The organism is Gemmatimonadaceae bacterium, from assembly GCA_030647905.1.
Lineage (GTDB): Bacteria > Gemmatimonadota > Gemmatimonadetes > Gemmatimonadales > Gemmatimonadaceae > UBA4720.
The window spans coordinates 397,235-454,543 of the sequence record JAUSJA010000026.1; the positions used below are offsets into that span (position 1 = coordinate 397,235).

Genomic DNA, 57,309 nt, shown 5'->3' on the forward strand with positions numbered 1-57,309 from the left:
CCGTGCGTTTGCGGGCAAACGACGATCCGCACAGCGAGGTGACGCTCGCCCGTGAGCGTACGGATCGCAGCGGTGACCGTGCGGGCCGGCCACCCGGGCGATCTCGCCGAGCAGGCGCCGACGATACAAGGCAGAGCTGTCTCAGAAATGGAATCGGGTGGCCACCACGATGTCCGTCGCGGTACCCGTGATTTCTTTCGTGCTGGACGGCGCGGTCCCGCTGACGTGAATCGTGGTGACGCTTCCCCATTCCCAACGCCGCGACACGCCACCGACGATCGAGACGCGCGGGGCTACGTCGAGCACCAGGCCGCCACCGGTACCGAACGACATCGTGAGTTTCGACTCGTCGAGCAAGGGCGTGCCGGTGAAATCACCCGCCGTTGGCTCGTGCCATTGGCCGCCAAAAGCCAAGAGGATGTACGGGTGAGCCTGGCCGTTTCGGCGGAGGAAGAAACGGGTGTCCAAGCCGACGCGTTGGACAGTGACTTGGTGGCCAGAGCCCGTGGCGTTGGTAAGCGTCGCGTCGTGGCTGGCGCGCGAGTACGCGATCTCAAGCTCACCGCGGTGGACCCGGACGCCCAGAGCGGCGCCGACGGCGATGGAGCTCGTCAGGTCATAATTGCCCTCACGAGAGCCAGAGCCTGCCCCGTGGGCGACCAGCCATTCGCCATTGAAACCCGTGAACGCGAGGTTCCCGCCGACGTACGCGCGTCCCGTCTTCAGGCCAGACTCAGTCGACTGCGCTGCCGCGGTCGAGACCCAGACCATCGTTATCATCAAAGGCGCCAACCACAGTCCACTTCTGGACATCGCACCCCCGTCGCAATCCCAGTTTCTCTCAGTTGCAATATCTACCCATTCGAGGGTACCGTCAACTAATCCCGACGGCCAGGGCTACGCATTATGAAATCCCGTTGCGCGGTGCGGGCTCAGTCGCCTTCGCCCCAGCGCGGAGCGCGCCGCCCCCGCTCTGCGGGGGCCTCGTCGCCGTCACGCCCCGCGCTTGCGCGCGGGGCCACTCCCAGGCCAACCTTCTTTGACTATCTGCCGCTTTTCAAGTGTTTGTCAGTGGCCGCATTTCAGTGTTCGGTGACATCGACGTGCTGGCCATTGCGTTGTTGGCGACCCTCTGCGGCGCGGATACCTGTACGCAGTTCGCCCTCTTGTCCATCAAAGACCGTCAGGGTAGCTCGAGGCGGTGTGTTGCTCAAACGGCGTGTTGAGTTGTAGCTGCACTTGCAGCCTCGAGCGCTTAATGGCTGGAGTGAAGCGTTGGTTGTTCATTTTGGAGAAGTTGAGACCTGGACCGGTTCAGTTGAGACGTGGCACAAGGCACCAACAGATGATCATCTGGTTGTGCGTGAGGACGCGGAACCTGATCTCCCGCGCCCGCGGCGCAGGTGTGTGTTCGCGCAGCGCCCGGCAAGGGGGCGTACGGGCCGGCGGCGCCCGCTGCCCCGCCGATCGAACGGGATCACGACGCGGGGAAGGCGCGCCCGACGGCGAGTTCGCCCCATTCGGCGAGCACCGTCGTGAAGGCGCGTGGAAATCCATCTGCAGGAACTGCCGCAGCACCAGGATCGCGAAGAACTGCGCTTGGGTGGAATTGTGCAACGAACGGCGGCACGCGTGCCGCGGGAGAAACCGCCGACCAACGACCAAGGCTTCGCGCGGCAGCCGCACGGCCGGTTTCGTCGTGACACGCACCGACCTACTCGAGGCGTGTCGTGCAGAAGACGCCTTGCCGCGACAGCGTGTGACGCATCATCTCGACAGGGCAACGTGCAGTGTTGATCCCTCCGCCAGACCGCACTGGCAATGTCCCCGGCTCCTGTTCCGTCGATGGGAAGAAGCATGAAGACGAATTCCGGGGTAATCTCAGGCAACGGGCACCGGGCAGTACTCTGGAATGGCAGTGCATTGTCACTTTGCGCAGAGAACCAGCAGCCGTCAGTGATCATGGAAGGTGCTGGAAACGTCAACTTGTTGACGGCGTGCCCGGACGGGAAGCACTTTGCCTTCTTTGCGAAAACTGGACTCCATTTGATGGATGTTACCGGCAGCGAGGTCTGGATGTGCCACCTTGACGCTGACAAGTCAACTCCGTACGGCATCCGCTTCTCACCTTCCGGCGACGCCGTCATGTTCATACACAACTACGGTGATGATGTCGGCTTGTATTGCATATGGCTCTACGAGCTTGAGCGGAAACGGGCGACTCAACTCTGGTGCGATAGTCCGATAGGATGTGATGCCGACTTACGGTATTTCATGGTAGGCCGGAACTACTATCGATGGGGATATGACCAGGTCCTTCAAGGGTCGGAGATACCACAGCCGGGAGATACTACTCGCGAGCGAGGAACCATCGCCACGCGCCTGGACGGTGAGCCCGTGATCCTGGACAGGGATATGTTCCCGAAGTGGCAGGCGAGTCCAATCCGGCCGTGGCGCGGAAGTGCGGTGCAGAGAAATGGAGAGGGAGTCGTCGTCTTGGAGGAAGACGGCAGCCTGCAGTGGTTTTCAGTTGACTCGGTTGGCCCCGACGTCGCGATACGTGGATGCATATCCCAAAGGCTTGACTGCGCGACACAACGCGTGGGTCATGTCATGCTGGGTGCCCATGATGATATGGTTCTCATCCAGCCAGCCATGGTCGAGCATGCTATGCTCGTGAATCGCAACATCGGTATAGTGTGGGAGGCAGATGATCTGTCGTCAGCTACGCTCAAAGGTCAGCGAGTCATAGCCCATTACAATGATGGCACGGTGGAAGTACTTCGGAGTGATGGTTCAGTGGAAGTGAGATATGCACCGCTGTCAGGGTGCAAAGCCGTCGCCGCGGACATCATAGGTGACGCTCTGTTTCTTGCCTGCACAGTGGATGAGGGACAAACCATCGAGGTAGAAGCGTTTGCCCTGGCGGGATGCTGATAAGTCATTCAGGAAATAGGAATTTCAATCGGGGATGTCGAAGTATCGCACGCCACGCTACGCCGCCGCAGGTGGTCCGTGCGGAGCTATTCGCCCGTCTGCCCGGCTCGCGGCGCGTCCGGTCCGCCGCGCCGCCGGGTCGCTGCCCTGGCGCAGGCCCGATTCGGGGCCGCCGCGCACGACGAACGCCCCCGCTCGTAAGCCGGCGCGCGCGGGGGGACGTTCAGGGGGCGTGGTGGGGCGCGGAGCTCGCGATCGGTCGTCGACGCGCGCCACGAGCGACTGACGCGCCGGTCGAGGGCGGACTCCGCGCGCCGGGCCGCGCCTCGGCGGCGGCACGGGTGCGGAGGTGCGTCAGGATCTGGTCGATCACCGCGGTCTGCGTGATGAACGCGACGATCCGCATGGTCCGGTGGCACGTCGGGCACGCCAGCGGGTCGACCTCGAAGATCTGTTGCAGCAACGCCGCCCACCGGTGCGTCGCCTCGGTGGGAGCGAGCCGCGGCGGGGCCACGATCGGGGTCACGATCGGCACGGGCGCATCGGCGGGGGCGGGCTCCGCCAGGCGCCGCATGCCGCGCGGTCGATTGGCGTACCACCCGTAGTACCGCGTGGTCACCTGCCCCTTGTCGGGGATGTGGGTCAGCAGTCGCGCGAGAAACTCTAGCGGGTCGGCGGTCTCGGTGCCGGCGGTGGGTCCCTCCGACTTGTCGGAGCGGTAGGTCACGACCTTCGCCGCGCGGTCATACGTCAGCCGCTCCAGGGCCACGGGGTTCCGTGCGCAGTACCGCGCAAGCCGGGTCGCAAACGCCCGATCATCCTCCGGGATCCAGACGGCGGTGTGGACATGGAACCCCGAGTGCGGCCACGTGAGCATCCCCGCGGCTTGGTCCTCGTCGAAGAGCTCCAAACGCACGAACAGCCGGAGCACGGCGCGGCGGAAGGCCTCCGTGAGACGCGCCGTGTCATGGACCGGCCACGACACGAACGTGCCGTCGGGCCGGAAGCCGCCGTCGGTGACGAGCAGGTGGAGGTGCGGATGCCAGTTGGCACGCGAGCCATGGGTCTGCAGGCACGCCACGATCCCCACCGCGATCTCCACCGCGAGATCGCGCTCGCCCGTCAGCGTGCGGATCGCGGCCGTGAGGGTGCGCGCGGCCACGCGGGCGATCTCCCCGAGGAGACGTCGGCGGTAGAGGCAGTACGCGCGGAGCCGCTTCGGGATCGTGAGGACCACTTGCCGGTGCGGCACGGGCGCGAGCAGCGTGGTGTCGAGCCATTGCTCCCAGATCGCGAGTCGCTTCGCGTGGCAGCTGGGGCAGAAGTACCGACACTTGCACGAGAAGGCGAGCAGGTACTCGTGCGTGCAGTCGTCACACCGAATGCGCGCGAAGCCGTGCTCGAGCACGCCGCAGGCGAGGAACTTGTCGGCGACCTGCCCGACCACGGGGCGCCACGGGCCGTACTCGCGCGCGAAGCGCTCGTCGTACACCGTCTGCAGGCGGTGCACATGCTCCGAAACCAACCGAAACAACGGCGACGCCTGCGGACGCCGGGGCTTGTAGACGCCGAGGGCCGCTGGCGCCTCGTGCCCCATGCGCGCTCCCAGACCGTGGAGCGCCGAGCATACGGGCGACCGGCACGCGGGCGGTCACCATCGTATTGCGCCGCAGGCTATTCTGACGCAACGTCCTGTGAACACTCGGGACGATGGGTACCCCTTGCGGGCCTAACTGTGCTTGCTGCTGCCGAGCGGACCATGGATTGTCGCAGGGCGAAGTACTCGTCGGTCCGCTCGCAGCAGAAGCTGGCGTTAAGCCTCTCTATCAAAGGCTTAAAATAGGTCTCCCCCGCGTACGCGGGGATGCACCCCTCGACAGAAGTCTCGCCCGTTCGACAAGCCGAAGAACAGGACGAGATCCTTTGCTCGAGCAGGCGCGGATTCTCCTCGGCAGGATCAAACAGAAACGGCCGGAGAAAAGTCTGCTGCTGACCGGCCTGCGGGGAGTGGGCAAGACAGTCCTGCTCAACGAGATCGAGCGGCAAGCGAGCGCTGCCGGCTACCGCACCATCGTCATCGAAGCGCATGAGAACAAGCCGCTCGGGCCACTGCTTGCCCCGTATCTGCGAAGAGTTCTGTACGACCTCGACCGTATTGCCGGCGCGGGGGACAAGGCAAAACGCGGGCTCCGTGTGCTGCGCAGTTTTCTCGGCGGCCTCAAAGTCATCTACGCGGACATCGAGGTCGGCTTGGACATCGATCCCGAGCAGGGTTCGGCCGACAGCGGGGACCTGGGAATCGATCTGCCCAACCTGTTCGTCGCTCTTGGCGAAGCCGCTGAGGAGAGGAAGAGTGCAGTGGCTGTGCTCATTGATGAGGTTCAGTATTTCACAGAGAAGGAACTCGGCGCCCTGATCATGGCGATGCACAAGGTGCAACAGCGCCAGCTTCCCGTGGTGTTGCTGGGCGCCGGTCTGCCCATCCTTCGGGGTCTCGCCGGCGAGTCGAAGTCCTATGCCGAACGACTCTTCAGCTTCCCGGAAGTCGGCGCCTTGTCGGAGGAGGACGCAGCAAAGGCGTTGCGCGAGCCGGCTCTCGCCGCCGGCGTCGTTTTCGAGCCAGATGCACTCAACGAAGTATTTCGGTTGACGAAAGGCTACCCCTATTTCCTACAGGAATGGGGATACCAATCGTGGAATCAGGCTCCCACCAACACCATCACTCTGGAAGTCGTTAGAAAGGCGACTCCGACAGTGATTGAAAGGCTGGACCAGAACTTCTTTCGCGTCCGCTTCGACCGGTTGACTCCCAGCGAAAAACGTTTTCTGCGAGCGGTCGCTGAGCTCGGACCGGGAGCTCACCGAACAAGTGACATTGCTGATAAGCTGGGAGTAAAAGTCACGAGCCTCGGGCCCGTTCGTGCAAAGCTGATCAAGAAGGGAATGGTGTACAGTCCAGCGCATGGCGACATGGCGTTCACTGTTCCTCTGTTCGACGAGTTCATGCGTCGGGCGATGCCAACGTTTGTCCCCTAGCCGAAACCCCGACATGGAGTTCCGCATCGCCGACACCTTCACCGACAGCCTTGCACGTCTGCACGAGATCAGTTGCTCGTCACGAGCATCGAGCCGGCGTCGGAGTTTCTTGATGACATGCTGGTGTGATGAGCCGATGCAATTGACAGTCAACGACCATGTAATTACAGTTATTACATGAAGCCCGTCGAACTCAAGGTTGCCCGCATCGGCAATTCCCGGGGCGTCCGCATCCCCGCCGCGACTCTCGAACGCTATCGAGTCGGTACCTCATTGGTTATGGAAGAGCGGAGCGATGGAATCCTCCTCCGTCCGCCAGGTCCTGCGAATCCCAAGCTATCCTGGGAGGATACCGCGGGGGAGATGGCCGCAGAAGCCGAGAACTGGGACGCGTGGGATGCGACCGCTGGCGACGGGCTGGAGGAGACCCCTTGGGAGCCCGAACGCCCGCTTCGCGTAGCTGAGAAGAAGGCGAATTACAAAGCGCGTCGACATCCCCGCAAGAAGTGAAGCGCTATGAGGTTCGCTGGGCGTCGCTCGATCCCACGCAAGGCTCCGAGATGGCGAAGACCCGTCCAGTAGTGATCGTGAGCCTCGACGCGCTCAACGAACGCCTGCAGACCATCACCGTCTGTCCCCTCACGACGCAGCTTCATCCGGCGTGGCGCACACGCCTCGGCGTTCGCGTCGGCCGACGGCACGCCGAGATCGCGGTGGATCAGATCCGAACGATCAGCAAGGCTCGTCTCGGCAACAAGGTAGGGACACTGTCCGACGACGACGCACGAGCGCTGCGGCGACTCATCACCGAGATGTACGGGGAATAGGTTGGGCGCTTCTCAGACCGGGCAACAGCAGCCAAGCGTCAATAGGGCGTAAAATCAAGTCACAACGCGACTTAGGGCACACAGTCCGTTGTACGGCCATTCCATGTCCGTTTTACGGACTTGTTATGTCCGTTTTACGGACGTAAACTGTTAGTCGTCAGACCTGCCCCCCCGTCGGCCAGCAAATAATAGGACAAGACATGAAGCCCGCTGATTACCACCCCAGAGCAGCCTCGAATCGAATCGCGGAACTACTTGGCGTACTGCCTGTGGTAGTGCTGACGGGCGCCCGACAAACTGGAAAGAGCCGTCTCCTCAACTCAGAGGTGCCGCTTGCCGACCATAAAATCTTCACTCTCGACGACATCGCGACCCGAACGGAAGCGCAGAACGATCCCACGGCGTTCGTTGCCCGCGCTCCGAAGATGGTCATCGATGAGGTTCAACGAGTTCCCGAACTACTCATCGCCGTAAAGGCGGCAGTTGACCGGGAACAGCAGCGAACACCAGGCAGGTTTGTTCTGACCGGATCGGCCAATCTTCTTCTAATGAAGCAGGTGAGCGAGTCCCTCGCGGGGCGCGCCGCATACGTCACGCTCGAGCCGATGACGCGTCGCGAATTGCTGGGAGACGCAAGCACCGGCAGGTGGGACACCTTCTTCAATAACCCTCAGACGGAATGGGTCGCCAAGCTCTCCGGGTCAACGGCGACAAAGCAGGATTGGCAGGCGGCAGCGCGGCGCGGTGGATTCCCGTATCCTGCGCTTCGTCTCGACACCGCAACGCGCGGCAACTGGTTCGACGGGTACATTGCGACGTACCTCGAACGAGACCTGAGAGAGCTGAGCGCGGTGGACGATCTCATCGCATTCCGAAGGGCGATGCAGGCGTTCGCTCTACGCACCGGTACTCCGGTCAACGCCTCCGCAGTCGCAGCCGAGCTCGGCCTTGTCGCGCGAACTCTACGCAGGTGGCTCGACCTGCTGGACGTGAGCTATCAGCTTCTCCAGCTTCCGGCGTTCACGGCACGCCGGTCGACGCGCCTCAGAAAACGCCCCAAGTACTATTGGAACGACTCAGGCCTCGCCCTTCACCTAAGTGGTGATGCGCAACCAGGCGGAGTACATCTCGAGACTCTGGTGTTCACCGATCTTCGTGCATGGGCCGCACTCGATGCGAGACGGCCTTCTCTGATGTACTGGCGCGATGAGGAAAACCGCGAAGTGGATTTCGTGATAGAACGCGACGGAAAACTGCTCGCGGTCGAAGTGAAAGCGACGACGCGTCCGACGTACGACGACTGGAAGCATCTTCGCCATTTCATTTCCGAATACAAGAAGACAGCAACAGGCGGACTGTTACTGCACGGTGGTGACGAAACGTTTCAAGCCGCGCAGGGCATCGTCGCGGCACCGTGGTGGAAAGTGCTGTGACGAATCCCAGCCGCGATCAGGCCGGACGTTCTCCTGCCTCGAGGCCTGCAACAAGATCCAGCAAGCCCGCAGCTTCCCAGGATTGATTTCTCTTTCCGTCAGAAAGCGGAATTAGAATTCCGGCTTCTTGTAAGTCTCGAACTGCCTGGTAAACCGAAGGCCTCGAACGACCGGTAGCAGCCGCTGCCACCGGGGCGGTGATCGCCGGCGCTGAGCAACCCCATAATCACCGCACTCACCGCCGCCATTCCTGATCCGAAGGCTTTGCACGCCTCGCCCTGCTCGAGCGCGGCGAGCTTTCTCTCCAGTACTTCTACAGTGGGATTCTGACCCCGCGTATAGACGTTGTTGCGATTCTCCTTCGCGCCGGCGGCAAGGAGAGCGTCGTAATTCGGGAACGCGAACAGGGACGTCTGTACGATCGGGGTGGCCATCGAGTCGGCACCTGGCGCACCGGCCGGATGGTCCTCAAGGCAGATCCTGATATCATCGGGAGCGATTGCCATGCGCAAAGCTCCAAGCAACGGATGGCGGAGTCAATCCAGGAGCCACACGTCTCCCATCGGCCGGCTTCTTGAAGCAAATTCGGGGACACGACCACCACCCCCTGTCCCCCAATGACCACCCAGCGCATCCACCCCGACATCACGGCCACAGTGGGTAACACCCCGCTCATTCGCCTCAACCGCATCGGCGCCCTGAGAGCGCGGGCAAGCTCATCGTCTCTATCATCTGCGATTTCGGCGAGCGGTACCTGTCGAATTCGGTCTATGCGGAAATACCGGAGCCGGACTACTCCGATATCGAATCCGCGCTGAGCTGACGATGGTGCCGCAGAGGTGCCGGTCAATCCGCTGACTTAGCGAAAGGCAGCTTCTTCAGCGGATGGGGATCGAGCGAGCTATCGCCAGTGCCGTTCGATAGGGCTCGGGATCGTCCCGGTTGGTGAGAAGCACCACGGTCAGCCGTCTGGCCGGGAATCGCACGATGACATTCCGGAATCCGCTCGTTTCCCCGGAGTGCCACAGCGTCTCGCCCGTAATTCGCCAGCCGAATCCGTACTTCACGTCCGGCTCATCGGTTGCGGTGTGCGGAGTAAACGCGAGTTGGCGCGATTCGTTGCTCAACAGGCGGGAGTCATACAGGGCCGCGTCCCATTTTGCGAGATCGTCAACCGACGCATAAATGCCACCGTCACCGAGCACCGCGCTCGTGATACTCTGATCCTTTCGTGTCCACGCGCCGCCCCTCTCCGTGTATCCGAACGCGCGCCGTTCAACGGCCGAGGTTCCACTCTCGAACGCCACAGTGCCACTCATCCCGAGCGGGCCGAAGATCCTGCTCTTTAGAAACGATGCGAAGCTCTGCCCGGACGCGCGCTCCACGATGAGGGCGAGCAACGCGTAACCGCTGTTGCTGTATCGATAAGCCGTACCCGGCGCGAAGTACGTGGTGTCCTGCGATTCGAGCAGCCGCAGCACGTCGGCGTCGTGAAGCTGTGCCGTAGTGCCGGCCGGGATCACGTCCTCGTAATCAACGATGCCGGACGTATGCGTGAGCAGATGTTGGATCGTGACGGAGCCTGTCGCCGCGGGAAGCGACGGAAGCCACTTCGAGACGCGATCATCGAGGCGCAGCTTGCCGTCCTGCACAAGAATCAGAATTGCAGCAGCGGTGAACTGCTTAGTGACCGACGCGAGGCGGTAGTTCGTCTCCGGAGTCGCGGCGACGCGCTCCTCGACATTCGAGAGTCCCCACGAGCGCCGCACGACCGTGGCACCGTCATGGATGACGAGCAACGACGCGCCAGGCACCGCGTCGTCGTAGTCGCGCATCAGCGCATCAATCTCGTCTGTTATCGAATGAACGTTGTGTATCATGAAGTTGCCTGCGCCGGAAATTTGCGCGAGATTGCCGTTCCCACCACCCACACCCGCATGGTTTCCATCTTGAGAACTCTCCGCATCTCCGTCCTGACGCTTGCCGCAGTCTCGACAGTATCCGTCGGCGCCACTGCACAATCGCTCGCGATTCCCAGTAATCATCCCAAGGTCGCCGCAGCGCTCGCCGGGATCCGCGCCGATAACGCATGGACGCTCGATCAGCAGGCGTCCATCTGCGAGATCGCGGCGCCTCCGTTCAAGGAGGCAATGCGAGCCGCCGAGTACAAGCGAAGGTTCGAGACGCTGGGCTTCAAGGACGTGCGCATTGACACCGAAGGGAACGTCATCGCCACGCGTCCTGGCAAGGGGAAAGGACCGACGGTGATGATCGCCGGGCATCTCGACACCGTCTTCCCGGAAGGCACGGGCGTGAAGGTGACGCGGCAAGGTACTCTGATGAAAGGCCCGGGCATCGCTGACAACTGTCGCGGGCTCGCGGTTGTACTCCAGGTCGCGAAGGCGCTCAGTGTGGCCGGCGTCGAAACCGATGGCACGATCATGTTCGTCGGCAACGTCGGCGAAGAGGGACCCGGCAATCTCCGCGGGGTGCGACATCTCCTCATGAAGGAATTCCCGGGGAAGATTGACTACTTCATCTCGGTTGACGGCGCCGGGCTCGGCGTCACGAGCCGAGCCGTGGGAAGCCATCGCTATCGTGTCACGTACAGGGGTCCGGGCGGTCACAGCTACGGCGCGTTTGGAATTCCGAATCCGATCCATGCCCTCGGCCGCGCGATCGCGAAGATCTCCGATCTCCAGGTGCCCGCTCGTCCGCGAACGACGTTCAATGTCGGAATGGTCTCGGGCGGGACATCGGTCAACAGCATCTCCGAGACAGGTGTGATGGAAGTGGACATGCGCTCCGAATCATCGGAAGAGCTTGGTAAGATCGACACGCAGATCCGCGGCGCGATTGACACCGCGCTGGTCGAGGAGAATACGCGCTGGCCGGGTCAGCGCGGACGGCTCGCGGTCACAGTTGACACGATGGGTATCCGACCCACGGGTGCTCAGTCAGATGATGCCGTCATCGTGCGGACCGCGCTCGCCGCAGGAAAAGCGCTCGGGTTCAGCGAGCCGACCGGCGCATCGAGCACGGACGCGAATCTTCCTATAAGCATGGGCATTCCGGCAATCACAATTGACGGCGGCGGGCGAGGGAGGGGCTCTCACTCACTCGCCGAGGATTACGACGACACCGCGACAGGATACCTGGGACCGCAGTGGGCGGCGCTCATCGTGACGGCGTTGGCGGGAGTAAGGAAGTAGACGCAGCGGACGCCACGAACCGGCCGAGCCATATATTGAGGTATGGCTTCCGCACCAGACCCAGCAAATCGTCCGCCAGCAGAAAATCGCCGGCCACTAATCAGCGGAAGCGCTGTCGTTCTCGCGGCGCTGTTGCTCCTCGTTATTGGCGTCGGCTACTGCGGAAGCCGTATCATGCCAAAGCGCCTCAGAGGCAACGAAACGCGAGTGACGCAGGACGTCGTCATTCAGCAGATGCAGGCTGTCGCCAGGCTCGTTTCGACTGAAGCAACGATTCGGGACGTGGTGGTCTACGAGAATACGTGGTACGGATCCACGAAGCGGTCACTCGTTGTCGTGACGGGACGGCTACTCGCGGGGATAGATCTCGCCGACAAGCCGGACATCGCCATAGACCATGGCGCGCGGCGAATATCCATCCGGATACCGCCGGCGAAACTGCTGGGCGTGGAAATCACGGACATGAAGACGTATGACGAGAGTGGCGGACTGTGGAATCCGTTCCGTCCTTCCGACAGGGATGCGATCCAGCGCCAGGTGAGAGCGCAGCTCACCGTGTCGGGCCGGCAGATAGACCTCCTGCGTCACGCAAACCAAAGCGCGACGCAGATGCTTCGCATGCTCCTGGCGAGAGACGGGTATACGGTTGATGTCACGACCCGTGGAACACCGGCGGGGCCCTTCGTGGACCACGTTCAGAATCTGAACAGGTAGCTCACCTTTCCAAAGAATCCGTCGCGTGTCCGCTGCAGATCCTGGAAACGGAACTCGCGTGGCTCCTCCATCGTCGAGCCGTAGCCGAGGTAAACGAGTGTGCCGGGCATCGGGCGATAGCTGAAGAGCCAGTCCATGGAGAGCTCATTGCTCGTGCCCCCCGTGTCGCGCACTCCGTTGACGAGAATGGAATTTCCGTACCGGTCTTCGAGGGATGACCGCGATCTGGCCGCGTACTGACCGACGAGCCGGAAGAAGATGGACGGCGTCATCTGGTATTCCATCTTGATGCGCGGAATGGCCTCGGTTGAGAAACGTGAGTCGTCATTCGAGCGATCGAGCACGAGGCGCGAGAACTGGATCGAGCTGCGGAGCGCAGTCGTGGGCCGGAGATCGATTGCGCCATCCAATCTTGTGCTGCGACCGGGAGCGGCTTCGCGGAAGATCGGCGTGCTGCCCCGCGTGATGCTTGCCGTCGCGCTCACGAAGCGAAGAGTGGGTGTCGTTACGCGGAACGATCCACCGAGCTGATCCCGCTCGATGCTTGGCACCGTGAACCCGATGGTGTCTGTCGCGGCACTGCGCGGACGGAGAATGCTGTAGCCGCTGTAATTCGCGGGAGTGTACGCAAACGAGCTGCGCGTGACAGCCCCGCTCAGCTGCCACCCTCCGCGCAGCGTTGCGCTCGGTGTGATAGACTCGCTGGTTTCGATAAGCGGGCGTCGCGCGATGTAGGCCCATGTGCGCTGTAATCCGATGAACGTGCCGTAGGTCTGGACGAGAGCGCCCTTTGCGCCGTAGAAGCTCAACCGGTTGAAGACTCTCGCTTCGACAACACCGGTGCGGTTGACGAAGCCGGCGGCGGCGCCGAAATCGGGCTCTACGCCGCGCAGAGTGTAGTGAAATCCCCATGCGCGCCCGGTGCGATCCCAATCCGCCTGGAGAAGCGAGCCATTGCTGCTGGTGCCGAGGCTGTCGGTCCATGACTGTGCCGCCTGAAGCTGGACGAAGTACAGCTTGGAGTGATAGAACCGGAAATCCGCGCCGGCGAGACGCGAATAATCGTCGCCGTCCTCGCGCGCGGTCAGCACCGATCCGAGAGTGTAGTTCCGGCCGAAATCGCGGCGCAGTCGCGCGATGCCGAACAGCGGATGGTCCGAGCCGCTCCACGAATTTTCACGATCGTCCTGCACCATCATGGCAGCGACATTCATGCTGGCGAGTTTCCCGGCGAGCTTGAGGCCACCGGTGGGGGCGGCGATGCGGCGCGTGTAGATGAGCTGGTTCGGCGTGTCGAACAGCTCGAGCCCGTCGAGGAAGAACGGGCGCTTCTCAGGATAGAAGAGAGCGAAGCGCTCGTTCAGAAGAACCTGGCCGACGTCGGCTTCGACCTGTGAGAAGTCGGGATTGAGCGTGGCGTTGAGAGTCAGGTTCTGTCTCAGACCCCATTTCACGTCGGCCCCGACTTCGCTCTGGCCGCGGTAGTCACGGCCGGAGCCAGCGCCCGGACTGCCGTCCACGCGTGCGGTCATCGTCGGCGTGGCCTCAAGGACGAGACCGCGTTTCATGTCGTGTAAACCTTCGAGAATGCCGGATTGCGCGAGAAAGTTTGCATTGGCGCGAATCGCAGGTGCCCACGTGTCCTGATAGCCGGAGTGCTGGATTCGCCGGAGAATGTGGAGGCCCCACGTCTGAACCTGCGTGTCCTGATATCTGAGACTCTTGAACGGAATGCGTATCTCGACTTCGTAGCCACCGGGGACAAGCCGGCCTTTCGATTCGAACACGTAGTCGGGATTGAGATCCACCGTGCCTTCGAGCGGATTGATGTTGCGGAATCCGCCACCAGTCGCCGACGCTCCGCCAGCGCCACCGGCGAACTGGGCGCTGCGCGTACCGTCCTGCTGAACGCCGAGCGCGTTCACTCCGAAGAGGAACGCGAGCTGGCGGCCGTTCTCGGTATCGAGGAGAATCTGAATGTGATCCTCGCTCGCGATGTCGTCGCGGTTGGCACGTGTCGCGCGCACGACGGTGCCATGGATCTCGCGGGCACGAATTCCGAAATAGATGGCGTCGGCGGAGTACCACACGAGTACTTCCGTCGGCTCTTCTGCCGGCCGGCCGTCTACCGGCTGGTACTGAGAGAAGCCAGTGAGTCGCGCGGCGTGTGACCAGGCAGACTCATCGAGTACGCCGTCCACGGTCACAGTGGAGTCAATCCGCGGTATATCCACCTGGAGATGGTTCGCGCGGCCGTCGTAAATGGCTCCCGAATCGGAGAGCAGCGCTACTGTCAGCAGGGCGGTCAGGAGCATGGAAATAGAATCTACATCTCAGTGCGAGAAACCCGCACAGGAATTCAGGGAATTCCCGATGATTCGAAGGGCTCCGGCACTCCAGATTTCGTTTGCGTTCACAGGACGGAAACAACCGTGAACGGGGCCTTCCCTTGGGACGCTGACGGAGGGCAGTGCAGCGGAAGTTCGAAGCCACTGTGCAGATTGTGAGGTAGCTGGCCACAATTGAAGACCCGGGATCTCCGGGACACCTGAGTTGGCCGTCCGACGAGGGGGAAGAGTACCGACCGACTGTGTAATCGCACAGATAAACGAACCGGCTCCGGGATTCGCCAGCGAAAGCGGGAGCCTCCGTGTGAAGGGAAACCTGATCGCGGGGGCTCTTGTTCGCTCCACGGCGTGGCCTCGTCGGTGTTTCTCCTCCAGAGTATCCAGCTTTCTCCGACAGCGTGTGACGCGGGCTCATGCAGATTGTTGAAGACATTGCGACATCACCGGCATGGAGCACCGAACCATGACTACGCTTGCGCTGGAAAGACCGATCGATCTGACGGTCAACATCGAGACGGCAGGAACCGTGGTGGAAGGCGACTGGACGATCCCGCTTCATCCGCACGGAGTGATTCTCGTGATCAACGGGCCCGGCAGCAGCCGGCTTGGCCGGCGGAACAGGGAAGTGGCGCAACAGATGTACGACAAGGGTTTTGCCACACTCCTGGTTGACCTTCTCACCGTGGACGAAGAACGAGAGGACGCCCTCACAGGCGCGCTGCGACTGGATGTCGAGTTGCTTGCCGAAAGGGTGAAGGCGGCGACTCACTGGGTGAAGGAGGTATCCGAGCTGCGGGATCTCCCGCGGGGCTACCTGGCCTCTGGCGTAGGAAGCGCCGCGGCGCTCGTCGCAGCAGCGCGTGAGCCGGATCTCGTCAAGGCGATAGTGTCACGGGGGGGAAGGCCCGACCTTGCCGGAGTGAGCCTGCACAACGTCACGACACCCACCCTGCTGATCGTGGGTGGATCAGACCCGAGTGTCTGCCAGCTCAATCGTTGGGCGCTGAGACGCCTGAAGGGCGAGAAAGAGCTCGCAATTATTCCGGGAGCCAATCATCTCTTCGAGGAGGCTGGAACACTCGAGGCGATGTGCAAGCTGGCGAGTCGCTGGTTTGACGACCATATGTCCCCACTCGGCCGGTCCGGGCAGCGCCACCATCTATTCGGACGGCCATGGACTCCCGTCCTCTCCACCACTGAAAGAGCCGGAGGCTAGATCCAGCGTCTCACCCGGCGGCGGTAGGCTTCGTACTCGTCACCGAACGCGCTCGAGAGGTATCTCTCCTCTCGCCGGATGACGAACAGGTGGAGCGTGATGAGCACGAGCGGAAACAGCAGAAGCGCCCAGACCGAGTTCATGAGGAGCGCGCCGCCGGCGTAGGCAACCGACAGTCCTGTGTACATCGGGTTACGCGTGTACCTGTATGGACCGGTATCAACGAGACGGGACGCGGGCTTCCTCGGGATGATGGCGGTATGCGCGCGCGCGAACGTGATCATTCCGGAAGCCACGCAGAGGAGCCCCAGCGCGATCAGCAGAACGCCCGCTATCTGCAACGGAGCAGGCGATGGGCCGCTCCCGCTGAATCGAAGCGGGAAGACACGCGTGTCGAGAAGCCACGCAACGATGAGTCCCGCGATGAAGAGGAAGGGGGGCGGAACTCTCACATCGGGCCCCCTCGGATTCGACTCTGCTCCCATGCGCTCGCTCCCGGATTTGACTGTCAGTGCTAACCACCGCGCCTGGTCGCCTGAATGGCGACGCTCTCTACATTATGTATAGCGTGGTAGAGTGTTTCGGAACACCGAACGGAGGCGAGAAGGGATGATCAGCCGCTCGATGTCCCGGCAGAGTCCAGATTTCGTTTTGACCCGATCCGGTGCACAGTTGTCCCAGTTGCCGACCCATACCGCAACCAGATACGTGCAGGCGCTCCGCGAGGGCGGCTCGCTGCCTGCTGTCGTCGAGACCCACGACGGCGGGCTATTCGTGGTGAAGTTTCGCGGAGCGGGCCAGGGCGTGAAGGCGCTGATCGCCGAGCTGATAGTCGGAACTCTGGCGCGAAGCGCGGGTTTGCCGACTCCGGAGCTCTCATTGATAGATGTACCTGACTCGTTCGGGCGCTCGGAGCCCGATCCGGAGATACAGGATCTGCTGCGGGCGAGTCACGGCACCAACGTCGGCGTACGTTATCTCGACGGAGCGTTCAATTTCGACGGCAACGCGGCCGCCGGGTGCATATCCCGCGAGCTGGCGTCGCGGCTCGTGTGGTTCGATGCTTTCGTGGCCAACCCCGATCGTACGCACCGCAATCCGAATCTCATGGTGTGGAAGCGGGAGCCGTACCTGATAGATCACGGCTCCGCGCTTTATGTACAGCATGATTGGCCGTCAGTGGATGAAGCGCGCACGAGGTCTCCGTTCGAGCTGAGCAGGCATCACGTCCTGCTGTCGAAGGCGGAAGATATTGCCGCAGCCGACGCAGAGCTTTCGAAAATGCTAACGCCGGATGTCATCACCGATGCCGTCGCTTCGGTACCTGACGAGCTGCTGACCGAACCGGCGATCAAGGCCGATTTCACGACGCCTGCAGCAGCGCGGAAGCGCTACGCGGATTATCTCGTGATGCGAATCAGTGCCCCGCGTGCGTTTGCCGGAGAAGCGATCGCGGCGAATGCACGTGCCAGGCGCATGCCGCCGCAGCGGGTCTCGTCACGGCGATGACGGCCGCAAGGAAGGGGCGCACTGCGCCTGATGCTGGTGATTCGCGAGGCTGGATCGCGTACAACTTCGCGGTCCTGCGCGCGGTGCCGCACGTGCACATCGGCGCTTTCGCTCCTGTCGGGATCGTTCTTCACGCGCGCACGACCGAGTTCCTCGGTGTTCGTGTGATCACCGATACGGACGAGCTCAGGGCGAGGGCGGGTGAGGCAGACGTCGAGATGCTATCCCGATACCTCGAATCGTGCCATGCGATCGGGATGGGAGAGATGACGGCGGGGCCGATCGCGTTCGCCCCTCCGTCGGAGCGCTTTCACTGGCTGACCGCACCAAGGTCGGATGTGATTCAGAGCGGACCGGTGCACGAGGGATTGTGCGAGGATCCAGCGACGGAGCTCGGCCGGCTGTTCATGGAGATCGTGCAGCGGACCGGGACCGGCTGATCGGCGTGGCCGTCACGGCGGGCAGGTGCTCTGGCGGATTCGCATTCGGTTGCCCGGGCGGGTAAGATTGGGCCTCAATACCGAAGGGGAAACAGCAGTCTGATGCAGGCCAACTCGGCACTTCCAGTAGAACGGCTTCGTGAGTCGCTCTCGCAGGTCTATACGATCGACCGCGAGCTTGGCCGCGGCGGGATGGCTACTGTGTATCTCGCGCAGGACATCAAGCATGACCGGGTGGTCGCGCTCAAGGTGCTTCATCCGGATCTGGCGGCGTCACTTGGGCCTGATCGGTTTCTCCGCGAGATCCGCCTTGCTGCCCGTCTCAATCATCCGCACATCCTTCCGCTGTTCGACTCTGGCGACGCGGACGGCATGCTGTACTACGTCATGCCGTATGTAGAGGGCGAATCACTGCGCGAGCGGCTGGATCGCGAGCAGCAGCTTCCGGTGGAAGAGGCAGTGCATCACGGGCGAGCCATTGCGTCGGCGCTCGACTACGCGCACCGGCAGAACATCGTCCATCGGGACATCAAGCCCGAGAACGTGATGATTTACGAAGGCGAAGCAATGGTGATGGATTTCGGGATCGCCAAAGCCGTAAGCGCTGCCGGCTCCGAAACTCTCACGCAGACCGGGATGATGGTGGGTACGCCTGCGTACGTGAGCCCGGAGCAGGCGGCGGGGGAGACCAATCTCGACGGCCGGAGCGATCAGTACAGTCTCGCCTGCGTGATCTACGAGATGCTCTCCGGTGAGCGGCCGTTCAACGGCGCCTCCCCCCAGGCAATAATGGCGAAGCGGTTTTCCGAGACACCACGCCCGCTGCGCGCACTGCGCAGTGCGGTTCCGGAAAACGTCGAGAAGGCGGTAGCTCGCGCGATGGCGACCGAGGCTTCGGCTCGCTTCAACACCTCGGCGATGTTCGCACAGGCCCTTGCATCGGGCAGCCTCGTCACGCCCACCGACAGTCAGACCCTGCCCAAGACCGTGGTGTCGGCAGCGAAGTCGGTCGCCGTGCTTCCGTTCGCGAACATGAGCAACGACCCCGACAACGAGTACTTCACGGACGGGATGGCGGAAGAGATCATCAACGCCCTGACCAAGATTCAGTCGCTTCGCGTGGCGTCGAGAACTTCCTCGTTTGCGTTCAAGGGCAAGAACGAGGACATCGGCGAGATCGGCAAGAAGCTCAAGGTCTCCACGGTTCTCGAGGGCAGCGTCCGCAAGATGGGGAACAAGCTTCGCATCAGTGCGCAGCTAGTGAACGCCGCCGACGGTTCGAACCTCTGGTCAGAGCGGTACGACCGCGAGCTGGAAGATGTCTTCGCCATTCAGGACGACATTTCGCAGGCGATCGTAAAGGCGCTTCGTTTGATTCTCACCGAGGGTGAGAAGAAACAGATCGAGAAGGCGCGGGCGGTTAACGTACAGGCGTACGACTACTACCTCCGCGGCCGGCAGTACTTCCATCAGCTTCGCAGGAAGAGCCTCGAGTACGCAAAGCAGATGTTCAACAAGGCGATTGACATAGATCCCGACTACGCGCGCGCCCACGCTGGGGTCGCTGACTGCTACTCGCTGTTGTACACCTATTTCGACGCCCGCGAGTTCAACCTGAGACAGGCTGACATTGCGAGTAACAAAGCGCTCGACCTCGAGCCGGAACTGGCAGAAGCACATGTTGCACGAGGCCTTGCCGTTTCGCTCAGCAAGCACTTCGATGAAGCAGAGCGTGAGTTCGACACGGCGATGCGGCTCGATCCGAAGCTGTTCGAGGCCGCGTACTGGTTCGCGCGTTCACGCCTGTCGCAGGGCATGTACGAGGAAGCTGTGAAGCTGCTCGAACGCGCTGCGGCAATGCGGCCCGAAGATTATCAGACTGCGGGATTCCTCGGGCAGGCGCTCACCGCACTCGGCAAGCACGAGGAGGCGGCGGCGTCATACCGCAGACAGGTAAAGCTCATTGACGTGCATCTCGAGCTCAACCCCGACGATCCGCGAGCCTGCATACTTGGTGCTGTCGCCAACGCGATAATCAAGGACAAGGAGCGTGCGGTGCAGTTCGCGAAGCAGGCGATGCAGGTCGATCCTGACGATCCGATGCTGCTCTACAATGTCGCCTGCACGTATGCGCAACTCGGGATGCCCGAGGAGTCACTCGACGCCCTCGAGCGCTCGGTGGAGAAGGGATGGGGCGATCCCAACTGGATCGAGCACGACAGCGATCTCGACTCTATCCGGGATGCGCCGAGGTACAAGGCGATCGTTCAGGCGATGTAGGTTGGTATCAATTAGGTACTAATACCGGCAAACCAGTTCGCGTTCAGCTCTCCTGGCTCGAGGACCAGCACTGCCCCATACATCCCCGACGTGACCTGCTCGACGTCGTTGAGATGAGTGTGATAGATGAACGTTCCGGCGCGCGGCAATGTGAGCTTCGCCACGAACGAATCCTTCGGCGCCACCACCGGCGCCACATTCCCTGTGACACCGCTCCATCCAGCCACTCCATCGGAATAGCTCTCGAGCTCGATACCGTGCCAGTGGACCGACGTGCCGTTGTGCGCCCTGTTGAAGATCGTGATCTGCGTGGGCTCGTTGCGATGAAGAACGATCACCGCGCCGGGTGGCTCGACCGAATCGGCGGCGGGTGGCACCAAGCCGCGTTGCAGCACGTACGACATGGCCAGGGGCGTACGGCCGACACGCGGCCGCTCGTTCGCGAAGAGGCGGAGCTTTCGGATCTTGCCCTCTGCCGGTCGCGAAGCTATTCGTCCTGCCGGCTGGTTCACGGTAATGCCGAGCACGAGCCCGGCCATGTGCTTCATCGGATCGGCTTCGTGGACATGCTCGCCTCCGGTCCCATCCAGCCGCGCGCCGTCGACTACGTGAAAAGTCAGATGGCAGTGAAAGAGCCAGTTGCCGGGACGATCGGGACTAAACACCATCGCCATAGTCGAGCTGGGAGACATGTCTTCGGTCACCGCGAGACGGCGCTGCTCGGGACGATACAGCGTGTCGCGGAGATACGTGCCTCGTGAATCAACACGGAAATAGAATCCGTGCAGATGCATCGGATGAACCCTGCCGCTTCCGTTGAGAACGCGCCAGCGGAGACTGTCGCCAACGTTCGCCGAGATGCGCTCGGTGTATGGCCATGACTTTCCGTTGATTGCGAGGGCGTTTCGGTAATGGGTCGAGTCAACTTCGTCGCCCCAGATATTGATGACGAAAATTCGGTCGTCGGTGCGTCCGCCAGCCGGATCCACGACGAGCGCGGCGCTGAGCTGCTCCCGCTCGTGCTCATCGTGATTGATATTTCCGGGAACGGCGCTATAGAGATACGTGCCGGGCTCTCCAGCCGCGAACCGGAATGTTTGGCTTGCCCCAGGTGCCACGGGCGTGCTGTCCGGGGGATCGGGCCGAGTCACCATCCCGTGAATCCAGATTGTCGAATCCACGAGTGCATTCCGGACGGTCGCGACGATTGTGGTACCCACCGGAATCCGAATGAGCGGTCCCGGCACTTCAGGTGCCTTCCCTTCCTCGGCGAACGCGGCGACATCCGCCCACGGCCCGTCGTCCGCTTCGGGATACCAGCGCGCCATCCGGACGGCGAGGTTCACGGTAAGCGTGCCGTTCCTGAGAGTACCGGCGGGCACACAGTTGTCGTTGGCGCGAACCACAGGCAAGTCGGCGGATCGCGTTGCGTTTCCGATCGGGGTGACAGACCCCCAACCGGCCGAGGTACTGGCGAGACCCGCTGCAAGGACGGCGACTCGATGAGGCAACCGCAGCAGCATGAGGCAAGCCCGATGTTGTGAAGGCATCAATCTGTAGCCACATGGCACCTTTCGGCCACAGGGATCTTCCCGGCATTCCCACCATGTCCGCCAATGCGTTAGGATGGTGTACGCATCACCATTCAGACGCTTGAGACAGTGACCGATCTCGAAACAGCAATAAGCCACCGCCGGACCTTCGCCATCATCAGCCATCCGGACGCCGGCAAGACGACTCTCACCGAGAAGCTCCTTCTATACGGAGGCGCGATTCACCTCGCCGGCTCGGTGAAGGCCCGCCGTGCGGCGCGCCACGCCACGTCCGACTGGATGAAGCTGGAGCAGGAGCGCGGCATCTCGGTAACGTCGAGCGTGATGCAGTTCGAGTACGACGGATATCACGTGAATCTTCTCGACACGCCGGGCCACGAGGATTTCTCGGAGGACACCTATCGCACGCTCGTTGCCGCCGACAGCGCGGTGATGCTGCTCGACAACCGCCGCGGAGTCGAGGAGCGGACGCGGCAACTGTTCGAGGTCTGCAAGAAACGCCGGATTCCGATCTTCACGTTCGTCAACAAGTGCGACCGTGCGGGCGAGGATCCGCTCAAGCTGGTGAGCGACGTCGAGGCGGATCTCGGCATCAAGTGCCATCCGGTCACATGGCCGATCTTCCGCGACGGCATCTTCGTCGGTGTCTATGATCGCCGGCGCCAGCTGATCCACGTCTTCGAGCGCGACGAGGAACACGGCGCGACGCGGGCCGAAGTCAAGGTCGGCTCTCTCGACAGCGTCGAGCTCCACGACTTGCTTGGCGCTGAATCACATGCGCAGCTCGTGCACGACATCGCGCTGCTGGACGAAGCGGGACACCCATTCGATCACGCCGAGCTGCTGGCGGGAGAGCTGTCACCGATGTTCTTCGGAAGCGCGCTTACCAATTTCGGTCTCGAGCCCTTCCTCAGGGAATTTCTCGAGCTTGCGCCGCAGCCGCTGCCACGTGAATCCACGATGGGGCTGGTTCAGCCGACCGATCCTGCATTCACGGGTTTCGTTTTCAAGATCCAGGCGAACATGGACCCCAAGCACCGCGACCGCGTGGCATTCGTACGGGTGTGCTCGGGCAGATTCTTCGCTGGAATGCAGGTAAAGCAGGTCCGGACCGGCAAGGCGCTGCGGCTCTCGGCACCGCAGCAGTTCATGGCGCGCGAGCGGACCGCGATCGAGGAGGCGTGGCCAGGCGATGTCATCGGCGTAATGGATCGCGGCAGCCTGCGCATCGGCGATACACTCTCGGCCGATGGAGACCTCGAGTTCCAGGGTATTCCGCGGTTTCCTCCTGAGCACTTCGCGCGGGTGATCATCCGCGATCCGATGCGGCGAAAGCAGCTCGACACGGGACTTCGGCAGCTCACGGAAGAGGGAGCGGCGCAGGTATTCTTCACGTCGGGGACCGACACGACGAGCCCGACGCCTATCGTCGGCGCGATCGGGCTTCTCCAGTTCGACGTGATGGTGTTCCGGCTGGAGAACGAGTACGGAGTCCCTTGCAGACTCGAGCCGTTCGCCGGACGTTATCCCCGCTGGGTGATCGGTCCGGAAGAGGATATCGAGAGAGTTGCACGGGGACAGGGAACCACGCTTTTGTACGACGCGAAAGGACACCCGCTGCTTCTCTTCCAGGATGCGTGGGCGCTGAGATGGGCGCAGGACAGGGAGACGACCATCAGGTTCCTGGAGAATGCCCCCTAGCGGCGGGTCCGGTCGCAACAATTGAGCTGAAGAGTTCGTAGTGAGCAGCATTCACAACGGAGATTCAATGGCTGATACAGACGGTCGTCTTCGCCGCTCGCGCTCTGACAAGGTGATCGCCGGAGTTATCGGCGGGCTCGCCCGATATTTCGGATTCAATCCGACGCTGGCGCGCGTCCTTTACGTGATTCTCTCGGTGGTATCAGCGGCGTTCCCGGGAATTCTCGTCTACATCATCCTCTGGGTTATCATGCCCGAAGGCGAGTGACGCTGCTGGAGTCATGATGCGAGGTACACTGTAACCAGGCAGGCAGGGGAGGCGTAGGGAATCTCATGCAAGTCCCAACTGTACAGTCGCCTGTCGCGCCCGAGGCACCGCAGGCGCCGGTATCTGTGACATTCACCGGCGTTGACGGAGCCAAGCAGGTTCTGGCCGTTCCGCTGACAAGGCGAGCCATCGTCGATCTGCGAGCAAAGCGTTCGGAGCTGTCCAGCCAGCTAAATTCCGCGGAGGGCAGGCGCCACAGGCTTTCCGAGGAAATCAGGTCGGCACCTGCAGGTGCCAGCCGCACAGGACTCGAGGGACGGCTGGCGGTGCTCGACAAAAGAATCGTACAGCTTGAGTCGGATATTGCGGCAACCGGACAGCAGCTCTCTGCGGCTCCACGGGGTCTCATTGCAAGTACGGAGGCACCCAACATGAACGGCGACATTTCGGATAACGTAGCGGCAATCGCAGCGGCGTTCACCGTATTCGTATTGTTTCCGATCGCCATTGCCATCGCGCGTTTCATCTGGAAGCGGGCGGGAAAGGCACGGCCTCTGGCTCAGCTTCCGGAGGAAACCGGTCAGCGCCTCGAGCGGCTCGAGCAGGGGGTGGATGCGATTGCCATCGAGATCGAAAGGGTAGCCGAAGGCCAGCGCTTCGTTACGCGGCTTCTCTCAGAGGGGCAGTCGCCGGTGATAGCTCTTCAGCCGGCCCAGGGCGCGGACGAAGTCAGGGTGCAGTCAACGGGACAATAGCCAGCGGAGCACGGGCGCCCGCACCTCTCACAGCGCCGTGATGAATCGTTCGATGGACCTGTCGAACGTCTCCTCGAATGTGCGGTCGTTCTCGAATCGTCCCGCGCGCCACAAGAGTATCTGGCCATGAGCCAGCGCCCACAGATCGTGGGCCGCATACAGCGAATCGTCGGATGTCCCGTCCGCACTGTCCGACACACACTCGGCCACAGCGTTCCAGAGCTGGTTGAATACGGCCAGGCGATGTGCGGCGAAGTCGCGTGGAAAGCATCGCGCTGAGGGCCTCGGCTCGACGAACATCAGTCCAAAGAGACTTGGATGATCGGCCGCGAACCGGCGATACTGGCCGAGTATGCCGTGAATTACCCTGTGTGGGTCGCGGGAGTCGCTCGAGCGCAGGCGCCGGTCAAATTCGCTGAAGGCGCGGTCGGCGACCGCGTAGAGCAGCTCCTGCTTGTCGGCGAAATGGTGATATAGCGCGGGAGCGCTGACGCCGAGTGCGGCCCCGACCTTTCGCATGGAGAGGGCTCCGGTGCTGCCAAACTGTTCATAGGCAGCGTCGATTGCTTTCGTGCGGAGGTCCTTGATACCGTATTCCAATCGTTGGCTCCTGGGACGCATCTTAACAGCGTTAAGTATTTTATCTTAACGATGTTAAGAAAGGGGACTCAGGTCAATAGTAAAGCATGAAGACCAGGCCTGGTCCAACTCGCCCGATTCACGACTGTGGCGGCGCGATCCTGTTGATCTCCTCGAGATCCGCGTCGTCCATGGCCCAGTTGCATGCGTTGGCATTGGCGCGCACTTGCTCGGGTGACGTCGCGCCGGCGATCACTGCCGCAACCATCTCTCTCGAGAGAATCCACGAGAACGCCAGCTCGAGCAGCGTGTGGTGATGCGATTCCGCGAATGCGATCAGGCGCTCGACGATTGCCAGGTTTTGTTCCGTCAGCAGCTCGCCATGCCATCCCGATCCGATTCTGCTCCCCTCGGGAGCAGGCTGTCCCTGACGGTACTTGCCTGTAAGCAGGCCGTTTGCGAGAGGGAAGAAGGGAAGGAACGCCACTCCGGTGGCGGCGCACTCCTGTAGAACATCCCGCTCGGGCTCTCGATGAAAGAGGTTGTACTCGTTCTGGATGCTCACGAACTTCGCGGCATTCGGAGCCGTCGCGTTGTCCGCATCGCGCAGCTGCTCGACCGAAAAATTCGAGCAGCCGATCTCGCGCACTTTTCCCGCCTTGACCAGCTCATCGAGTACGCCGAGCGTATCGGCGATCGGAACCGAGGTGTCGGGAGTGTGAAGCTGGTAGAGATCTATGTAATCGGTCCCGAGTCTTCGCAGGCTGTCTTCCACGGCCTGTCGCACGTATTCGGGACGCGCGCCTTTGCGGTTCTCATCCACGGCCATTCCGAATTTTGTCGCGACGATGACGTGCTCCCGTTGCTTGCCGAGGGCCCGTCCGAGGAACTCTTCACTTCGGGTGCTGCCGTAGATGTCCGCCGTGTCGAAGAAATTGATTCCCGCGTCGAGCGCGGCACTCACTACCTTTGCGGTGGCGTCAGCATCGAGACGGCGGCCGAAGTTGTTGCAGCCGAGCCCGACGACGGATACGTCCAGTGCGCTGATTCGTCTTGTATTCATTGAAGAATCCCATAGCTAGTATCGGGCCGCGACCGGGGCCACCCGGGGAAACAGAAGAGTGAAAGAACGTCTGACTTTCATGTCGAAATCCCGTCGGATTTGCACAGCAGTGCTGGCGGCCGCAGTCGCGATCGGATGTGCGGCCTCGGCACGTCCGGCGACAGCGGTCAGCGACGAGGCGATCGCGCCGGGCATCGCTCTGGCTTCGTTCGACAGTCTCTGGAGCAAGGTGCGAGGAACGTACGTGGACACGGCGTTCGTTTCCACGACGTGGATGGCTGTGAGGGATTCGCTCCGCCCGCGGGCGGCGACAATCACGAGCCGAAACAGCCTCGCCCGTTTGTTCGCGGAGATGCTCCGGCATATTCCCGACTCACATTTCTACATTATCCCCGCGAGCGCGGCGACTGACGAGTCATCGGCGGGAGCGTCCGACGGCAAGGGGACGACGGGGCTTTCCGTGCGTCTCGCCAGCAATGGTGCGGTCGCGTGGAGAGTGGAGCCCGGGAGTGCGGCGGCCCGTGCGGGCATAGTGCCAGGGGAGATCGTGACGAGGGTCGGCGCAAAGGATGCGCGCTTGTCTGTCGCGCGCGTCAGGGCGCTGCCGGTCGCGGCGCAGCAGCGTGCGCTGTCGGAGCTGTTGCACGCGCTCAATGGCGCACTGTCGCGGGGTGTCGGCGATTCCGTGAGGGTCGAGGTCGCGAGTGGCGATCGCGGGTTGGTTGGTGTTCGCACTCTAGTGGCGGCTCCCGCGAAGGGCACCGTGTCGCAGTTCGGTAATCTTCCGCCGATCGCCGGCCTTGTGCGTACGGCGCGGATTCCGGTAGGCGGTTCCAGGTGCGTTGGGACAATCGCGTTCAACATCTGGCTGCCGGTGCTGGGGCCGGACCTGCAGCGCGCGGTGGACAGTGTAAGGTCGTGCGACGGCGTGATCGTGGACCTGCGCGGCAATCCCGGAGGTGTCGGCGCGATGGTGATGGGCTTCGGAGGATACTTCGTGGACTCGACACGTTCACTCGGCACGATGCGGACACGTCTGGTTTCGCTCGAATTCGTCATCAATCCGCGCAGATCGCGTGATGATGGCTCGCGTGTGGCGCCATTCATCGGCCCGCTGGCGATTCTCGTGGACCCGATGACCGCGAGCACATCCGAGATTTTCGCGACCGGAATGCAGCGGATTGCGCGAGCCCGCGTGTTCGGGGAACGAAGCGCCGGAGCGGCGCTTCCGGCCCTGATGGAACGGTTGCCGTCGGGCGACGTATTCGTTCATGCGGTGGCGGACTTCACCGATCCGTCGGGGCGGCGAATAGAGGGAGCCGGAGTGGTCCCCGACGAGCTGGTCCCGCTCACGCGGAAGGATCTCGCGGCGGGTAAGGACGCTCCGCTCGAGGCAGCGATCCGCTGGATCATTGCCGGCGGACGTAATGTTCCGGTGCCTGGGCGCTGAAAAAAAGATGGGCAGCACCAATCAGACGCTTAACTTTTACAAACCAACCCCGTATTCAGAGAGACACCATGATTCGAAATCCATTGCTCGCGTTTTTGCCGTTTGTTGCCATAGCCCAGGTTGCGGGGGCACAGCAGGCCGTGCTGCCACCGGCTGCTGGACTGCTCGCCAAGTATGGCACGGCGGTTGGAGCGCCGACATTCATCGGCGCCAGGTCCATCGTCACGAAGGGCGGTCTTTCCATGCCTGCGGCGGGGATAAACGCCACCTTCGAGATGACGCAGCTCGCTCCGAACCAGATGCAGATGGTCACCACGATCCCCGGCATGGGAATCGTCGAGGTCGGCTTCGACGGAATGACCGCCTGGGCGAGCGACCCCATGCAGGGTCCGCGGGTTCTTGCCGGCAAGGAGCTCGACCAGATGAAGGACGAGGCTGATCGCCGCGGCCTCGTGCGGTCGGCGGAAATGTTCGCCAAAATCGAGACCGTCGCCGATACGACCATGAACTCTGAGCACTGCTATCTCGTGAAGCTCACGTGGAAGTCTGGCCGCGAGACGTTCGACTGCTACAGCGCCGCGACGGGGCTGATGGTTGGATCGCGCAGTGTCCAGAAGACGGCGATGGGCGACATTCCGGTCATATCGTTGTTCAGCGACTACAAGAGGTTCGGTGACATTACCGTCGCGACGAAGACGGTACAGGAACTGATGGGTCAGCAGCAGATCCTGACGATCTCCTCGGTCGACGTGGGGACGGGCGTGGGGCTGACGATCACGCCTCCGGCGGCGGTGCAGGCGTTGGCGAAGCCCGCGAAATAGACTTTTCTTCTCGAAGGGTGCGAGACGCTTGAACACGAAGGAGAGAAACATGCCAGCGGACGTCGGAATCAGACCACCCGGATACAGGCTTCCGGAGTCAGCTCACATCCGGCGTGTTCGCCTGCAGGTAAGCGATCTGAACAGATCCATCGCGTATTACGAGAACGTGCTGGGGCTGCAGGTGCTGAAGCGATCGTCAGAAGGCGCTTCACTCGGACCGCGGGGTGAGGACAAGGTCATCCTCGAGCTCGTCGAGCTGCGCGGGGCGCGGGCGGTTCCGCGCCGCGACCAGTGACGATGCGCGCCTTCTCGACTGGGAGCTCATCGTGCCGGATACGGAAAGCGCAGAGTCCGCCGCGCGGAGCATTGAAGGTGCGGGCTTCCCGGTGGAGCGACGCGGTGGTGAGAGAGAGGCGAGCGATCCCTGGGGGATCAGGGTGCGGGTCCGATCCACGGCGTAGAGTGAAGCGCTAGTCGTTTTCTCCGCGGGCAGCTTCGAGAAGATCGACGAGCGCTTTCAGGTTCTTCTTCTTCATGTGACCGAGCTGCGCGACATGCATCTCCGTCATCGGGGCATCGAGCTCGTGAACCAGCTCGATGCCCTTTTTCGTGATGCGGGCATTGACCACTCGCCTGTCGGTGGACCAGCGGCCCCTCGTCACCAGCCCCCGTTTCTCCATCCGGTCGAGGAGACGCGTCACGTCCGGATCCCGCGTTACGAGGCGGTCGCCGACTTCGCTGCAGGGAAGGCCGCTCTCGTCCGCACCCCGGAGAATTCGCAGGATGTTGTACTGCGGCGGTGAGAGATCGTATGGCCGGAGCACCGATGACGTCCCTTGCCTGAGCGCTGCCGCCGTGCGCATAACGTTGAGCACGACTTCCTGCTCCAGCGTAGCGAACGGTTTTCGCTGTTTCAGCTCCTTCTGCAGATGTCCCGTCATGTCTTCGGGATGCGTCCCCAGGCGTTGACGATCGCCTCGCCCATCCGCGCGATAGTCAGATGCGCTTCGGCGTCAACGACGTAGCGCATGTCCTTGTTCTCCTTCGTCAGCACGCAGGCGATGATCCTGTTGCGGAGATAGAAGAGAGAGCATTCAGCACGAACCTGATCCGTCTCGCCACTTTTGTGGGCGGCGCGTACCCCGTAGTTGAACCGTTGCAGCTTCTCGTTGTTCTCGTTGTGCTCGAGGATGTCGAGCATCACCGAATCCGCCGACGGATTCACCGCCTTGCCCATCGCCATCAGTTCGAACAGGCGCGCCATCTCATTGGGCGTGGTGACTCCGAGGCCGTATTTCACCGAGCTGTCCATCACGACGCTGGCGATGCGCAGGAACGACTTTGAGTGGACCTTCGTGTTGTGAAGGCCCAGCGAATCCATCTTGTTCCAGACGCGCCGAATGATGATGCGGTCGAGGAGAAGATTCGTCGCGGTGTTGTCGCTGATCGTAGTCATCAGCCATGCGGCATCCTGCACGGTGAGAATGATTCCGTTGTGCAGATACTGGGTGATCCCCGAGCCCGGCACCTGATCGATCCTCAGAACAGTGAGCGGATCGGACAGAGAGAGCTGTCCCTTCGCGACGAGGTCGTAGACGGTGATGAGGATCGCGACCTTGATCAGGCTGGCGGTCGGAAATGTCTCGTCGCCGCGGCGGCTCATTCGCACGCCGTTCTCCATGTCTATGACACTGTATCCGACGACGCCGTGATGCGCATCGGCGATGGAGTCGAGCTTGTGACGAAGGGCTGCGGTATTGGCGCGCACCGGCGCCGGGCGCTGGGCGGTGGTGTTCTGGGCAGCGGTGGCACGCGTACAGCCGAGCGCCGCCATGACGAGCATGGCGCGCGCGGCCACACGGATGATGGACGCTGGTTTAGGTGCCGTCACCCCGGATCAGCCGAGCGGCACACAGCCGGACGCTTTCTGCTCCGGGGTCAGCACGGCGAGGATCTGATCGTGCAGCGTTTTGCGCGCGGCGGCGAGCCGTGCGGCGGCAGGAGCCGCCTTCGCCATAATCGCGGCGACCTCGTCGCGGGACTTTCCGGCCCTGATAGCCACCTGCGCTTCGTCCATTGCCGCCTTCATAGTTTCGAGATCGGCCTTGTTCTTCTCCTGGAAGGCGCTCTCGAGCGAGCGGATCTGCGCCTTCTGCGCGTCGGTGAGCGGCGGGAATTGCTCCGCTTTGCAGGCGCGTGGAGAATGGGCGGCGACCCATGCGCGCTGTTCAGGAGTCAGCACTGCATCGATGTCGCTCTTGAGCTTCGATTCCGCGGCGGCGAGACGGGCGCGAATGTCGGCACCTCTGGAGAGGATCGCGTTCACCTGATTCCGGCTTTTCTTCGCTTCGATGGCGCTGCGGGCCTCGCGAAGAATGGCGCCGAGTGCTTCGCGGTCCGATCTGGTCGCCTGCTCGAACGCCTGAACGAGCGCCTTGATGCGTGCCTGCTGGTCCGATGTCAGCCTGATCTCATCGGGCAGCCCGTTCGCGAGCCGATTCTGGTAGGTGTCGGCGTCGTAGCCACCGGCAATGGTCAGGGCGGTTCCGAATGCCCCCGCGCCGATAGTAAGGTTGGGGGTAGCAGGTCCGGTCGAATCCTTCGAGCAAGCCGTGACGAACAGCGCGGCGAATGCGGCAATGGCGATCCTGCGCATCGAGTCTCCTGAGTGTTGGGTCTCTTTCCGGTGCCAGTTGGACGAGCGACCCGTCCAGTACGTTAAGACAAGACGGATGATTCCGCATCCGGCGGCACGGTATCCGCGTACAATTTGCCTCTATTCCGACGCAAGTCGGAGCAACAAGGATCTCATCTGCGGAAGCCCTGGGGGTTGCAATGTCCGGGAATCGATCGAGTCGTACGGTAGCAGTCGCGGCGCTGGGCCTGATGCTCGCATTCTCCGCCTGCTCGAAGAAAGAAGCCGGTTACAGCGACACCGGCATGTCGGCAGCTGATACGGGAATGAAGGCGGGGACGTCCGATACTGGAATGGCACCGGCACCGGCACCGGCGCCAGCACTCAGCGACGCAAACATCGTCTACATCCTGGACAACGCGCACATGCTGGACAGTGCCGCGGGATCCGTCGCGGCAGCGAAGGGAACGAGCACGGACGTGCGTGATTTCGGGAACATGATGATGCGGGACCACCACCAGCTCAGACAGCAGGGACAGGATCTCGCGAAGAAGCTGGGCATTACCCCTGAAGCGCCGGCGAACGACGAGCGCAAGGCGCAGCTGGATCGCACGATGACGCTTCTGAATGGAGCGGCCAGGGGCAAGGACTTCGACAAGGCGTACATACACAACGAAGTGACCTACCACAAGGCCGTGCTGGAGACCGTGACTGCCGCGATGGGCGCGGCACAAAACGCCGAGCTCAAGAATCTGATTCAGAAGGCTGCACCGGCGATTCTGGCGCATCTCGATCGGGCACAGGCGATCCAGAGCAAGATGCAGTAGCGGGTGCGCGGCAGGCATTCAACGACTCCGAATCCTCTGACGCCGGAGGTGCTCCTAATGTTAACATTTGCACCCCGTATCAATTAACCCGGCACATCGGTCAGCCATGTCAAACGGAAGATATTCCGCCGCATTCGCATTCCTTTCACTGGCGGCACTGTTTGCCGTCGTCCCTCCGCAGCCAGCATCTGCACAGTCGGCGAAGAAAGCGATGGAGAAGTCGGCTCCGAAGACTGCGTTCAACGCGGCGAGCTATGACTCTGCGATGCTTTCCGAGTTTGCGTGGCGTCCAATCGGGCCGGCGGTGACGAGCGGGCGGGTAGTGGATCTAGCTGTGGCGGAGGGGCCCGAGTCGAGAATCGGCAACCGGCTGGGCAAGCTCATGTATGCGGCGGCCGCGTCGGGAGGAGTCTGGAAATCCACCAATGCAGGGACGACGTGGGAGCCGGTGTTCGACAATCAGGGCACGTCTTCGATCGGCGACATCGTGCTGGCGCCATCCAATCCCGAAATCGTCTGGGTCGGAACGGGCGAGGCGAACAATCAGCGCAGCTCGTCGTGGGGCGACGGCGTGTACAAGTCCGAGAATGGCGGGCGCACATGGCAGCACATGGGACTGCGCGCGTCGCAGCACATCGGGCGTGTCGTCGTGCATCCGACGAATGCGAACATTGTCTACGTCGCGGCAGTTGGTCCGTTGTGGACGGACGGCGGTGAGCGCGGGGTCTACAAGACCACCAATGGCGGGAAGACGTGGAAGGTGGTGCTCACCATCAGCCCGCACACGGGTGTGACGGACATCATCATGGATCCCACGGATTCGAACGTTCTCTATGCGGCAGCGCTCCAGAGACAGCGCAAGGCGTACAGCTTCGTGGGTGGCGGACCGGAGAGCGGCATCTACAAGTCCATTGATGCCGGCGAGACGTGGACGAAGCTCACGGAAGGCCTCCCGAAAGGGGACATCGGCCGTATCGGGCTCGACGTGAGCCGTTCGCAGCCGCGTACGCTCTACGCGACACTCGAGACCAAGACCACGGAGGTGTACCGCTCCGACGATTACGGTGCGAGCTGGACGAAGAAGGGGACGTACTTCCAGTTCCCATGGTATATGGCGCAGGTCCGGGTGGATCCGAAGAATCCCGACCGTCTGTACGAGCTTGGCGTTCCGTTGTTCGTGTCGGAGGATGGCGGGCAGACGAGCCATGCAATCGGGCAGTCCGCGCATGTGGACTACCATGCAATGTGGATCGACCCGATGGATCCGGATCATTTCGTCGTCGGCAACGACGGCGGCGTCTACATCAGTTACGACCGTGGGCAGACAATGGACTTCGTCAGCAATCTGCCGATCGCGCAGTACTACGCGATCGACGTGGACAACCGCCAGCCGTTCTACTACGTGTACGGCGGGCTTCAGGACAACAACAGCTGGGCCGGCCCGAGCCAGACGCGCAACCGCCAGGGCATCACGAACAGCGACTGGTACGTAACGGTCGGCGGCGATGGGTTCTATTCCGCGGTGGATCCGACGGATCCAAACACCGTGTACGCGGAATCGCAGAACGGTGGCATCATCCGCTACGACGTCAAGACAGGCGAGCAGAAGAGCATTCAACCGCAGGCGAAGTTTGGCGCGCAGAACCTGCGCTACAACTGGAGCGTTCCGATCGTCATCTCGCCGCACGATCACAACACGGTTTACTTCGGCGCCCAGTATGTCTTCCGGAGCCCGAACCGCGGCGATTCATGGGAGCAGCTGGGCGGCGATCTCACGCGAGCGCTCGATCGCGACAAGCTTCCGCTGATGGGCAAGGTCTGGGGGAAGGATGCTGTTGCGCGCCATGCCGGCACCGCCGACTTCGGCAACATCAGCACGATGGACGAATCGCCGCTCAGAAAGGGACTGCTCTACGTCGGCACCGACGACGGCCTGATACAGGTGTCGCGCGACGGTGGAGCGACGTGGATGAAGATTGACAAATTCCCGGGCGTGCCCGACATGACGTACGTAAGCCGCGTGGTCGCATCGTCGCATGATGAAGGAACCGTGTACGCTACCTTCGACGGACATCGCAGCAATGACTTCAAGACGTACGTTCTGAAGAGCGCCGACTACGGGAAGACATGGGCCTCGATCACGTCGAACCTGCCGGTATCTTCAGTGCAGGTGATCCGCGAGCATCCTCGCGCGCCGTCACTGCTTTTTGTCGGAAACGAGATCGGCGCGTTCTACTCGTCTGACGGTGGACGGAGCTGGTCGAAGCTTCAGTACAACCTGCCGACAGTTCCGGTGCATGACATCAGGATCCATGCACGCGAAAATGATCTCGTGGTCGGTACGCACGGCCGGGGAATTCTCATCATGGATGACATCACGCCTTTGGAGCACCTGGCCGAAGCGGATCGCGCTTCGACGATGTACCTGTTTCCGGTGAAGCCCGTGACTCTGTTCAACTACAACAGCTCCTTCCCGGGTGGTGCCCGCGGCGCGGGCGCACTCGGGGAGCGTTCCTTCAGCGCTCCCAATCCGCCTTACGGCGCGCGATTCACTTATTACCTGAAGGACAGTATCCCGAAAGGTCGCGCACTGACGCTCGCGATCTCCGATTCGGCCAACAAGCGGATTCGCGATCTCGCCGTGGACAGCATGCCAGGGTTGCACCGGGCGACGTGGGACCTGAGACTTGCCGCGCCGTATTTCAATCCGCGCCCGCAAGGCAACCGCGGGCAGCCGACGGGATCGTTCGTGCTCCCGGGCAGATACACTGCGAAGCTGATGCTGAGCGGAAAGGACAGCGTCATGGCATCGTCGCTGGAAACGGCGGTAGTCGTCAATCCGGATCCGCTCGTTCAGCTGACGGCCGAGCAGTATGGCGCTCTGCATGCGACGCGCGTCAGCGCGGCCGAGCAGCAGGCGCGTGTGCAGGCGGTGGTGAGATCGGCAGAGCTTCTGAAGGATCAGATGACGGAAGTGAAGAATGCGCTGAAGAATCTCGCTGGCGCCGACAGTCTATCGAAGCAGGCCAACGCGATCGACAAGGAGGTGGACGACATCCTGAAGAAGGTTCGCGGCGCGCAGGGCAGCGGCGAGCAGAACGACGCCGACGACAAGAGTCGATTCACTCCATCCATTCAGGATCGAGTGAATCGGGTCGCCGGCGAGATCGGCGACGTGACGTCACCACCGACGCAGCTTCAGCGCGAGACGCTCGACACGGCGATGAAGGACCTCGAGCGCGAGGTAGCGCGACTGAACACGCTGCTCACCGCTCGCGTGCCGGCTCTCAACCGCGGGCTCGATGCGGTGGGGGTACCATGGACAGTGGGACGTCCGGTCCGCTGACGACCGAACCGGCAGCGGGAGGCGATCGCATGCGGCTCGAGGATCTCCAGACTCCCTGTCTTGTTCTCGACAGGGGGGTTCTCGAACGGAACCTGAAGCGGATGAGCGCGACCGTCCGGAGGCATGGTGTGTCGCTGCGCCCGCATCTGAAGACGGCGAAGTCCGCCGATGTCGCGCGAATGGCGGTGGAAGGCGAAGCGGGGGGCATCACCGTTTCGACGCTGGCCGAAGCGGAGTATTTCGCGGATCGCGGATTCGGCGACATCCTCGTTGCCGCGGCGCTTCCTCCGCAGAAACTCGACCGTGCGGCGGCGATCGCCGCGCGGGGCGTCGTGATGACGCTCATCACGGACGACGTCGCAGGCGCGGTGGCGATCGCGAATCATCGTGCGTCGTTCAGGGCTCTGATCGAGCTCGACTCCGGTGACCGTCGCGCCGGAGTGGATGCTTCGAGCCTCGCACTCCTCGAGATCGGACGGGCGCTTCAATCCAAGCTCGCCGGCGTGATGACTCATGCCGGGCACTCTTACGGATGTCGCACTATCCAGTGCATCAAGGACATCGCCGAGGATGAGCGGCGGACGGTAGTAACCGCCGCGGAGCGATTGCGCGAAGCTGGCATGCGCTGCGAAGTGGTGTCTGTCGGATCCACGCCGACGATAACGCACGCTGATCGCCTCGATGGAGTGACCGAGGCGCGGCCGGGCGTTTACATGTTCCAGGATCTTTTTCAGGCGGAGATCGGGTCGTGTCGCAGGGAGGATATTGCGATTACCGTGCTCGCGTCCGTCATTGGCAGAGAGCCCGACGAGAACCGCTTCATCGTGGACGCCGGTGCGCTCGCGCTATCCAAGGACAGGAGCACGCAGGCGACAGCGCACGACGCTCGATATGGTCAGGTCTGGGACGTGGACGGGCGACCATCGTTCGGGAATTGTCTCGTCGAGCTAGCGTACCAGGAGCATGGAGTGGCCGTAGGTGCGGATCCTCTGCCGTTCAGCGAGCTGCAGCTCGGCGCGAAGGTGCGCATAGGCCCGAACCATGCATGCATCACCGCAGCGGCGTATGACAGTTACTACGTCGTGGACGGCGGCACCGAGGTCGTCGCGGTGTGGGATCGGGTGAACGGCTGGTAGCGGTGGTTCCACTTCGACGTGCCCGCGGCTATACAGAGAGAAGGTCCCTGTGGTCTCCTTCTGGTGGGGTATGCATGCGTCTGTCCCGTCCTTTCATTACAAGACGCTCCGTCGTACTTGCTGCGGCGCTTTTTGCGATCGGGGCGTGCACGGATTTCTCGTCGCCACCACCGTCGCTGGGCAAGGTGCTGGTTCAGCTGACGGACGAGACCAATGCCGGTGTTGGCGGAATCGCCGTAGATCTTCTGCTCAACGATCGCACGACAATCTGGCGCAGCCTTCGAACGAGCAGCAACGGAAGTGGCGAATTCGGAGCGTCCGATGGCGGCGTGATTCCACAGACGTATATCGTGAGGGTGCTACTCACCGGAGAGCAATACACTCTCGCTACGGGCGAAACGAACGACAAGCCGATACAGGTCGTCATCGGCCAGACTCAGACCGTGAACTTCAAGCTCGCCAAGCGCACGGTCGGCGGTCCTCCTGGCGCCTGACCGACCACTATTCGGTGTCCGCGCGCGCGGCCAACCCTGACGCACTCTTCACCGACTTGATGTTGACGAACTCGCGGATGCCGAACTCGCCAAGCTCGCGTCCGTAGCCGGAAGACTTTACGCCTCCGAAGGGCAGGCCCGCTTCGGAGGCGACCATCCCATTGATGAAGACCATCCCCGCCTCGATGTCGCGAATGAAATGCTCACGCTCGACGGCATCGGTGGTCCAGACGCTGGAGCCGAGCCCGAACCGGCTGCGGTTGGCGGTGGCGATCGCCTCGTCAATGTCCGACACGCGCCATACCGAGGCGACGGGACCGAAGAGTTCCTCGTCGTCTGCGGGGCTCGCGTGCGGTATGTCCACGAGAACCGTGGGCTCGTAGTAGAAGCCCGGCTGATCGATTCGCCGGCCGCCGCACAATGCGCGAGCGCCGAGGGAAATCGACTTCTCGACCTGAGTGGCGAGATCGTCGCGAATGTCCGATATGGCGAGCGGTCCGAGCTCGGTGGATGCGTCCATTGGATCGCCGATCTTCACCGCTTTGACCCCGGCGAGGAAGCGATCGAGGAAGCGATCGTAAATCGCGTCATGCACGATGAACCGCTTGGCGGCGATGCAGGACTGTCCGTTATTGATCATGCGCGCCTTGACCGCCGTCGCCGCGGCACTGTCTACATCGGCGCTCGGCATGACGATGAACGGATCGCTTCCTCCGAGCTCCAGCACCGTTTTCTTGAGAGCGCGTCCAGCCGTTTCAGCGACCGACCGTCCGGCGCTCTCGCTTCCGGTGATGGTGACAGCCGCGATGCGATGGTCTTCGATGATGGACGCGACGTCCTTCGAGCCGATGAGCAGCGTCTGGAACGCGCCGTCGGTGAACCCGGAGCGGCGAAGGATGTCTTCGATAGCCAGTGCGCACTGCGGCACGTTCGACGAGTGCTTGAGCAGGCCGACATTACCGGCCATCAATGCGGGTGCGGCGAAGCGGAACACCTGCCAGAACGGGAAATTCCACGGCATGATGGCGAGCACGGCGCCAAGGGGCTGGAAGTGCACCCGGCCTTCTCCCCCGGCGGTCGGGACATGGTAATCGGCGAGAAGCTGGGCGCCATTCTCCGCGTAGTAGAAGCACGCTGTCGCGCATTTCTCCGCTTCCGCGATCGCCGCCGTGATGGGCTTGCCCATCTCGAGAGTCATGAGGCGGCCGAGCTGTTCTTTCTCCGCCATCAGTATCTCGCCAGCGCGGCGGAGGGAGGCGGCGCGCTCCTCGAACGGCGTCAGGCGGTGGGTGGTGAACGCTCGCACCGCTTTGGCCAGGCAGGCGTCAATCTCGCCCGCGGTCAGGGGATCGAACGTCCTGAGAGTTTCACCAGTGGCCGGATTCAGCGTGGCGATCGGCATCTGTCACCTCATTGCAAAACGCCCGCGCTCGGGGCGCGGGCATCGTTCGTACACCGGGTTCCTACTGGTACTGAATGTAGACGGGCTTGGGTGTGACGCGGAGAAGCTCACCGGGCGTGAGCAGCGGCTCGCCCTTCTTCGTGTCGTTGTGATAGAAGAGCTTGAATCCGGTGAACTGGACGGGCTCCGCCTGCACGTATTCGCGATACGAGTCGAACTTGAGCCACGGCGCACCCCATCCGTCCATGTTGATCACGACCTGGACGCGCGGATCGAGCCGGATTCCCTTCGTATCGGTGAGCATCTTCCGCGTGAAGCGATGCACGATCAGGACCTTCGGTGGAAGACTGTTCGCCTTCACCAGGTTTGACAGGTAATTCACCGCCCAGTTCACGTCGGCTGAGCTCATCGTGCCAATCCTGTGGCCCGGCGGATCTCCCGACTTCATGGAGAACTCGGGGTCGAGCCCAAGGTGGACATTGGGACGCTTGAGGAATTGCTCGAGGCGCGGGACTTCTGCCTGCACATTGCTCTTTCCGACCTGAATGTCGAGGAAGAGAAGGGCGTTCTTCTTCTGGGTCCAGGAGTAGACTCGCTCGACGAGAGTGTCCGGCATGCGGAGTCGGTATTTGCCGTCACGTCCGGGAGCACCCTGGGCGACCACTACTATGAGGTGAAGCGCGGGCTGAACCGGAGTGGAAGGATCCGCGCGATTCCACGCGGCGATTTCCTTGTCGAGGCGGGCAAGCATCTCGTCGGGCGGCAGCTCACCCAGAATTCCCATCTTCTTCGACAGCGGATTCCCGTAATAGGCGACGATACGCTTTCCAGGAAGGATCGAGCCGGGAAGCGGTGCGGCGGTCTTCACTGGCCAGTGGGTATCCTTCATTCCCTTGCGGATGGCTGAAACGAGCGCGATGCTGTCGCGTTTGTTGCGACCGGGGACGGATGGAACCGTGATTGGAGCGGGCTTCACGCTATCGGCCGGCTTGGCCGTATCGGCTGCGACGCGTGAGGCCAGCGTGGCTGAATCCATCGCCACGACAGTCGCCACGACAGTGACCGGCTGCATCGCGGTATTGGCGGCCCCGGGAGGAACGGCCGGTTGCGCGTCGTTCATCGCGCAGGCGGCAAGTAGCGCGAGGCCGGCGATGCCCGGCGCGGAGTAACGAATCATCTGCATGCTGCTGAAGCTTGGTTGGAGAGTGGCCTCTAATACTAACCCACTCCCCTGTATAGGGCGGAGATCTCCGTGAATTCGCGTCCCGGCATCGCCAGATCAGGGGATCGCGGATTTTCTGTGCGACATATCCCTACAGATAAACGCCTGCGTCGCCGCAATCTTGCAGTGAGTAAAAGTGCATGACAGAGACCAATGGAGGATCCAGCCATGATGAACTCCGCACAGAACGCCCCTGAAGCGGGCCAGCTCGGCATCTATTACCCGCCGCCCAGGACACAGCCGTCGGGTCCACTGCTTGTCGCCACTGACGGAGGCGCGCCCTCCGATGCAGCGTTTCGCGCGGCGTTGGCGCTGAGGGAAAAGCTCAGTGCGGACGTCGAAGTGGTCGGCGTGGTCGAGCCGTTGCCGATGATCGTTCCCGAGGCGCAGGGATTGCTTCAACCGCTCGTCGTCACGCCGGAGCACATGACTGCGCTGAAGACCAAGGTCAGGACACAGCTCGACGACGCTGGAGTCGCCGGGAGCAAGTGGCCGATTACCGTTCTGTACGGACGCCCTGCCAGGGAGATCACTGACCTCGCCAGACAGAACCACTCGCAGCTCATCGTGATCGGGCTCACGCATCACGGCGTGATAGACAGGATCCTCGACGGAGAGACGGCGCTCGAGGTTCTGAGACAATCGGAAGTACCGGTACTCCTCGCTTCAGGGTTCGAGTCGCTTCCGCGTCAGGCCGTGTTCGCGGTGGACTTCAGCGCGCAGAGCATGAATGCGGCGCGAGCGGGCCTGCGCCTCGTCAGCGCCGATTGCTTCGTGAACCTTGTCCACGTTCGTCCCTCCGTCACTGTATTCGACGGCACCGGAATGTGGGAAGTGGAGTACGACAAGGCCGCTGAGCGTGAGCTGGAGAAATTCGCGGAAGCTCTTGCGGCACCGGCGGGAATCGAGACGAAACCGACGATTCTGCGCGGTCGGCCTGCCAACGCCATCGCCGATTTCGCGCGGAATGCAGGTGCGGATCTCATCGTCGCGGGAACTCGGGGAGCCGGACTCATGAGGAGAATCCTCGTCGGAAGCGTCGCCACCGGTCTCGTTCACAAGGCCACGACTTCGGTGCTGATCGTTCCGGACAGAGTGGGCGCCCGCACCGAGCGGATCGCGGACTCACTCCATGCCGACGCGGATCCGGCGACGCGCAGCGAATGGGCGGCGAAGCTCTCCGAATTCTCGAAGCGCAATGCTGCACGCCGCGCGACTCTCGAGATAGATGACCCCGCGATCGGCTCTCAATCAGAAGTCGTGGACTTCCCGTTCCTTGGCGCCGACTACGACAGGCAAAGCGGGAGGGTGGAGATCATGCTTGGTGAATTCACGGGGAGTGATCGCCATCTGACGCACAGCATGGAAAGGATTTCCTCCATTGACATCCTGAAGGACGAGACCGGAAAGGACATGGCGCTTCGCGTGGCGTATGAAGGTGGCCAGGCGCTGGTTCTGTTCGGCCGCGAAAACCGTTCAAAGCCGGTGGCGAAGGCGACTTGAAGCCAGTGCAGTTTGGGCCCGAGCTGGAAATCGTAGTCCGGCTCGCGATAGCGTCGCTGGTCGGGCTCGGCGTCGGACTCGAGCGTGAATGGTCGGGCCATGCGACAGGGCCGCGCGCGCGTTTCGCCGGGCTGAGGACGTTCTTTCTTCTCGGGCTGATTGGCGGGATCGCGGGGCTGCTGTTGAGTCAGTCGCACGAAGCCGTCGCGTCAGTGATCATAGCGGGAGCGATGGCGATGAGCGTCGGGGCCTATCTCATGTCGGTTCGCCGTCCGGAGATTGAGCTGGATGGCACCACTGAGGTGGCAGCTCTGGCTGTGGTGCTGCTCGGCACGCTGGCAGGCGACGGATTCCTCGCGATTTCCGCGGGCGCCGGTTCGCTCGTCGTTCTCGCGCTGAGCGAGAAGACGAAGCTGCACTGGGCCGTGCGCCGCGTGGGAGAAAACGAGCTTCGTGCGGCGCTTCAGTTCGCCGTACTCGCGCTCGTCGTGCTGCCGCTTCTTCCCGCCGGGCCATTCCTCGGTGCGCTCGAGGTAAGACCGCGCGCGTTGTGGATGATTGTGCTGCTGTTCTCGGGTCTGAATTTCGTCGGCTTTCTCGCCCGTCGCGCGCTCGGACCGGGCGCCGGGTACATACTCACAGGACTGGCAGGCGGCCTGGTTTCGTCCACTGCGGTCACTCTCGAGTTCTCGCGCGAGAGCAAGCGGAACGCGGCGATATCGCGATCGCTTGCGTTCGGAATCATCGGCGCGTGCACAGTGCTTATTCTGCGTGTGCTCATCGTCAGCGGTGCGCTCGACGTGGATGTCGCGCGAAGTCTTGTCTTATTCGTGGTACCGCCGTTTCTGCTGGGCGCGGGCATGCTTGCCTGGGCGTTGCGCCGCAGACATGAGGCGAACGGCGGGGAGGTTCTTCTCGCCGAGAGTCCGCTCAAGCTTGGCGCCGCGATCAGGATGGCTATCGCGTTCCAGATAGCGATAGTCCTTGTCACGGCTGTGCGGAGCCGCTGGGGAAGTGCGGGCGTTTATCCGGCTGCAGCAGCGCTCGGCTTGACCGACATGGATGCGTTGACTGTCTCGATGAGCAGGATGGGCGAATCTCTATCGCCCGGGATCGCAGCGCGAGCGATCGCGATCGGCATCATCGCGAACACGGTGCTCAAGCTCGGGCTCGTGTTGGGTCTCGGCAGTAGCGAGACACGGCGCATTGCCGGAATCGGGCTCGTGGCGCTGGCGCTGGCCAGCGGACTGGGTCTGCTGATTGCGTAACACTTTCCTGTATTTCAGGCCAAGGGATCAGGCTGCGATCGGAAGCGTGAAATAGAAAGTGCTCCCCGCGCCGGGCATGCTTTCGGCCCAGATGCGGCCGCCGTGCGCCTCGATGATTCCCTTGGTGATCGCGAGGCCCAGGCCTGCACCCTGCCGGTCGGTGCGGCTGGACCGCCAGAACCTGTCGAACGCGTGCGACAACTGCTCCGCCGTCATGCCCTGGCCGCGATCACTCACCGAGAACAAGAGGTCACCATCGAGGACCGCGACTCTCACGATGATTTCGCTTCCTGGCAGAGAGAACTTCACCGCGTTCCCGACGAGATTGGAGATGGCTTGCGCCACTCTCTCGCGATCGGCCATTACGAAGGGAAGATCGTTGGGCGCATTGAGGCGCAGGGTCAGCGATTTCTCCGCTGCCACCGGAGCCAGCGTTCGCAGCGCGTCGCTGAGGAGCTCTTCGGTGTTTTCCCGTGCTGTATCCACCTTGAGCTGTCCCGCTTCGACGCGTGTCACGTCGAGGAGATCGCGAATCAGCGTGTCCATCTGCTCCGCCGCCTGCCTGATGACGCTCGCGTATTCTGCGATATCAGGCGCCAGCGCTTCCTCGCGCTCGCGATCCAGCATCACGCCGGAGAGCATCCGGACCGCATTGACCGGATTCCGCAGATCGTGCGACACGATTCCGATTATGTCATCACGGGCGCGGACGCCGGCGTGCACGAGATCGTGAAGCCGCGCGTTGTCCATCGCCAGTGCGGCGCGTCGTCCGATTTCTTCGGCGAGGAAGACATCTGCCGCATCGTATGATCCGTGCTTGCGATAAAGACCCATGACACCGAGGAGCTGGCCGCGCGCATTGAGCGGGAGAACGATCGCCGCGGAAGGCGGCTTGTTGAAGATATCATTTGGCTCGTCGTCAATATCTCCAGACGCCGTCGTCGTACCTTCGGAACCGGCGATGATGAGCGGCGCCAGGGTGCGGATCACCCGTGCCACCGGGTGGTTGCTCGATGGGTCTATGGGATGCTCGGTGCGAATTCGTTCCAGCGCTATCGCCCGCTCGGGGTCCACGTGAGCCACCGCGGCCCCGTGAAAACGACCTCCACGATACACGTTGACCACGCACGCGTCCGCGAGATGCGGAACGACCAGGCGCGTGACATTGCGCAGGGTGTCCTCGGGCCCAAGGGACGACGCCAGCGCCTCTCCCGCTTCGGCGAGAAACCGCTGCGTCTCATGCGCGCGCCGACGCTCGGTGACGTCGCGCAGCACCACGGAATAGACTGGATTGCCTTCTGAGCCGAGGTGCGAGATCGCGGCTTCCGCCGGGAACTCCACGCCGTTCTTCCTCAACCCCAGGATCTGGCCGCGCTCGCCCATTCGTCGCGCGTGCACATCCGATCGACCGAACCTCTCCACGTGAGCAGCATGGGTCGCCCGGAATCGCTGCGGAATGAGCACCTCGAGCGGCTTTCCCATGATCTCCTCGGGCGCGTAGCCGAAGATCTCCCTGGCGCCGTCATTGAAGAAGATGATCACCTGTTGCTCGTCCACACAGATGATCGCGTCGGCGGAGATCGTGACGATCGCCGCGAGGATCGAATCGGTGATCGTTGCAGCCGGGGGGCCGTTCAGGGTTTCGGTCATCGGAGAGGAATTTATGCTCCGGGGTCTTGCGTGCTGCGGTGAGGCGTTCCGGTTGCCGAATCTGGCCACGAAACCCGAACCGGGGAATCCCCTACAGAACCTTCCACGCTCCGCCCGACAGAGCATGAGGAGCAGTTCGGGTAGGTTGGCTCATCGGCGGAAGAAGCCACGGTCACGGCGTTGATCGTCGAACAGATCGGTATCCGATGGAGGCAGCGATGAGTATGACAGTGGCACTCGGTGCGAGACGACGAGCTCGCGGATCCCTGATTGCGCGGATCGTCCGGGCAATTCTGGGCGTTCCGCTCGTTGGCAAGCTGATTGGCGCCAACGTCATCATCGTTGCCGCGGCAATCATCGTGCAGACCATCGCGTTCGACGGCAGGGACAACGCGGAGATGGTCGCGGTGCTCACGGCGCTCGCCGCCGCGTCAGTGGTGAACCTGATTCTGGTGCGTGTCGCGCTCAGCCCGGTAGCGGATCTTCAGCAACTCGCCGACCATGTCTCGGCTGGGGAGTTCGAAGCCCGGAACACGCCGTCGCTGTTCGCCGATGCGGGGCTCAAGCGCCTTGGCTCGACGATCAACGAACTTCTCGATTCGCTCGCCGCCGAGCGGAAGCGGATCCAGGATCTCGGCGCGGAGGTGGTTTACGCGCAGGATGCGGAACGCGCACGCATCTCGCGCGAGCTGCACGATTCGATCGCTCAGACACTGGCTGCGGCTCGATTTCAGCTTTCGGCGGCATCCACCGAGGCCTCGGGAGACATGAAGAATCGGCTCGCCGCGGCCAATGGTCTCATCGGTTCGGCGCTGGAGGAAGTGAAGAATGTCTCCTACTCGCTGCATCCGAGGGTGGCGGAGGATCTCGGGCTGGAGGCGGCGCTCGGAGCGCTGGCGCGGCAGGTCAGCGACCGGTCGGGCATAAAGGTGCACGTCAAGGCGTCGGTGACCGGCGCTCCTATCCCGGGCAACGTTTCGGCCACACTTTTCCGGGTGGCGCAGGAAGCACTGCGGAACATCGAGATGCACTCGCACGCGAAATACGCTACAGTCGAGGTGGTGGCGTGGGATGGCAGCATTCGCATCGAGGTCGCTGACGACGGGCGCGGATTCGATGCCGCCGCGGTAACCGCTTCCACCCGGGGATCAGGCCTTGCATCGATCAGGGACCGCATCACGCTTGCGGGAGGAAGTATGCAGATCGACAGCGTGCCTAACGGAGGAACACGAGTGATAGCCAAGCTGCAGACGAAGAAGGCGGCGTCATGACCGCGGACGTCATCAAGGTGATACTCGCCGACGATCACGCGGTCGTGAGAGCCGGGGTCAAGGCGGTGCTGGGCTCCGCGAAGGACATCCAGGTGATAGGTGAGGCGTCCAATGGACGCGAAGCCGTCGCACTTGCCGAGCGCGTTGACCCCGACGTGGTCGTGATGGATCTTTCGATGGGAGAGATGGACGGCATCGCCGCGACGCAGGAGATGGTGTCGAAGAACATCCGTGCGAAGATCCTGATCCTGACGATGCACGCCGAGGATGCCTATCTGGTGAAGGTCCTCGAGGCGGGGGCGAGCGGGTATCTGGTGAAAAGCGCCGCCGACCGGGAGCTGGTGGATGCGGTACGATCACTGGCGCATGGCGACATGTACATGCAGCCGACCGCGGTGCGTGCGTTGGCGCAGGGGATCAAGCGCAAGTCGGAGCATGCGGACGAGCGAGATCGCTACGAGAAGCTGACCGAGCGCGAGCGCGACGTGCTGCGCTATGTAGCCGGCGGATTCAGCGCTCCCGAGATCGGCGAAAAGCTGTTCATCAGCCCCAAGACCGTGGATACGTACAAGCAGCGGATCAACGAGAAGCTGGGGCTGTCGCATCGCTCAGACTATGTGGCATTCGCGTTGAAGCTCGGACTGCTCAGCCAGTAGCGAAGGTCGGCGACTGGATCCGCTTCTGGGTGGTGAATGCAAGGCCGTGATTGCGGCCGTGTATTGCGTGTGCCGGAGCCCAGCGAGCGTGTGATTGCGGCGAGTACCCCCATCATCGAGCTCGGCGATGCGGCCGCTCTCGAGGTGATCGCGGACGTTCTCTCTTCGGATGCCGTTCGCATTCACCCGGGAAATGCCGTCGAGATCGTGGAGTGGGGAGGTGATCACGCGCTCTCGGGAAGTGTCCGCGCGATAGAGCCATCGGCATTCACCCGCGTCTCCGCCCTGGGCGTAGATGAGCAACGTGTGAACGTCCTCGTGGATCTACTCGATCCTCCTCCATCGCTCGGCGATGGATTCAGAGTCGAGATCAGGGCGACGGTGTGGGAGTCGAGCGACGTTCTGACGATTCCGTCGAGCGCACTGTTCCAGCGCGGTGGGGGCTGGGCGGTGTTTGCGGTGGAGAACAAGCGCGCGCGGCTGCGAAGGGTCGAGATCGGCCATCGCACCGGCGCATCGGTCGAGATCACCAGCGGACTGAAGGCGGGGGAGCGGGTCGTTCTATTTCCATCCGACAAGGTGGACGACGGCTCGAGAGTGCGCTGAAAAAACTTCTGATGATCACCCGCCAGGGTCGGCGCAGTATTTGCCGGAATGTAGATGCTGACGTGCACTACCAGCACCTGGCTTGAGGAGAGACAAATGCTGACATACACGGAACTCGTGATGCTCGAGCGATCGCTGCATAACGCGCGCGTGCTGAGCGTCTACCTGGACGGTACGGCGGAGGACTTCGCGGCGCAGCGGGCATGGCGCGTGCAGCTCGAGAACTCGCTCAAGGACCTGCGCGCCTGGCTTGCGGATTCGTCGCACACCGAGCGTGAGCAGTTCGAACACTGCGTGACGCTCCTCGAGGAGCAGCTCGCTCCGTTGTCGCCTGGAGTCGGCGCGCGCGGGTGGGTGGCATTCATCACTCCCGAGGGGGTGCGAGTTGCCGAGCGTCTCCCCGTTCAAATGCCGACCATGGCGGTGTGGAGCACCGGGGCCTGCGTGGCGCCGTACATCCGTGCGCTCAAGCAGACGCGCCCGGTCGTCGTAGCGCTCGCCGACGCTCGGAAAGCGACATTGTATCGCTATGACCGGGAGGCGCTCGACAAGGTCAAGACGATCCACGCTCACGCAGTGCTCGGGCCGCCATTGCACATGGGCGATTCGCCGCGGGTTGGATTCCACCCCGGTGTACGAGGTACGACCGGGCGCGATGCGGCGCAGCGCGTGTTGTTGCAAGGTACCAACCGCATGCTCAAGGAGGTCTCCGACCAGGCGCTGCGGCTAGCCGGCACCGATGGCTGGATCCTCACCGGCGGCATTCCGGGCGTCAGTACACACCTCGCGCAGTCGCTTGCCGATTCGGCACCCGGTCGCGTGTTAGACCTCGAGTCTCTGGACGTCCATGCATCCGAGGCAGAAATAGCTGCGGCCGCGGAGCACGGCGCTTCCACACTCCGCGACGCCTCCGATCTGCGCCAGATAGAAGACATCATGGGAAATGCGAACGGGAGCGGCCTTGTCGCACTCGGACCAGCGGAAACACGCCATGCACTCGAGCAGTCACGGGTCCGCGATCTCTATCTGACGCATGCTTTCATCGAAGATCATGCCGCTGACGCGGAGGACGCGGTGCGCAAGGCGCTGGCTCAGGGCGCACTTGTAGAAGAGGTCTCGCGAGAGGCCGCCCGGCAGCTCGACGGCCACGGCGGCATGGCGGCACGGCTTCGCTATAGACTGCCGGACGTCGAGCCCCCCACACCGGAAGCCGAGATTGACGCTCGCTCCAGCGTCAGTCCGCAGGGAGCAACAGCGGTACCGACGTGAGGGCAATTCACCGTTCATAAACTTACCGACTCCCTGCTGAAAAAAATCAGCTCTGCACGGGGAAACCCGTGCAGAGCTGATCCTCGAGACTCTAGCCGGCTCAGAAAGCCACTGCCAGCCTGTCGTCCACCTGTGTCACTCCCGGTGCTGCCCACGCCGCGTTCTCGGCGTCACGGCGCTCGGCCCACGAGCGGACCTTGCCCTTGAGAATGACCTTGCTGTCGGTCGACTCGACGGTGATGTGGCTGGAGTCGATCTCTGCGCTTCGCTTGAATGCTTCGTGAATTTTCCGATTCACGTCGTACGAGGAGACTTTCTTCGGCTTCACCGCGATGAGGTTGGATACACTCTTCACGCCTGAGAGATACCGAACTGCACGCTCGGCGGCGGCGCGCTGGTACTGCCATTCCGCCTCGCCCTCGAGAATGATGCGTCCGTCCTCGACGCGAAGCTGCATCTTGTCATCGGGCACCTCGACGTCCCACTTGAGCGCATCCAAGGCCGCATGGGCGATCTCGGTGTCCGAATGAACGAATGAATTTGGCAGCTTGACATTCAGGTCTACGGCTACCGCCTTCACCCCGTGCACGCTCTCGGCCGCGCGCTCCGCTTCGAATTTTCTCGCGTAAGTCGTTACGTCGCCGCTCAGCGTCACTACACCATCCTTGACCGCCACTCCGACCTCTTCATTTCGGAGTGATGGCTGCCAGTTGAGCTCGGCGATCACGTCGCGTTGGAGCTCCTGGTCAGTTCGCATAGTCCCTCCCTGTGGACATACCTACAAGTATGAAAAGCGAGCGCCGATCTGTCTGTCAGCGGCCGGATGATTTCGTGTAGGGATTCCCCGGAATATCTGCGGCTTTTCAGTCTTGAGGTATCTGCGAACGAGTGTGTGCATTACCCTCGGTCAGAAGGTAGCGGGCACCCACTTCGAAGAGTCAACAGTACTCTCCCGTGCCTTGGGCGCAGGATGAACGACGAGCGTCGAGACCGCCGACTCCGTCATGATGCGATCGGAAACACTGCCGCTGGTCGCGCGGGCGAGCGAGCCGCGTCCCCGTGTCGCGATGGCCACGAGATCCATTTCCTCGGCCTCGGTAACGCTCAGAATCGTCTCGGCCACGTCGCTCGAAACCAGCACGCGGCGGGTGATCGCCACAGTCCTGTCGGGCGGAGACGTGAGCTGTGCATCGAGGTATTCCTGTGCCGCGGCTACGTCCCGCGCGCTCGCCGGCCCGATGGATGATTCGAGCTCGCCACGCGGGCGATGCAGCCAGGGCGCAACCACGAGCAGAAGCATCAGGGACGCGCCTTCGATCCTCGCGAGCGCGACGGCCGACGCGAGACTCTGCTCAGCGAGCGCGGACCCGTCGAGGGGGACGAGAATACGGCGAAGACCGTAGCCTTTCTCGAGCGCGGTCCCGACCGAAGGGGGACGCACGACGAGCACGGGGATTCCACTCTCGCGAATGAGCCCGTCGGCGACGCTGCCGAACCACATGCGGGCGAGTCCTCTGCGGGCATGGCTGCGCATCACGATGAGGTCCACGTTGTGGCGCCGGGCGTACCCAATCAGCGCGTCCACCACCGGGCCGTACTCGAGCGAGGCAGTGACGTTCACGGTGGAATGAGCGCGGCACTCGGCGGCGATGGCATAGAGATCGGCAAGCTCCGCGGACTGGAGCTGTTTCAGGCTCTCGCTCTCGATCGAAACGGCGTCGGGTCCCCCAAGGAAAACGGGAACCGTTGCAACGCGAACGAGGCGAAGCGTCGCGCCGCTGCGGGATGCGATGCGGAGGCCGTGCAGCACCGCCTCCCTCGAGAACGAAGACCCGTCAACGGGGACCATTACGTTACGGTACATGACTCCTCCCTTGAAGTCGAGGTTCCCCGGCGTCGGGCATTCATGCCTTGCGTCCGGTTGACGATGCGCGGCCAGTGGCCGTGTCTATCGATATACCAAAAAACTCCGATCTGAATGCAAGCGGGTCTTCGGCTGCGAGCGTCGCTGGCGCGAGCTCCCGAATGAGACGCAAGGCACGCTCGTAGGCTCGCACATCGTACTTCGATCCCTCAGGGTCGAGATGGTAGAACGTCCCGCGTACCACCGCGCTCTTCCAGTCCAGCGGCCCCGAGATCTCGTCCACCTCGAAAGCGACCCACTGGTTGTGACGAAGGGTCATGAGCTTGTCACCCGGTGACGTGCGGCCGTAAAGCCAGCCGTCGCTGTACACGTAGTGAATCGGTCTGATGTCCACCGAGTCATGAAACGAGTAGGCGATCCGTCCGACGTGGTTGCGGCTGAGAATAGCGTCCACTTCATCGGGCAGGAGGTCGCGAAACGTCGGGATGGCTTGCCTGGGTCTGGTCATCGGACCACGCTCGATTTGACTGAGGAAGAATCGCAGTTCGGGGTTAAGGGTACAGTCAGCGCTTTCGACCAACCTTTGTGAGGATATCACCTACGGTCCCGCGGATCGGGCCTCACGTATCTTCCGGCAAATGATGACTCCGCAGGCTGGGCGCGCGGGCAAGATTGGCGTATGGCACCAAGAACGTGCCGATCACATCGTCCGCAAGCGACGAACCGGAGGCCGTATGACCGCCCTAACCCAATCAGCACCTTCCAGCTCATGGCAGAGCTGGGAATACGAATCGTCCGTACCAGGTGGCGTTGTGGTTGGCGTCGATGGGTCTCCAGAGTCGATCGCGGCGCTCAACAGCGCATCACCGATCGGGAAAGCGAGGCACTGCCCGGTTCATGTCGTAAGCGTGATCCCGCCGTTCCCGAGTTACCATCTCGATCCGGGTGTGGACGCGAGCAGGGAGAATGTCGAGCAGCTGCGCGTACAGCTGAGGGATTCGGCGATCGCGGATCTTCTCAAGGCCGCCGACGTCGGCACCGAGTGGTCGCGCGAGGTCGTTCTGGGTAGGCCGGCACGAATGATCACCATGGCGGCAGAGAAGCGCGGTGCGAGTCTCATCGTGATCGGGCGGCGCAGGCATGGTCTCATGGACAGGATCCTCGGGGGGGAGACCACACTTCAGGTCATGCGGCTGTCGAGTGTTCCAGTGCTGGCGGTTGCGGGGGAGATGGACACGGTTCGCACAGTCGTCGTCGCGACGGACTTCTCTCCGTCGAGCGTCAGGGCAGCGCGCGTTGCGCTGGACATGATGGGCCGGTCCGGCATGCTCTACCTCGTATTCGTCGAGCCGCCGGTACCTCTCTATCCGGAGGGCTTTGCGATGCCGGACGAGGTGCGTTATCCCGGCGATGTGGTCGTATGGTTCCGGCGCATGATCGAGGTCCTGAAGGCGCCACCGGAGATAATCGTCGAGCCGGTGGTCCTCAACGGAAAGCCGGTGCAGGCGGTGGTGGAATTTGCCGAGCGCGTCGGTGCCGACATGATCGCTGCCGGAACCCACGGCCATAACCGGATGGAGCGCTTCCTTCTCGGAAGTGTCTCGACCGGTCTCGTCAGAAACGCGGACTGCGCCGTGCTGGTCGCGCCCGCAGCGGAGTAGCAGAGCGCCGGACCGCTGCACGAAGTGCCGGGTGGCTGTACATTTTGTCCGTTGACGATGCTCGACTGGCGTAGTACGCACGGCGCGAACGCCGCACTCACACCGATCCGGAGCTTTCTCCGATGACCGACGCCACCTCCAGCCCTGTCCCCGCCAAGGCGGGATTGTGGGAAGATTTCATCGACATCTTCTATCAGCCGTCGCAGGTGTTCGAGCGGCGGCGCGAGGGAAAGTTCGGTGCGGCGCTGGTCGTGCTCATGGTGATCTCGGGAATTCTCTTTTTCGCCCTGTATAACGGGTTAGCTCCCATCATGGACGCGGAGATGGCGAAGCAAGCGGCGGCGATGGCGGCCAAGAATTCCAGCCTGACGCCCGACCAGATATCCGGACTGCAGAACAGTATGGAGAAGTTCGCGGTCATCGGTTACATGATTGCCATCCCGGTCGGGGTGGCGGTTACGGCTGCGGTGCTGTGGCTCGCCGGAAAGCTGGTGAACGCGAAAGTCGCGTTCGTAGCGGCGCTGATGATCGCGACGTACTCGCAGGTCCCGCGTCTTGCGGAGATGGTGCTCAATGCGATACAGGGCCTGGCGCTGGCGCCGGAGAGCATCAACTCGCGCTACAGCGTGAGTCTGGGAATCGCGCGATTCCTCGACGTGTCTTCCACCAATCCGTTCGTGCTCACGATACTCGACGGGCTCGACGTATTCACGATCTGGACAACGGCTTTGCTGGCGATCGGACTCGCAGTGGTGGCCCGCATTCCAGTTGCGCGTGCGGCGTTCGCAGCGGCCGCGGTCTGGGTAGTGGTTCTTCTGCCCGCGCTGTACGCCGCGTTGAGCCAGGGATAATCGACGGCTGGCGGTCGGCCCCGCCAGCCACGTCAAGAGAACGGCGGGGTCAGGGAAACCCTTACCGAAGTTCGGTGAATCTCCGATTTTGTCACTCTACGGGAAGTCTAGCTTCGGATTGATCGGCCACTTCATGCGAGGGAGTTGCGTGGAGTGGCCAGCGATTACGAAACACCAATCATTCCCGAGGTCTTCATGCAACCCGTACTGAAACGCAGGATGCTCGTGGGAGCTACCTGCGCCGGAGCCGTAGCGCTGCTCGCATTCGCCTGCTCACGGCCAGGCACCAGCAAAGAAAGCGTTCTCAGCGGTGATGCTGCCTCCCGCGTGTATGTGGCACCGGGCTCATATGACGAGTTCTACTCATTCCTGTCGGGCGGATTCAGCGGACAGGTTGCCGTTTACGGCCTTCCATCGGGTCGTCTCCTCAAGGTGATTCCCGTGTTCTCCCAGAATCCGGAGAACGGCTGGGGATACAACGAAGAGACGAAACCAATGCTGCAGACGACCTTCGGATTCATTCCGTGGGACGACACGCACCATACGGAGCTGTCCATGACCGACGGCGTTCCCGACGGCCGGTGGCTCTTCATCAACGGCAACAACACGCCGCGCATCGCGCGCATTGACCTGACGCGCTTCGAGACGGATGAGATCATCCAGATCCCGAACGCCGCGGGTGGACACGCGTCACCGTTCACGACTCCGGACACCAGGTACGTCGTATCGGCGACGCGGTTCAGCGTTCCGGTGCCCAACACCGACGTTCCGATCGAATCATACAAGCAGAACTTCAAGGGCACGCTCTCGTTCGTGAAGGCGGACCAGCCCGGGAAGATGGACATCGCGTTCCAGATTCTGATGCCGGGTTACAACTATGACCTCGGCCATTCCGGCAAGGGCCCGTCGGACGGCTGGTTCTTCTTCACGTCGTACAACTCCGAGCAGGCCAACACCAAGCTCGAGACCAACGCGTCGCAGAACGACAAGGACTACATCGCTGCGGTGAACTACGCACAGGCGGAGAAGTGCGTCGCGGACGGAAAGGCGAAGACGTTCCCCTCGCTGTACATGCACAACTGGATGGACGAGTCCACGCGCTCCGCGCGAGTGGAGACGAAGACCAGCGTGAAGATGCTCGATCCGCGCGACTGCCCGGGCGTTGTGTACTATCTCCCGACTCCGAAGTCCCCGCATGGCGTGGACATAGATCCTAGTGGCGAGTACATCGTCGCGGGCGGCAAGCTGGCGAGCATGATCCCGGTACACTCGTTCACGAAGCTCAAGAAGGCGATCGCCGACAAGGCGTTCGACGGTGAGCTCTCGGGCATTCCGATCGTGAAGTACGAGTCGGTGATCGCCGGCGAAGTGCAGAAGCCGGGGCTTGGACCGCTGCACACCGAGTTCGACGGAAAGGGCTACGCGTACACGTCCATGTTCATCTCGTCAGAAGTCGTGAAGTGGAAGCTTGGCACGTGGGAAGTGGTTGACCGGATTCCGACATACTACTCGATCGGCCATTTGATGATTCCGGGCGGCGACTCGAAGAAGCCGTGGGGCAAGTACCTGGTGGCGATGAACAAGATCACCAAGGACCGCTATCTCCCGACGGGTCCCGAGATGGCCCAGAGCGCGCAGCTCATTGACATCAGCGGCGAAAAAATGAAGTTGCTGCTCGATTTCCCGACGATCGGAGAGCCGCACTACGCGCAGGCGCTGCCGGCGTCAATGCTCAAGGACAAGCAGGTCAAGTTCTTCTCGCTGGCCGGCAACAAGAGCCCCTACGTTACGAAGGCGGAGAGCGAAGGCGGGATCTCGCGTGCAGGCAAGAAGGTGCACGTGAAGATGATTGCGATCCGCAGCCATTTCGCTCCTGACAATCTCGAGGGGGTGATGGTCGGCGACACGGTATACTTCCACGTGACCAACATTGAGCAGGACTGGGACGTCCTCCACGGGTTTGCGGTGCTTGGCGCCGAGAATTCGGAGCTGATCCTGAATCCGGGCGAGACGCGGACGCTGAGGTGGATTCCGAAGGCGCCCGGCATCTATCCGTTCTACTGCACCGACTTCTGCTCGGCGCTGCATCAGGAGATGCAGGGGTACATCAGGGTGTCGGCGCCCGGATCGGCCGTGCAGCTGACGGCCAACACGAGTCCCAAGGCACAGAATCAGACCAGCAACTCGAAGGCGGGCGCGGGACCGTCGGCACCGCGCTGAAGGCGGCGCGGCAGAACGATGAAGAACACGGCGAGCAGACGGCAAGACCGGACGATTTGAGATGACCAGACAATCGAGAATTCTGATCGCGATATCGGCCATTCTGCTCGCCGCGGTCTTCGCCGTACCTGTGTGGAGAATTAACCTGATCGCTCCCCAGTATCCGGAAGGGCTGGGGATGCTGATCAGGATCAACACGATCACCGGCATCAAGCCGGCCGATCTCAACAATATCAACGGCCTCAACCACTACATCGGCATGAAGGCCATAGTACCGGAAGCGATCCCGGTGCTGCGTATCATGCCGATCGCGGTGGCATGCCTCGTGGTGCTTGGCCTTGTTGTCGCGCTCTGGGGCCGGCGGTGGGCGGCGTGGTCGTGGCTCGGACTCATCGCGGCGGGAGGAGCGGCCGCGATGTTCGAGTTCTGGCGGTGGTCGTACGACTACGGGCACAACCTTGCGCCTGACGCGATCATCAAAGTGCCCGGAATGTCGTATCAGCCGCCGTTGATCGGGAGCAAGCAATTGCTCAACTTCACGGCGACGTCGTGGCCGGCGGCGGGCGGGTGGCTTGCGGGCCTTGCATTCGTCGTCGCGTTGATCGCGCTCGTTCCGCGTCGCCGTCTGTTCGCAGCCATACGCGGAAGCAGGGCGGTCGGCACTCAGGCGGCGGCGGGGCTCGCGCTTCTGTTGCCCGGCAATGTCGCTCCGCTCGCGGCGAGGAGGGATGCGCTGGCGGATTCCGTCGTCGTGTCCGTGTCGGGTCCGGTGCGTTCGCTCAGCGACGCGCTGAAGCTCGTGCGCGACGGCGGGCGCATCGTGGTCAGGTCCGGCAGCTACGCGACGCACGACGTAGTGGTGAGCCGGCCCGTCTCGATCATTGGCGAAGGATTTCCCGTTCTCGACGGACAGAACAAGGGGGAGATACTGAAGATCCAGGCCGATGACGTCATCGTCAGCGGCCTGCGATTCATGCGGGTGGGAGCGAGCTACGTGCAGGACCGCGCCGCCATCAGGGTATCGGATGCGCGTGACTGTCGTATCACAGGCAACAGGATAGACGACGGCTTTTTCGGGATCTATCTGGCCAAAGTCACCGGCTGCCGAATCGACGGGAATACTCTTCATGCCAGCGGAAAGACGGAAGCGGGGTCGGGAAACGGGATCCATCTGTGGTCGTCGCGCGGGATCTCGATAGAACGGAACGTCGTGAGCGGATTCCGCGATGGCATCTACTTCGAGTTCGTGCACGACACGCGCGTGGAAGGAAATCTCAGCGAGAAGAATATCCGCTACGGCCTCCACTTCATGTACTCGGATGACTGCCGGTACGTTGGGAACACTTTCCGGTCCAACGGATCGGGCGTGGCCGTCATGTACACGAAGCGGGTGGAGATGACGGGTAACCGGTTCGAGCACAACTGGGGGAGCGCCGCTTACGGCCTTCTCCTGAAGGAGATTGCGGACAGCAGGATCGAGCGGAATGTCTTTCGCGGGAACACAACAGGACTTCTTGCCGACGGTGCCGATCGCATTCACGCGTCGGGCAATACGTTTATCGGCAACGGATGGGCGGTGAAGGTCCAGGGCAGCACGCAGAACGGCCGCTTCGAGGGCAACACGTTTCTCGATAATACGTTCGACGTCGCGACGAACAGCGCGCAGCCGTCCACGGTATTCGAGGGAAATTTCTGGGATGCCTATCGGGGTTACGATCTCGACCGCGATGGTGTCGGCGACGTACCGCACGCGCCGGTTCGTCTCTTCTCGATGATCGTCGAGCGGAATCCGCAGGCGATCGTGCTGCTGCGTAGCACTCTGGTGGCGCTTCTCGATGCCGCGGAAAGGGCGATGCCGTCGCTTACGCCGCAATTCTTCGTGGATCCAAAGCCGGCGATGCGGAGACCCGGATGATTCGCATCTCCGGTCTGGAGAAGCGCTACGGCGACCTCCAGGTGCTTCAGGGGATCGACGCGGCGATCGTCACCGGCCGTGTGACCGGCATCGTGGGTCCCAATGCGGCCGGGAAGACGACGCTCATCAAGTCAATTCTCGGGCTGACGAAGCCGGACAAGGGAGAGATCCTGATTGATGGAGCGCGCATCAACGGTGACGAGTCTTATCGCCGGCGCATCGGATACATGCCGCAGATCGCGCGCTTTCCGTCGAATCTCACCGGCACGGAGCTCCTGTCCATGCTGCGCGACCTGCGGCCCGATGCGGGGGAGTGGGATGAGGATCTCATCGAGCGCTTCGGGCTTCGCGCCGACCTCGGCAAGAAGCTGAGCGCCCTTTCGGGGGGAACGCGGCAGAAGGTGAATGCGGCTGCGGCATTTCTGTTTCGCCCCGCACTGCTCATCCTCGACGAGCCGACTTCCGGGCTGGATCCGCGGGCGTCGAGCGTTCTCAAGGACAAGATTCTCGCGGACCGCAATGCTGGCCGAACGTTCATAGTCACGTCGCACGTCATGGCCGAGCTCGAGGAAATCGCGGAGGACGTGATCTTCATCAGCGAAGGGCGTGTGCGCTTCAGCGGATCGCTCAGCGAGATAAAAAACATCACGCGGCAGACCAATCTCGAGCGCGCGATTGCCGAGCTGATGGAACGCGGAGCTGCGGCATGACCGCGGTGGCGCTTCAGGCGAGCGACTGGCGTCCGGCCGGGGCCTGGCGCGTGGCGAAGCCGCAGGTGCGGAACGTCGTGAGGAGCAAGTGGCTTGCGTACTATTTCGGATTCTTCGCGCTCGTCACGGAAGGGCTCATCCGATTCACTGGCGGGGATGCGAGAACGCTGCTGAGTCTGGCGAATCTCGTTCTCTTCGTGGTGCCTCTCGTCACGGTCGTCTACGGAACGATCTATCTGTACAACAGCCGCGAGTTCATCGAGCTGCTCCTCGCACAGCCGCTGAAAAGGCGAACACTGTTCGGCGGATTGTATGTCGGCCTGGCCGTGCCGCTCATCGCGGCGCTCGTCGCCGGCATCATGCTCCCGTTCATCGTCCACGGGTTGCCTCCCGAGCAGAGAATGCCTCTTACCTCGATGCTCGTTGGGGCGGCGGCACTGATCGCGGTGTTCACGGGCATCGCATTTTGCATCGCACTCCGGTTCGAGGACCGGTTGACGGGCCTCGGCGCAGGGATGGCGATCTGGCTGCTGATGGCATTCGTCTACGACGGGTTGCTGCTGATGGCGGTGGCGCTTCTGTCCGATCACTCGATCGAGAGATCGCTGCTCGCCGCGTCACTCGCCAACCCGATCGATCTTGTCAGAATCGCGCTTCTGCT

General features: G+C 62.4%; 51 protein-coding genes (1 of these 51 running past the window's edge). 33 read left to right on the top strand and 18 right to left on the bottom strand.

Annotation, left to right across the window (positions count from 1 at the left end):
• Positions 1 to 141: 141 nt before the first annotated feature.
• Positions 142 to 780 (bottom strand): hypothetical protein, encoded by a 639-nt coding sequence (locus Q7S20_08080; protein ID MDO8501787.1) that lies wholly within the window; start codon positions 778 to 780, stop codon positions 142 to 144.
• 1,176 nt (positions 781 to 1,956) lie between these two features.
• Between Q7S20_08080 and Q7S20_08085 the strand changes: the two genes are divergently transcribed.
• The gene (locus Q7S20_08085) at positions 1,957 to 2,937 is read left to right on the top strand and encodes a hypothetical protein (protein MDO8501788.1); all 981 of its coding nucleotides are present in this window, start codon (positions 1,957 to 1,959) and stop codon (positions 2,935 to 2,937) included.
• Positions 2,938 to 3,160: 223 nt separating this feature from the next.
• Here the strand turns inward: Q7S20_08085 and Q7S20_08090 are convergent, their stop codons facing one another.
• Entirely contained in the window at positions 3,161 to 4,534 is a 1,374-nt protein-coding gene (locus Q7S20_08090; GenBank protein ID MDO8501789.1) for a transposase, read from the bottom strand.
• A 167-nt stretch (positions 4,535 to 4,701) separates the two neighbouring features.
• Between Q7S20_08090 and Q7S20_08095 the strand changes: the two genes are divergently transcribed.
• The 4 genes from Q7S20_08095 to Q7S20_08110 all read left to right on the top strand — a co-directional run bounded on the left by Q7S20_08095 (position 4,702) and on the right by Q7S20_08110 (position 8,233).
• Positions 4,702 to 5,973: an AAA family ATPase gene (locus Q7S20_08095; GenBank protein MDO8501790.1), complete on the top strand. Its 1,272-nt coding sequence runs from the start codon at positions 4,702 to 4,704 to the stop codon at positions 5,971 to 5,973.
• A 177-nt stretch (positions 5,974 to 6,150) separates the two neighbouring features.
• Entirely contained in the window at positions 6,151 to 6,483 is a 333-nt protein-coding gene (locus tag Q7S20_08100) for a hypothetical protein (protein ID MDO8501791.1), read from the top strand.
• Entirely contained in the window at positions 6,480 to 6,800 is a 321-nt protein-coding gene (locus tag Q7S20_08105; GenBank protein MDO8501792.1) for a type II toxin-antitoxin system PemK/MazF family toxin, read from the top strand. Before Q7S20_08100 ends, Q7S20_08105 begins: the two co-directional genes overlap by 4 nt.
• 200 nt (positions 6,801 to 7,000) lie before the next feature.
• Positions 7,001 to 8,233 (top strand): ATP-binding protein, encoded by a 1,233-nt coding sequence (locus Q7S20_08110; protein MDO8501793.1) that lies wholly within the window; start codon positions 7,001 to 7,003, stop codon positions 8,231 to 8,233.
• Between the two features lie 98 nt (positions 8,234 to 8,331).
• On the opposite strand, the gene Q7S20_08115 is transcribed toward Q7S20_08110, so the two are convergent.
• Both Q7S20_08115 and Q7S20_08120 read right to left on the bottom strand, forming a co-directional pair.
• Positions 8,332 to 8,739, bottom strand: coding sequence for a PLP-dependent transferase (locus Q7S20_08115; protein MDO8501794.1), 408 nt, complete (start codon positions 8,737 to 8,739; stop codon positions 8,332 to 8,334).
• A 372-nt stretch (positions 8,740 to 9,111) separates the two neighbouring features.
• A complete protein-coding gene (locus Q7S20_08120) occupies positions 9,112 to 10,113 on the bottom strand; it encodes a serine hydrolase domain-containing protein (protein MDO8501795.1) in 1,002 nt (333 codons plus the stop codon).
• A gap of 57 nt (positions 10,114 to 10,170) precedes the next feature.
• Here Q7S20_08120 and Q7S20_08125 point away from each other — a divergent pair, with 57 nt between their 5' ends.
• Positions 10,171 to 11,445 carry a M20/M25/M40 family metallo-hydrolase gene (locus Q7S20_08125; GenBank protein MDO8501796.1) on the top strand — a complete coding sequence of 425 codons (1,275 nt, stop codon included), beginning with the start codon at positions 10,171 to 10,173 and terminating at the stop codon, positions 11,443 to 11,445.
• Between the two features lie 174 nt (positions 11,446 to 11,619).
• The gene (locus tag Q7S20_08130; protein ID MDO8501797.1) at positions 11,620 to 12,159 is read left to right on the top strand and encodes a DUF4230 domain-containing protein; all 540 of its coding nucleotides are present in this window, start codon (positions 11,620 to 11,622) and stop codon (positions 12,157 to 12,159) included.
• Here Q7S20_08130 and Q7S20_08135 read toward each other — a convergent pair.
• Complete coding sequence (locus Q7S20_08135; GenBank protein MDO8501798.1) at positions 12,141 to 14,474, bottom strand: DUF5916 domain-containing protein; 2,334 nt, start codon at positions 14,472 to 14,474, stop codon at positions 12,141 to 12,143. The genes Q7S20_08130 and Q7S20_08135 overlap by 19 nt on opposite strands.
• Before the next feature lie 496 nt (positions 14,475 to 14,970).
• Here Q7S20_08135 and Q7S20_08140 point away from each other — a divergent pair, with 496 nt between their 5' ends.
• Positions 14,971 to 15,723, top strand: coding sequence for a dienelactone hydrolase family protein (locus Q7S20_08140; protein ID MDO8501799.1), 753 nt, complete (start codon positions 14,971 to 14,973; stop codon positions 15,721 to 15,723).
• On the opposite strand, the gene Q7S20_08145 is transcribed toward Q7S20_08140, so the two are convergent.
• Positions 15,720 to 16,208, bottom strand: coding sequence for an isoprenylcysteine carboxylmethyltransferase family protein (locus Q7S20_08145; protein ID MDO8501800.1), 489 nt, complete (start codon positions 16,206 to 16,208; stop codon positions 15,720 to 15,722). The genes Q7S20_08140 and Q7S20_08145 overlap by 4 nt on opposite strands.
• 166 nt (positions 16,209 to 16,374) lie before the next feature.
• Between Q7S20_08145 and Q7S20_08150 the strand changes: the two genes are divergently transcribed.
• The 3 genes from Q7S20_08150 (at position 16,375) to Q7S20_08160 (ending at position 19,952) form a co-directional block, all read left to right on the top strand.
• Positions 16,375 to 17,232, top strand: a complete 858-nt coding sequence (locus Q7S20_08150) for a hypothetical protein (GenBank protein MDO8501801.1) — start codon at positions 16,375 to 16,377, stop codon at positions 17,230 to 17,232.
• Positions 17,229 to 17,672 (top strand): DUF3037 domain-containing protein, encoded by a 444-nt coding sequence (locus tag Q7S20_08155; GenBank protein MDO8501802.1) that lies wholly within the window; start codon positions 17,229 to 17,231, stop codon positions 17,670 to 17,672. The genes Q7S20_08150 and Q7S20_08155 overlap by 4 nt, the downstream gene beginning before the upstream one ends.
• 102 nt (positions 17,673 to 17,774) lie before the next feature.
• Positions 17,775 to 19,952 carry a protein kinase gene (locus Q7S20_08160; protein ID MDO8501803.1) on the top strand — a complete coding sequence of 726 codons (2,178 nt, stop codon included), beginning with the start codon at positions 17,775 to 17,777 and terminating at the stop codon, positions 19,950 to 19,952.
• Positions 19,953 to 19,963: 11 nt separating this feature from the next.
• On the opposite strand, the gene Q7S20_08165 is transcribed toward Q7S20_08160, so the two are convergent.
• Positions 19,964 to 21,358 (bottom strand): multicopper oxidase domain-containing protein, encoded by a 1,395-nt coding sequence (locus Q7S20_08165; GenBank protein ID MDO8501804.1) that lies wholly within the window; start codon positions 21,356 to 21,358, stop codon positions 19,964 to 19,966.
• A gap of 255 nt (positions 21,359 to 21,613) precedes the next feature.
• Here Q7S20_08165 and Q7S20_08170 point away from each other — a divergent pair, with 255 nt between their 5' ends.
• From Q7S20_08170 to Q7S20_08180, 3 genes are all read left to right on the top strand, one after another.
• The gene (locus Q7S20_08170) at positions 21,614 to 23,206 is read left to right on the top strand and encodes a peptide chain release factor 3 (GenBank protein ID MDO8501805.1); all 1,593 of its coding nucleotides are present in this window, start codon (positions 21,614 to 21,616) and stop codon (positions 23,204 to 23,206) included.
• A 67-nt stretch (positions 23,207 to 23,273) separates the two neighbouring features.
• Positions 23,274 to 23,474 carry a PspC domain-containing protein gene (locus Q7S20_08175; protein ID MDO8501806.1) on the top strand — a complete coding sequence of 67 codons (201 nt, stop codon included), beginning with the start codon at positions 23,274 to 23,276 and terminating at the stop codon, positions 23,472 to 23,474.
• 65 nt (positions 23,475 to 23,539) lie between these two features.
• A complete protein-coding gene (locus tag Q7S20_08180; protein ID MDO8501807.1) occupies positions 23,540 to 24,229 on the top strand; it encodes a hypothetical protein in 690 nt (229 codons plus the stop codon).
• 27 nt (positions 24,230 to 24,256) lie between these two features.
• Here the strand turns inward: Q7S20_08180 and Q7S20_08185 are convergent, their stop codons facing one another.
• Positions 24,257 to 24,850 carry a TetR/AcrR family transcriptional regulator gene (locus Q7S20_08185; protein ID MDO8501808.1) on the bottom strand — a complete coding sequence of 198 codons (594 nt, stop codon included), beginning with the start codon at positions 24,848 to 24,850 and terminating at the stop codon, positions 24,257 to 24,259.
• 97 nt (positions 24,851 to 24,947) lie between these two features.
• Complete coding sequence (locus Q7S20_08190; protein MDO8501809.1) at positions 24,948 to 25,871, bottom strand: aldo/keto reductase; 924 nt, start codon at positions 25,869 to 25,871, stop codon at positions 24,948 to 24,950.
• A gap of 109 nt (positions 25,872 to 25,980) precedes the next feature.
• Here Q7S20_08190 and Q7S20_08195 point away from each other — a divergent pair, with 109 nt between their 5' ends.
• The 3 genes from Q7S20_08195 (at position 25,981) to Q7S20_08205 (ending at position 28,437) form a co-directional block, all read left to right on the top strand.
• Positions 25,981 to 27,321 carry a S41 family peptidase gene (locus Q7S20_08195; GenBank protein ID MDO8501810.1) on the top strand — a complete coding sequence of 447 codons (1,341 nt, stop codon included), beginning with the start codon at positions 25,981 to 25,983 and terminating at the stop codon, positions 27,319 to 27,321.
• Between the two features lie 68 nt (positions 27,322 to 27,389).
• Positions 27,390 to 28,142, top strand: a complete 753-nt coding sequence (locus Q7S20_08200; protein ID MDO8501811.1) for a hypothetical protein — start codon at positions 27,390 to 27,392, stop codon at positions 28,140 to 28,142.
• A gap of 49 nt (positions 28,143 to 28,191) precedes the next feature.
• Positions 28,192 to 28,437 (top strand): VOC family protein, encoded by a 246-nt coding sequence (locus Q7S20_08205; GenBank protein ID MDO8501812.1) that lies wholly within the window; start codon positions 28,192 to 28,194, stop codon positions 28,435 to 28,437.
• A gap of 175 nt (positions 28,438 to 28,612) precedes the next feature.
• Here the strand turns inward: Q7S20_08205 and Q7S20_08210 are convergent, their stop codons facing one another.
• The 3 genes from Q7S20_08210 to Q7S20_08220 are packed head-to-tail and all read right to left on the bottom strand — an operon-like array spanning position 28,613 to position 30,798.
• Entirely contained in the window at positions 28,613 to 29,083 is a 471-nt protein-coding gene (locus Q7S20_08210; protein ID MDO8501813.1) for a MarR family transcriptional regulator, read from the bottom strand.
• A complete protein-coding gene (locus Q7S20_08215; protein ID MDO8501814.1) occupies positions 29,080 to 30,033 on the bottom strand; it encodes a serine hydrolase in 954 nt (317 codons plus the stop codon). Before Q7S20_08215 ends, Q7S20_08210 begins: the two co-directional genes overlap by 4 nt.
• Positions 30,034 to 30,039: 6 nt before the next feature.
• Positions 30,040 to 30,798 (bottom strand): Spy/CpxP family protein refolding chaperone, encoded by a 759-nt coding sequence (locus tag Q7S20_08220; GenBank protein ID MDO8501815.1) that lies wholly within the window; start codon positions 30,796 to 30,798, stop codon positions 30,040 to 30,042.
• A 179-nt stretch (positions 30,799 to 30,977) separates the two neighbouring features.
• On the opposite strand from Q7S20_08220, the gene Q7S20_08225 reads away from it, so the two are divergent.
• The 4 genes from Q7S20_08225 to Q7S20_08240 all read left to right on the top strand — a co-directional run bounded on the left by Q7S20_08225 (position 30,978) and on the right by Q7S20_08240 (position 36,580).
• A complete protein-coding gene (locus Q7S20_08225) occupies positions 30,978 to 31,604 on the top strand; it encodes a DUF4142 domain-containing protein (protein ID MDO8501816.1) in 627 nt (208 codons plus the stop codon).
• A gap of 106 nt (positions 31,605 to 31,710) precedes the next feature.
• A complete protein-coding gene (locus Q7S20_08230) occupies positions 31,711 to 34,950 on the top strand; it encodes a hypothetical protein (GenBank protein MDO8501817.1) in 3,240 nt (1,079 codons plus the stop codon).
• Positions 34,923 to 36,086, top strand: coding sequence for an alanine racemase (locus Q7S20_08235; GenBank protein MDO8501818.1), 1,164 nt, complete (start codon positions 34,923 to 34,925; stop codon positions 36,084 to 36,086). Before Q7S20_08230 ends, Q7S20_08235 begins: the two co-directional genes overlap by 28 nt.
• 74 nt (positions 36,087 to 36,160) lie before the next feature.
• Positions 36,161 to 36,580 (top strand): hypothetical protein, encoded by a 420-nt coding sequence (locus Q7S20_08240; GenBank protein ID MDO8501819.1) that lies wholly within the window; start codon positions 36,161 to 36,163, stop codon positions 36,578 to 36,580.
• 7 nt (positions 36,581 to 36,587) lie between these two features.
• Here the strand turns inward: Q7S20_08240 and Q7S20_08245 are convergent, their stop codons facing one another.
• Positions 36,588 to 37,982: an NAD-dependent succinate-semialdehyde dehydrogenase gene (locus Q7S20_08245; GenBank protein ID MDO8501820.1), complete on the bottom strand. Its 1,395-nt coding sequence runs from the start codon at positions 37,980 to 37,982 to the stop codon at positions 36,588 to 36,590.
• A gap of 61 nt (positions 37,983 to 38,043) precedes the next feature.
• Entirely contained in the window at positions 38,044 to 39,159 is a 1,116-nt protein-coding gene (locus tag Q7S20_08250; GenBank protein MDO8501821.1) for a hypothetical protein, read from the bottom strand.
• A gap of 213 nt (positions 39,160 to 39,372) precedes the next feature.
• Between Q7S20_08250 and Q7S20_08255 the strand changes: the two genes are divergently transcribed.
• Positions 39,373 to 40,707 carry a universal stress protein gene (locus tag Q7S20_08255; protein ID MDO8501822.1) on the top strand — a complete coding sequence of 445 codons (1,335 nt, stop codon included), beginning with the start codon at positions 39,373 to 39,375 and terminating at the stop codon, positions 40,705 to 40,707.
• 5 nt (positions 40,708 to 40,712) lie between these two features.
• Positions 40,713 to 41,975, top strand: a complete 1,263-nt coding sequence (locus Q7S20_08260) for an MgtC/SapB family protein (GenBank protein ID MDO8501823.1) — start codon at positions 40,713 to 40,715, stop codon at positions 41,973 to 41,975.
• Positions 41,976 to 42,002: 27 nt separating this feature from the next.
• Here the strand turns inward: Q7S20_08260 and Q7S20_08265 are convergent, their stop codons facing one another.
• On the bottom strand, positions 42,003 to 43,625 hold the full coding sequence (locus tag Q7S20_08265; protein MDO8501824.1) for an ATP-binding protein: 1,623 nt from the start codon (positions 43,623 to 43,625) through the stop codon (positions 42,003 to 42,005).
• A 218-nt stretch (positions 43,626 to 43,843) separates the two neighbouring features.
• Between Q7S20_08265 and Q7S20_08270 the strand changes: the two genes are divergently transcribed.
• From Q7S20_08270 to Q7S20_08285, 4 genes are all read left to right on the top strand, one after another.
• Positions 43,844 to 44,896 (top strand): sensor histidine kinase, encoded by a 1,053-nt coding sequence (locus Q7S20_08270; GenBank protein MDO8501825.1) that lies wholly within the window; start codon positions 43,844 to 43,846, stop codon positions 44,894 to 44,896.
• Positions 44,893 to 45,552 carry a response regulator transcription factor gene (locus tag Q7S20_08275; protein ID MDO8501826.1) on the top strand — a complete coding sequence of 220 codons (660 nt, stop codon included), beginning with the start codon at positions 44,893 to 44,895 and terminating at the stop codon, positions 45,550 to 45,552. Before Q7S20_08270 ends, Q7S20_08275 begins: the two co-directional genes overlap by 4 nt.
• 36 nt (positions 45,553 to 45,588) lie before the next feature.
• Entirely contained in the window at positions 45,589 to 46,158 is a 570-nt protein-coding gene (locus Q7S20_08280; protein ID MDO8501827.1) for an HlyD family efflux transporter periplasmic adaptor subunit, read from the top strand.
• Positions 46,159 to 46,254: 96 nt separating this feature from the next.
• Positions 46,255 to 47,427, top strand: coding sequence for a hypothetical protein (locus Q7S20_08285; protein MDO8501828.1), 1,173 nt, complete (start codon positions 46,255 to 46,257; stop codon positions 47,425 to 47,427).
• 100 nt (positions 47,428 to 47,527) lie between these two features.
• Here the strand turns inward: Q7S20_08285 and Q7S20_08290 are convergent, their stop codons facing one another.
• The 3 genes from Q7S20_08290 to Q7S20_08300 all read right to left on the bottom strand — a co-directional run bounded on the left by Q7S20_08290 (position 47,528) and on the right by Q7S20_08300 (position 49,799).
• Positions 47,528 to 48,184: a BON domain-containing protein gene (locus Q7S20_08290; GenBank protein MDO8501829.1), complete on the bottom strand. Its 657-nt coding sequence runs from the start codon at positions 48,182 to 48,184 to the stop codon at positions 47,528 to 47,530.
• A 150-nt stretch (positions 48,185 to 48,334) separates the two neighbouring features.
• Positions 48,335 to 49,291, bottom strand: coding sequence for a universal stress protein (locus tag Q7S20_08295; protein ID MDO8501830.1), 957 nt, complete (start codon positions 49,289 to 49,291; stop codon positions 48,335 to 48,337).
• 40 nt (positions 49,292 to 49,331) lie between these two features.
• Entirely contained in the window at positions 49,332 to 49,799 is a 468-nt protein-coding gene (locus Q7S20_08300) for a pyridoxamine 5'-phosphate oxidase family protein (protein MDO8501831.1), read from the bottom strand.
• Between the two features lie 226 nt (positions 49,800 to 50,025).
• On the opposite strand from Q7S20_08300, the gene Q7S20_08305 reads away from it, so the two are divergent.
• The 6 genes from Q7S20_08305 to Q7S20_08330 all read left to right on the top strand — a co-directional run.
• Positions 50,026 to 50,952 carry a universal stress protein gene (locus Q7S20_08305; protein ID MDO8501832.1) on the top strand — a complete coding sequence of 309 codons (927 nt, stop codon included), beginning with the start codon at positions 50,026 to 50,028 and terminating at the stop codon, positions 50,950 to 50,952.
• Positions 50,953 to 51,074: 122 nt separating this feature from the next.
• Positions 51,075 to 51,803 (top strand): YIP1 family protein, encoded by a 729-nt coding sequence (locus Q7S20_08310; protein ID MDO8501833.1) that lies wholly within the window; start codon positions 51,075 to 51,077, stop codon positions 51,801 to 51,803.
• A gap of 195 nt (positions 51,804 to 51,998) precedes the next feature.
• Positions 51,999 to 54,023, top strand: coding sequence for a Sec-dependent nitrous-oxide reductase (gene nosZ / locus Q7S20_08315; protein MDO8501834.1), 2,025 nt, complete (start codon positions 51,999 to 52,001; stop codon positions 54,021 to 54,023).
• A 61-nt stretch (positions 54,024 to 54,084) separates the two neighbouring features.
• The gene (locus tag Q7S20_08320; protein MDO8501835.1) at positions 54,085 to 55,938 is read left to right on the top strand and encodes a nitrous oxide reductase family maturation protein NosD; all 1,854 of its coding nucleotides are present in this window, start codon (positions 54,085 to 54,087) and stop codon (positions 55,936 to 55,938) included.
• Positions 55,935 to 56,648: an ABC transporter ATP-binding protein gene (locus Q7S20_08325; GenBank protein ID MDO8501836.1), complete on the top strand. Its 714-nt coding sequence runs from the start codon at positions 55,935 to 55,937 to the stop codon at positions 56,646 to 56,648. Before Q7S20_08320 ends, Q7S20_08325 begins: the two co-directional genes overlap by 4 nt.
• On the top strand, positions 56,645 to 57,309 hold the 5' portion of the coding sequence (locus Q7S20_08330; GenBank protein ID MDO8501837.1) for an ABC transporter permease subunit. Its footprint extends 160 nt past the window's final position; 665 of the gene's 825 nt are visible here — the first part of the coding sequence; the start codon lies at positions 56,645 to 56,647; the stop codon falls past the right edge of the window. The genes Q7S20_08325 and Q7S20_08330 overlap by 4 nt, the downstream gene beginning before the upstream one ends.

What these genes read in the sequence shown, in the direction of transcription:
- Q7S20_08185 (MDO8501808.1), bottom strand. Translation starts at nt 24,850, where the DNA reads ATGCGTCCCAGGAGCCAACGATTGGAATACGGTATCAAGGACCTCCGC.
- Q7S20_08290 (MDO8501829.1), bottom strand. Translation starts at nt 48,184, where the DNA reads ATGCGAACTGACCAGGAGCTCCAACGCGACGTGATCGCCGAGCTCAAC.
- Q7S20_08265 (MDO8501824.1), bottom strand. Translation starts at nt 43,625, where the DNA reads ATGACCGAAACCCTGAACGGCCCCCCGGCTGCAACGATCACCGATTCG.
- Q7S20_08080 (MDO8501787.1), bottom strand. Translation starts at nt 780, where the DNA reads ATGATAACGATGGTCTGGGTCTCGACCGCGGCAGCGCAGTCGACTGAG.
- Q7S20_08090 (MDO8501789.1), bottom strand. Translation starts at nt 4,534, where the DNA reads ATGGGGCACGAGGCGCCAGCGGCCCTCGGCGTCTACAAGCCCCGGCGT.
- Q7S20_08180 (MDO8501807.1), top strand. Translation starts at nt 23,540, where the DNA reads ATGCAAGTCCCAACTGTACAGTCGCCTGTCGCGCCCGAGGCACCGCAG.
- Q7S20_08250 (MDO8501821.1), bottom strand. Translation starts at nt 39,159, where the DNA reads ATGATTCGTTACTCCGCGCCGGGCATCGCCGGCCTCGCGCTACTTGCC.
- Q7S20_08230 (MDO8501817.1), top strand. Translation starts at nt 31,711, where the DNA reads ATGTCAAACGGAAGATATTCCGCCGCATTCGCATTCCTTTCACTGGCG.
- Q7S20_08235 (MDO8501818.1), top strand. Translation starts at nt 34,923, where the DNA reads ATGGACAGTGGGACGTCCGGTCCGCTGACGACCGAACCGGCAGCGGGA.
- Q7S20_08255 (MDO8501822.1), top strand. Translation starts at nt 39,373, where the DNA reads ATGATGAACTCCGCACAGAACGCCCCTGAAGCGGGCCAGCTCGGCATC.
- Q7S20_08155 (MDO8501802.1), top strand. Translation starts at nt 17,229, where the DNA reads ATGACGGCCGCAAGGAAGGGGCGCACTGCGCCTGATGCTGGTGATTCG.
- Q7S20_08225 (MDO8501816.1), top strand. Translation starts at nt 30,978, where the DNA reads ATGTCCGGGAATCGATCGAGTCGTACGGTAGCAGTCGCGGCGCTGGGC.
- Q7S20_08325 (MDO8501836.1), top strand. Translation starts at nt 55,935, where the DNA reads ATGATTCGCATCTCCGGTCTGGAGAAGCGCTACGGCGACCTCCAGGTG.
- Q7S20_08245 (MDO8501820.1), bottom strand. Translation starts at nt 37,982, where the DNA reads ATGCCGATCGCCACGCTGAATCCGGCCACTGGTGAAACTCTCAGGACG.
- Q7S20_08210 (MDO8501813.1), bottom strand. Translation starts at nt 29,083, where the DNA reads ATGACGGGACATCTGCAGAAGGAGCTGAAACAGCGAAAACCGTTCGCT.
- Q7S20_08175 (MDO8501806.1), top strand. Translation starts at nt 23,274, where the DNA reads ATGGCTGATACAGACGGTCGTCTTCGCCGCTCGCGCTCTGACAAGGTG.
- Q7S20_08140 (MDO8501799.1), top strand. Translation starts at nt 14,971, where the DNA reads ATGACTACGCTTGCGCTGGAAAGACCGATCGATCTGACGGTCAACATC.
- Q7S20_08145 (MDO8501800.1), bottom strand. Translation starts at nt 16,208, where the DNA reads ATGGGAGCAGAGTCGAATCCGAGGGGGCCCGATGTGAGAGTTCCGCCC.
- Q7S20_08115 (MDO8501794.1), bottom strand. Translation starts at nt 8,739, where the DNA reads ATGGCAATCGCTCCCGATGATATCAGGATCTGCCTTGAGGACCATCCG.
- Q7S20_08280 (MDO8501827.1), top strand. Translation starts at nt 45,589, where the DNA reads ATGCAAGGCCGTGATTGCGGCCGTGTATTGCGTGTGCCGGAGCCCAGC.
- Q7S20_08320 (MDO8501835.1), top strand. Translation starts at nt 54,085, where the DNA reads ATGACCAGACAATCGAGAATTCTGATCGCGATATCGGCCATTCTGCTC.
- Q7S20_08160 (MDO8501803.1), top strand. Translation starts at nt 17,775, where the DNA reads ATGCAGGCCAACTCGGCACTTCCAGTAGAACGGCTTCGTGAGTCGCTC.
- Q7S20_08205 (MDO8501812.1), top strand. Translation starts at nt 28,192, where the DNA reads ATGCCAGCGGACGTCGGAATCAGACCACCCGGATACAGGCTTCCGGAG.
- Q7S20_08270 (MDO8501825.1), top strand. Translation starts at nt 43,844, where the DNA reads ATGAGTATGACAGTGGCACTCGGTGCGAGACGACGAGCTCGCGGATCC.
- Q7S20_08305 (MDO8501832.1), top strand. Translation starts at nt 50,026, where the DNA reads ATGACCGCCCTAACCCAATCAGCACCTTCCAGCTCATGGCAGAGCTGG.
- Q7S20_08310 (MDO8501833.1), top strand. Translation starts at nt 51,075, where the DNA reads ATGACCGACGCCACCTCCAGCCCTGTCCCCGCCAAGGCGGGATTGTGG.
- Q7S20_08220 (MDO8501815.1), bottom strand. Translation starts at nt 30,798, where the DNA reads ATGCGCAGGATCGCCATTGCCGCATTCGCCGCGCTGTTCGTCACGGCT.
- Q7S20_08100 (MDO8501791.1), top strand. Translation starts at nt 6,151, where the DNA reads ATGAAGCCCGTCGAACTCAAGGTTGCCCGCATCGGCAATTCCCGGGGC.
- Q7S20_08135 (MDO8501798.1), bottom strand. Translation starts at nt 14,474, where the DNA reads ATGCTCCTGACCGCCCTGCTGACAGTAGCGCTGCTCTCCGATTCGGGA.
- Q7S20_08190 (MDO8501809.1), bottom strand. Translation starts at nt 25,871, where the DNA reads ATGAATACAAGACGAATCAGCGCACTGGACGTATCCGTCGTCGGGCTC.
- Q7S20_08125 (MDO8501796.1), top strand. Translation starts at nt 10,171, where the DNA reads ATGGTTTCCATCTTGAGAACTCTCCGCATCTCCGTCCTGACGCTTGCC.
- Q7S20_08295 (MDO8501830.1), bottom strand. Translation starts at nt 49,291, where the DNA reads ATGTACCGTAACGTAATGGTCCCCGTTGACGGGTCTTCGTTCTCGAGG.
- Q7S20_08120 (MDO8501795.1), bottom strand. Translation starts at nt 10,113, where the DNA reads ATGATACACAACGTTCATTCGATAACAGACGAGATTGATGCGCTGATG.
- Q7S20_08110 (MDO8501793.1), top strand. Translation starts at nt 7,001, where the DNA reads ATGAAGCCCGCTGATTACCACCCCAGAGCAGCCTCGAATCGAATCGCG.
- Q7S20_08240 (MDO8501819.1), top strand. Translation starts at nt 36,161, where the DNA reads ATGCGTCTGTCCCGTCCTTTCATTACAAGACGCTCCGTCGTACTTGCT.
- Q7S20_08300 (MDO8501831.1), bottom strand. Translation starts at nt 49,799, where the DNA reads ATGACCAGACCCAGGCAAGCCATCCCGACGTTTCGCGACCTCCTGCCC.
- Q7S20_08275 (MDO8501826.1), top strand. Translation starts at nt 44,893, where the DNA reads ATGACCGCGGACGTCATCAAGGTGATACTCGCCGACGATCACGCGGTC.
- Q7S20_08200 (MDO8501811.1), top strand. Translation starts at nt 27,390, where the DNA reads ATGATTCGAAATCCATTGCTCGCGTTTTTGCCGTTTGTTGCCATAGCC.
- Q7S20_08130 (MDO8501797.1), top strand. Translation starts at nt 11,620, where the DNA reads ATGCCAAAGCGCCTCAGAGGCAACGAAACGCGAGTGACGCAGGACGTC.
- Q7S20_08285 (MDO8501828.1), top strand. Translation starts at nt 46,255, where the DNA reads ATGCTGACATACACGGAACTCGTGATGCTCGAGCGATCGCTGCATAAC.
- nosZ (MDO8501834.1), top strand. Translation starts at nt 51,999, where the DNA reads ATGCAACCCGTACTGAAACGCAGGATGCTCGTGGGAGCTACCTGCGCC.